This is a genomic window from Salinibaculum salinum (genome assembly GCF_037645885.1).
In the GTDB taxonomy this organism is placed as follows: Archaea; Halobacteriota; Halobacteria; order Halobacteriales; family Haloarculaceae; genus Salinibaculum; species Salinibaculum salinum.
In genome coordinates, this window is record NZ_JBBENW010000012.1 from 55,434 (window position 1) to 110,706 (window position 55,273).

55 protein-coding genes and 2 tRNA genes (2 of these 57 only partly in view) are annotated in these 55,273 nt (G+C 62.5%); 27 read left to right on the plus strand and 30 right to left on the minus strand.

Features of this window, described 5'->3' with window-relative positions; all coding sequences use genetic code 11:
* From purF to WDJ60_RS11710, 4 genes are all read right to left on the minus strand, one after another.
* Window positions 1-138 carry the 5' portion of an amidophosphoribosyltransferase gene (gene purF, locus WDJ60_RS11695; protein WP_340100633.1) on the minus strand. The gene continues 1,302 nt to the left of window position 1, outside the view, so only the first 138 of its 1,440 coding nucleotides appear in the window; the start codon lies at window positions 136-138; its stop codon lies beyond the left edge, outside the window.
* A gap of 1 nt (window position 139) precedes the next feature.
* Entirely contained in the window at window positions 140-313 is a 174-nt protein-coding gene (locus WDJ60_RS11700; RefSeq protein ID WP_302081225.1) for a 50S ribosomal protein L37e, read from the minus strand.
* On the minus strand, window positions 310-504 hold the full coding sequence (locus WDJ60_RS11705; RefSeq protein WP_302081224.1) for an LSM domain-containing protein: 195 nt from the start codon (window positions 502-504) through the stop codon (window positions 310-312). Before WDJ60_RS11705 ends, WDJ60_RS11700 begins: the two co-directional genes overlap by 4 nt.
* Before the next feature lie 133 nt (window positions 505-637).
* Window positions 638-1,030 (minus strand): winged helix-turn-helix domain-containing protein, encoded by a 393-nt coding sequence (locus tag WDJ60_RS11710; RefSeq protein WP_340100634.1) that lies wholly within the window; start codon window positions 1,028-1,030, stop codon window positions 638-640.
* A gap of 96 nt (window positions 1,031-1,126) precedes the next feature.
* Here WDJ60_RS11710 and WDJ60_RS11715 point away from each other — a divergent pair, with 96 nt between their 5' ends.
* Window positions 1,127-1,789: a DUF7509 family protein gene (locus WDJ60_RS11715; protein WP_340100635.1), complete on the plus strand. Its 663-nt coding sequence runs from the start codon at window positions 1,127-1,129 to the stop codon at window positions 1,787-1,789.
* Window positions 1,790-1,801: 12 nt separating this feature from the next.
* Here WDJ60_RS11715 and WDJ60_RS11720 read toward each other — a convergent pair whose 3' ends face one another.
* Window positions 1,802-2,857, minus strand: coding sequence for a M20/M25/M40 family metallo-hydrolase (locus WDJ60_RS11720; RefSeq protein ID WP_340100636.1), 1,056 nt, complete (start codon window positions 2,855-2,857; stop codon window positions 1,802-1,804).
* A 114-nt stretch (window positions 2,858-2,971) separates the two neighbouring features.
* Here WDJ60_RS11720 and WDJ60_RS11725 point away from each other — a divergent pair, with 114 nt between their 5' ends.
* On the plus strand, window positions 2,972-3,208 hold the full coding sequence (locus tag WDJ60_RS11725) for a hypothetical protein (protein WP_340100638.1): 237 nt from the start codon (window positions 2,972-2,974) through the stop codon (window positions 3,206-3,208).
* A gap of 54 nt (window positions 3,209-3,262) precedes the next feature.
* Entirely contained in the window at window positions 3,263-4,210 is a 948-nt protein-coding gene (locus WDJ60_RS11730) for a zinc-dependent metalloprotease (RefSeq protein WP_340100639.1), read from the plus strand.
* A 27-nt stretch (window positions 4,211-4,237) separates the two neighbouring features.
* On the opposite strand, the gene WDJ60_RS11735 is transcribed toward WDJ60_RS11730, so the two are convergent.
* Window positions 4,238-6,325 (minus strand): methyl-accepting chemotaxis protein, encoded by a 2,088-nt coding sequence (locus WDJ60_RS11735; protein WP_340100640.1) that lies wholly within the window; start codon window positions 6,323-6,325, stop codon window positions 4,238-4,240.
* A gap of 176 nt (window positions 6,326-6,501) precedes the next feature.
* Between WDJ60_RS11735 and rqcH the strand changes: the two genes are divergently transcribed.
* The 3 genes from rqcH to WDJ60_RS11750 all read left to right on the plus strand — a co-directional run bounded on the left by rqcH (window position 6,502) and on the right by WDJ60_RS11750 (window position 11,382).
* Complete coding sequence (rqcH, locus tag WDJ60_RS11740) at window positions 6,502-8,664, plus strand: ribosome rescue protein RqcH (protein ID WP_340100641.1); 2,163 nt, start codon at window positions 6,502-6,504, stop codon at window positions 8,662-8,664.
* Between the two features lie 38 nt (window positions 8,665-8,702).
* On the plus strand, window positions 8,703-10,103 hold the full coding sequence (locus tag WDJ60_RS11745) for a hypothetical protein (RefSeq protein WP_340100642.1): 1,401 nt from the start codon (window positions 8,703-8,705) through the stop codon (window positions 10,101-10,103).
* 277 nt (window positions 10,104-10,380) lie between these two features.
* Window positions 10,381-11,382 carry a lysylphosphatidylglycerol synthase domain-containing protein gene (locus WDJ60_RS11750; protein WP_340100643.1) on the plus strand — a complete coding sequence of 334 codons (1,002 nt, stop codon included), beginning with the start codon at window positions 10,381-10,383 and terminating at the stop codon, window positions 11,380-11,382.
* A gap of 17 nt (window positions 11,383-11,399) precedes the next feature.
* On the opposite strand, the gene WDJ60_RS11755 is transcribed toward WDJ60_RS11750, so the two are convergent.
* Window positions 11,400-13,811 (minus strand): hybrid sensor histidine kinase/response regulator, encoded by a 2,412-nt coding sequence (locus WDJ60_RS11755; RefSeq protein WP_340100644.1) that lies wholly within the window; start codon window positions 13,809-13,811, stop codon window positions 11,400-11,402.
* Window positions 13,812-14,032: 221 nt separating this feature from the next.
* Window positions 14,033-15,190 carry an acyl-CoA dehydrogenase family protein gene (locus WDJ60_RS11760; RefSeq protein ID WP_340100646.1) on the minus strand — a complete coding sequence of 386 codons (1,158 nt, stop codon included), beginning with the start codon at window positions 15,188-15,190 and terminating at the stop codon, window positions 14,033-14,035.
* Window positions 15,191-15,308: 118 nt separating this feature from the next.
* On the opposite strand from WDJ60_RS11760, the gene WDJ60_RS11765 reads away from it, so the two are divergent.
* From WDJ60_RS11765 to WDJ60_RS11780, 4 genes are all read left to right on the plus strand, one after another.
* On the plus strand, window positions 15,309-17,276 hold the full coding sequence (locus WDJ60_RS11765) for a 3-hydroxyacyl-CoA dehydrogenase/enoyl-CoA hydratase family protein (RefSeq protein ID WP_340100647.1): 1,968 nt from the start codon (window positions 15,309-15,311) through the stop codon (window positions 17,274-17,276).
* 146 nt (window positions 17,277-17,422) lie between these two features.
* A tRNA-Glu gene (locus WDJ60_RS11770) sits at window positions 17,423-17,528 on the plus strand.
* Window positions 17,529-17,724: 196 nt separating this feature from the next.
* The gene (locus tag WDJ60_RS11775; RefSeq protein ID WP_340100648.1) at window positions 17,725-17,997 is read left to right on the plus strand and encodes a DUF2249 domain-containing protein; all 273 of its coding nucleotides are present in this window, start codon (window positions 17,725-17,727) and stop codon (window positions 17,995-17,997) included.
* Window positions 17,994-18,275: a hypothetical protein gene (locus WDJ60_RS11780; protein WP_340100649.1), complete on the plus strand. Its 282-nt coding sequence runs from the start codon at window positions 17,994-17,996 to the stop codon at window positions 18,273-18,275. Before WDJ60_RS11775 ends, WDJ60_RS11780 begins: the two co-directional genes overlap by 4 nt.
* A 2-nt stretch (window positions 18,276-18,277) precedes the next feature.
* Here the strand turns inward: WDJ60_RS11780 and WDJ60_RS11785 are convergent, their stop codons facing one another.
* The 3 genes from WDJ60_RS11785 to WDJ60_RS11795 all read right to left on the minus strand — a co-directional run bounded on the left by WDJ60_RS11785 (window position 18,278) and on the right by WDJ60_RS11795 (window position 19,240).
* Entirely contained in the window at window positions 18,278-18,568 is a 291-nt protein-coding gene (locus WDJ60_RS11785) for a cupin domain-containing protein (protein ID WP_340100650.1), read from the minus strand.
* A complete protein-coding gene (locus WDJ60_RS11790; RefSeq protein WP_340100651.1) occupies window positions 18,565-18,798 on the minus strand; it encodes a DUF2249 domain-containing protein in 234 nt (77 codons plus the stop codon). Before WDJ60_RS11790 ends, WDJ60_RS11785 begins: the two co-directional genes overlap by 4 nt.
* A gap of 64 nt (window positions 18,799-18,862) precedes the next feature.
* Entirely contained in the window at window positions 18,863-19,240 is a 378-nt protein-coding gene (locus WDJ60_RS11795; protein ID WP_340100652.1) for a cupin domain-containing protein, read from the minus strand.
* An 88-nt stretch (window positions 19,241-19,328) separates the two neighbouring features.
* Here WDJ60_RS11795 and WDJ60_RS11800 point away from each other — a divergent pair, with 88 nt between their 5' ends.
* The 3 genes from WDJ60_RS11800 (at window position 19,329) to WDJ60_RS11810 (ending at window position 20,453) form a co-directional block, all read left to right on the plus strand.
* Complete coding sequence (locus tag WDJ60_RS11800) at window positions 19,329-19,886, plus strand: DUF7998 family protein (protein ID WP_340100654.1); 558 nt, start codon at window positions 19,329-19,331, stop codon at window positions 19,884-19,886.
* Between the two features lie 82 nt (window positions 19,887-19,968).
* Complete coding sequence (locus WDJ60_RS11805) at window positions 19,969-20,142, plus strand: hypothetical protein (RefSeq protein WP_340100739.1); 174 nt, start codon at window positions 19,969-19,971, stop codon at window positions 20,140-20,142.
* 5 nt (window positions 20,143-20,147) lie between these two features.
* Window positions 20,148-20,453, plus strand: a complete 306-nt coding sequence (locus WDJ60_RS11810; protein ID WP_340100656.1) for a hypothetical protein — start codon at window positions 20,148-20,150, stop codon at window positions 20,451-20,453.
* 329 nt (window positions 20,454-20,782) lie between these two features.
* Here the strand turns inward: WDJ60_RS11810 and WDJ60_RS11815 are convergent, their stop codons facing one another.
* Window positions 20,783-21,103: a DUF7344 domain-containing protein gene (locus WDJ60_RS11815; protein ID WP_340100657.1), complete on the minus strand. Its 321-nt coding sequence runs from the start codon at window positions 21,101-21,103 to the stop codon at window positions 20,783-20,785.
* Between the two features lie 235 nt (window positions 21,104-21,338).
* On the opposite strand from WDJ60_RS11815, the gene WDJ60_RS11820 reads away from it, so the two are divergent.
* Both WDJ60_RS11820 and WDJ60_RS11825 read left to right on the plus strand, forming a co-directional pair.
* Window positions 21,339-24,479 (plus strand): GAF domain-containing protein, encoded by a 3,141-nt coding sequence (locus WDJ60_RS11820; RefSeq protein ID WP_340100658.1) that lies wholly within the window; start codon window positions 21,339-21,341, stop codon window positions 24,477-24,479.
* 509 nt (window positions 24,480-24,988) lie between these two features.
* Window positions 24,989-27,091, plus strand: coding sequence for a hypothetical protein (locus WDJ60_RS11825; protein WP_340100659.1), 2,103 nt, complete (start codon window positions 24,989-24,991; stop codon window positions 27,089-27,091).
* Window positions 27,092-27,193: 102 nt separating this feature from the next.
* Here WDJ60_RS11825 and WDJ60_RS11830 read toward each other — a convergent pair whose 3' ends face one another.
* On the minus strand, window positions 27,194-27,487 hold the full coding sequence (locus WDJ60_RS11830) for a YgaP family membrane protein (protein ID WP_340100660.1): 294 nt from the start codon (window positions 27,485-27,487) through the stop codon (window positions 27,194-27,196).
* 169 nt (window positions 27,488-27,656) lie between these two features.
* Here WDJ60_RS11830 and purL point away from each other — a divergent pair, with 169 nt between their 5' ends.
* Window positions 27,657-29,801, plus strand: coding sequence for a phosphoribosylformylglycinamidine synthase subunit PurL (gene purL, locus WDJ60_RS11835; RefSeq protein ID WP_340100661.1), 2,145 nt, complete (start codon window positions 27,657-27,659; stop codon window positions 29,799-29,801).
* A 14-nt stretch (window positions 29,802-29,815) separates the two neighbouring features.
* Here purL and WDJ60_RS11840 read toward each other — a convergent pair whose 3' ends face one another.
* Window positions 29,816-30,997: a thiolase family protein gene (locus WDJ60_RS11840; RefSeq protein ID WP_340100662.1), complete on the minus strand. Its 1,182-nt coding sequence runs from the start codon at window positions 30,995-30,997 to the stop codon at window positions 29,816-29,818.
* A gap of 85 nt (window positions 30,998-31,082) precedes the next feature.
* Here WDJ60_RS11840 and WDJ60_RS11845 point away from each other — a divergent pair, with 85 nt between their 5' ends.
* Window positions 31,083-32,228, plus strand: a complete 1,146-nt coding sequence (locus tag WDJ60_RS11845) for a DUF7115 domain-containing protein (RefSeq protein WP_340100663.1) — start codon at window positions 31,083-31,085, stop codon at window positions 32,226-32,228.
* 23 nt (window positions 32,229-32,251) lie between these two features.
* On the opposite strand, the gene WDJ60_RS11850 is transcribed toward WDJ60_RS11845, so the two are convergent.
* Window positions 32,252-32,605 (minus strand): DUF5830 family protein, encoded by a 354-nt coding sequence (locus tag WDJ60_RS11850; RefSeq protein ID WP_340100664.1) that lies wholly within the window; start codon window positions 32,603-32,605, stop codon window positions 32,252-32,254.
* A 59-nt stretch (window positions 32,606-32,664) separates the two neighbouring features.
* Between WDJ60_RS11850 and WDJ60_RS11855 the strand changes: the two genes are divergently transcribed.
* Window positions 32,665-33,318 (plus strand): TVP38/TMEM64 family protein, encoded by a 654-nt coding sequence (locus WDJ60_RS11855; protein ID WP_340100665.1) that lies wholly within the window; start codon window positions 32,665-32,667, stop codon window positions 33,316-33,318.
* Here the strand turns inward: WDJ60_RS11855 and WDJ60_RS11860 are convergent, their stop codons facing one another.
* From WDJ60_RS11860 to WDJ60_RS11875, 4 genes are read right to left on the minus strand one after another with little or no spacing between them, the layout of a single operon-like run.
* Entirely contained in the window at window positions 33,319-35,841 is a 2,523-nt protein-coding gene (locus tag WDJ60_RS11860) for a hybrid sensor histidine kinase/response regulator (protein WP_340100666.1), read from the minus strand. It lies immediately after the preceding gene.
* A 60-nt stretch (window positions 35,842-35,901) separates the two neighbouring features.
* Complete coding sequence (locus tag WDJ60_RS11865) at window positions 35,902-36,021, minus strand: HVO_2523 family zinc finger protein (RefSeq protein WP_340100732.1); 120 nt, start codon at window positions 36,019-36,021, stop codon at window positions 35,902-35,904.
* 29 nt (window positions 36,022-36,050) lie between these two features.
* The gene (locus tag WDJ60_RS11870; RefSeq protein WP_340100667.1) at window positions 36,051-36,686 is read right to left on the minus strand and encodes a rhomboid family intramembrane serine protease; all 636 of its coding nucleotides are present in this window, start codon (window positions 36,684-36,686) and stop codon (window positions 36,051-36,053) included.
* A 6-nt stretch (window positions 36,687-36,692) separates the two neighbouring features.
* Window positions 36,693-39,884 carry an adenosylcobalamin-dependent ribonucleoside-diphosphate reductase gene (locus WDJ60_RS11875; protein ID WP_340100668.1) on the minus strand — a complete coding sequence of 1,064 codons (3,192 nt, stop codon included), beginning with the start codon at window positions 39,882-39,884 and terminating at the stop codon, window positions 36,693-36,695.
* Window positions 39,885-40,260: 376 nt separating this feature from the next.
* Here WDJ60_RS11875 and WDJ60_RS11880 point away from each other — a divergent pair, with 376 nt between their 5' ends.
* Window positions 40,261-40,467, plus strand: coding sequence for a DUF8029 family protein (locus tag WDJ60_RS11880; RefSeq protein ID WP_340100669.1), 207 nt, complete (start codon window positions 40,261-40,263; stop codon window positions 40,465-40,467).
* Between the two features lie 11 nt (window positions 40,468-40,478).
* Here the strand turns inward: WDJ60_RS11880 and trpG are convergent, their stop codons facing one another.
* The 4 genes from trpG to trpD all read right to left on the minus strand — a co-directional run bounded on the left by trpG (window position 40,479) and on the right by trpD (window position 44,393).
* Window positions 40,479-41,075, minus strand: coding sequence for an anthranilate synthase component II (gene trpG, locus WDJ60_RS11885; protein WP_340100734.1), 597 nt, complete (start codon window positions 41,073-41,075; stop codon window positions 40,479-40,481).
* Window positions 41,076-41,146: 71 nt separating this feature from the next.
* The gene (trpE, locus tag WDJ60_RS11890; protein WP_340100670.1) at window positions 41,147-42,751 is read right to left on the minus strand and encodes an anthranilate synthase component I; all 1,605 of its coding nucleotides are present in this window, start codon (window positions 42,749-42,751) and stop codon (window positions 41,147-41,149) included.
* Window positions 42,748-43,398: a phosphoribosylanthranilate isomerase gene (locus tag WDJ60_RS11895; protein ID WP_340100671.1), complete on the minus strand. Its 651-nt coding sequence runs from the start codon at window positions 43,396-43,398 to the stop codon at window positions 42,748-42,750. Before WDJ60_RS11895 ends, trpE begins: the two co-directional genes overlap by 4 nt.
* A complete protein-coding gene (gene trpD, locus WDJ60_RS11900) occupies window positions 43,395-44,393 on the minus strand; it encodes an anthranilate phosphoribosyltransferase (RefSeq protein ID WP_340100672.1) in 999 nt (332 codons plus the stop codon). The genes WDJ60_RS11895 and trpD overlap by 4 nt, the downstream gene beginning before the upstream one ends.
* A 162-nt stretch (window positions 44,394-44,555) precedes the next feature.
* Between trpD and WDJ60_RS11905 the strand changes: the two genes are divergently transcribed.
* The 3 genes from WDJ60_RS11905 to WDJ60_RS11915 all read left to right on the plus strand — a co-directional run bounded on the left by WDJ60_RS11905 (window position 44,556) and on the right by WDJ60_RS11915 (window position 45,614).
* A tRNA-Val gene (locus WDJ60_RS11905) sits at window positions 44,556-44,630 on the plus strand.
* A gap of 193 nt (window positions 44,631-44,823) precedes the next feature.
* Entirely contained in the window at window positions 44,824-45,297 is a 474-nt protein-coding gene (locus tag WDJ60_RS11910) for a hypothetical protein (RefSeq protein WP_340100673.1), read from the plus strand.
* Window positions 45,298-45,341: 44 nt separating this feature from the next.
* Window positions 45,342-45,614, plus strand: coding sequence for a hypothetical protein (locus tag WDJ60_RS11915; RefSeq protein WP_340100674.1), 273 nt, complete (start codon window positions 45,342-45,344; stop codon window positions 45,612-45,614).
* 1 nt (window position 45,615) lies between these two features.
* Here WDJ60_RS11915 and WDJ60_RS11920 read toward each other — a convergent pair whose 3' ends face one another.
* Together WDJ60_RS11920 and WDJ60_RS11925 are read right to left on the minus strand one after the other, a co-directional pair.
* Entirely contained in the window at window positions 45,616-45,957 is a 342-nt protein-coding gene (locus WDJ60_RS11920) for a glutaredoxin family protein (RefSeq protein WP_340100675.1), read from the minus strand.
* A gap of 65 nt (window positions 45,958-46,022) precedes the next feature.
* The gene (locus tag WDJ60_RS11925) at window positions 46,023-46,268 is read right to left on the minus strand and encodes a BolA family protein (protein ID WP_340100676.1); all 246 of its coding nucleotides are present in this window, start codon (window positions 46,266-46,268) and stop codon (window positions 46,023-46,025) included.
* Between the two features lie 114 nt (window positions 46,269-46,382).
* On the opposite strand from WDJ60_RS11925, the gene WDJ60_RS11930 reads away from it, so the two are divergent.
* On the plus strand, window positions 46,383-47,558 hold the full coding sequence (locus tag WDJ60_RS11930) for an inorganic phosphate transporter (RefSeq protein ID WP_340100677.1): 1,176 nt from the start codon (window positions 46,383-46,385) through the stop codon (window positions 47,556-47,558).
* 25 nt (window positions 47,559-47,583) lie between these two features.
* On the opposite strand, the gene WDJ60_RS11935 is transcribed toward WDJ60_RS11930, so the two are convergent.
* On the minus strand, window positions 47,584-48,231 hold the full coding sequence (locus tag WDJ60_RS11935) for a helix-turn-helix domain-containing protein (RefSeq protein WP_340100678.1): 648 nt from the start codon (window positions 48,229-48,231) through the stop codon (window positions 47,584-47,586).
* Window positions 48,232-48,368: 137 nt separating this feature from the next.
* On the opposite strand from WDJ60_RS11935, the gene WDJ60_RS11940 reads away from it, so the two are divergent.
* Window positions 48,369-48,797 (plus strand): SRPBCC family protein, encoded by a 429-nt coding sequence (locus WDJ60_RS11940; RefSeq protein WP_340100679.1) that lies wholly within the window; start codon window positions 48,369-48,371, stop codon window positions 48,795-48,797.
* Between the two features lie 3 nt (window positions 48,798-48,800).
* Here WDJ60_RS11940 and WDJ60_RS11945 read toward each other — a convergent pair whose 3' ends face one another.
* A complete protein-coding gene (locus WDJ60_RS11945; RefSeq protein WP_340100680.1) occupies window positions 48,801-49,634 on the minus strand; it encodes a molybdopterin synthase in 834 nt (277 codons plus the stop codon).
* 83 nt (window positions 49,635-49,717) lie between these two features.
* Here WDJ60_RS11945 and WDJ60_RS11950 point away from each other — a divergent pair, with 83 nt between their 5' ends.
* Window positions 49,718-51,595 carry a molybdopterin biosynthesis protein gene (locus WDJ60_RS11950; protein WP_340100681.1) on the plus strand — a complete coding sequence of 626 codons (1,878 nt, stop codon included), beginning with the start codon at window positions 49,718-49,720 and terminating at the stop codon, window positions 51,593-51,595.
* 18 nt (window positions 51,596-51,613) lie between these two features.
* Here the strand turns inward: WDJ60_RS11950 and moaC are convergent, their stop codons facing one another.
* From moaC to moaA, 3 genes are read right to left on the minus strand one after another with little or no spacing between them, the layout of a single operon-like run.
* On the minus strand, window positions 51,614-52,102 hold the full coding sequence (gene moaC, locus WDJ60_RS11955) for a cyclic pyranopterin monophosphate synthase MoaC (protein ID WP_340100682.1): 489 nt from the start codon (window positions 52,100-52,102) through the stop codon (window positions 51,614-51,616).
* Complete coding sequence (locus WDJ60_RS11960; RefSeq protein ID WP_340100683.1) at window positions 52,099-52,704, minus strand: MogA/MoaB family molybdenum cofactor biosynthesis protein; 606 nt, start codon at window positions 52,702-52,704, stop codon at window positions 52,099-52,101. Before WDJ60_RS11960 ends, moaC begins: the two co-directional genes overlap by 4 nt.
* Window positions 52,705-52,748: 44 nt before the next feature.
* Window positions 52,749-53,795, minus strand: a complete 1,047-nt coding sequence (gene moaA / locus WDJ60_RS11965) for a GTP 3',8-cyclase MoaA (RefSeq protein WP_340100684.1) — start codon at window positions 53,793-53,795, stop codon at window positions 52,749-52,751.
* A gap of 128 nt (window positions 53,796-53,923) precedes the next feature.
* Between moaA and WDJ60_RS11970 the strand changes: the two genes are divergently transcribed.
* Both WDJ60_RS11970 and WDJ60_RS11975 read left to right on the plus strand, forming a co-directional pair.
* Complete coding sequence (locus WDJ60_RS11970) at window positions 53,924-55,171, plus strand: molybdopterin molybdotransferase MoeA (RefSeq protein WP_340100736.1); 1,248 nt, start codon at window positions 53,924-53,926, stop codon at window positions 55,169-55,171.
* Window positions 55,168-55,273 carry the beginning of a molybdenum cofactor guanylyltransferase gene (locus tag WDJ60_RS11975; RefSeq protein WP_340100685.1) on the plus strand. It continues 527 nt past the right edge of the window, so the window shows 106 of its 633 coding nt (coding positions 1-106); it begins with the start codon at window positions 55,168-55,170; the stop codon falls past the right edge of the window. The genes WDJ60_RS11970 and WDJ60_RS11975 overlap by 4 nt, the downstream gene beginning before the upstream one ends.

Consider the following 55,273-nt stretch of genomic DNA (forward strand, 5'->3'; position numbering starts at 1 on the left):
CTGCTGGAAACCGTCGTGGGTGACGATGCCCGCGGCTTCCTGGCCGCGGTGCTGGAGGGCGTACAGCGAGTAGTAGAGCGGGCGGGCGGCGTCTCGGTCCGCAAGAGAGATTCCAACAACGCCGCACTTCTCGTGCATGTTATTCGCCAGATTTACTCTGCCACTCGTAGCCGCGTCGTTTGGCCGACTTGCCGAATCCGCACGACGAGCAGACCTTCTTCTTCGTGTGATACGACTTCTCGCCACAGCGGCGACACTTCGTGTGTGTCGTGACGTTTTTCTTTCCCTGACTCGGGGTTCCTGCGCCAGTCATGGGTTGATTGAGACGACGTTATCGCCGCGTATAATCGTTGTGTCTTCGCCCTCCTCGACGACGAGATTCATGTGCTGGTCGTAGCCCGCGAGGGTACCGTCGTACACTTCGCCACCCTTCAGGTGGACTGTGACGCTCTCGCCGACCGATGCTTCCAGTACGTCGAGCGGCCGATTTCCGTTGTCACTCATACACCAACGGGGCGGTGTCGGGAGCATAAACGTACCGGCTCCCAACGCTCATAACACGACGGATTCGTATTCAGTTTCCGAACGGGTCAATTTCGCGTGGGGCTTCGAGTTCGCAGTCAAGCAGATGGACTGATTACCCGCTGTATGCGTCGAGCAGGTCCCACTCCTCTCGCATCAGTTCACGGACGCCGTGTGTCAGTATTCCCTCCCCTAACGACGTGGCGCGATAGTAGGAGTACAACCCGTCGCTGTCTGGCTCTGCTCGCTTGCGGTTCTCGACGAGTCCAACGTCAACCAGGGCATCAAGGTGGTAGTGGAGGGTGTTGGATTCGATGTCCAGCGCGTTCCGGAGTTCTGTAGCACTCTGTGCTCCGTCCTCGACGAGACTATCGAGGACACGAAACCGAGTCTCGTTCCCGATTGCTCGTTGCATATCGAGATACTCTCCCAGTGACAGGATACTGTGTTCCGGGAGCAGCCCATCTCGCTCGGCCGCTCCAGAACCCGGACGTTCGGTCTCTCCCATGCGTTTCTATTTGCCGCCCTGCTGTTTAAGTGTTCGCTGACTCAGCAACTCTTGAAATTCCGGATGTTTATATACTATCGGCCAGAGAGACACCGTATGCGCGAGCGCCTGCTCGACACGCTCGGTGACCTCGCCCACACGCGGTTTCTCGTCTACTTGATGGGACCGTACCAGGCATTCGATATCGAAGCAATCGTAGACCGAACAGATTCGCTCGACGCGGATTCGGTTCCGGAAAGCGTCGACTTCGGTCGATTGGTCGGAAGCGATGAGAATTTAGAACGTGACGAGGCGACGCTTGACCTCCTGTTGACTGTTCGAGACGAACTGCGAACAGACCCGGGTGTGAACGCGTTCCTCGCACTCGACGTCGACATACCGCTCGAGGAGATGGACGCTGCGACCCAGAGTGTCGAATTCGCCGTTGCCAGTAACGCAGTTGTCTATATCGTACCAAAAGTGGGTGACAATCTCGGTGTCGGTATCGAGGCAGGCGCTGTGCTCGAAGCGCTGTTCCGCGAACGTGAAGACTGTGACGGCAACGCAGACAGTACTGACCATCACGAACGTGTCGTCTTCGTTCACGAGTCGGGCGTCCGGAGTGCGATGATTGCAGCCGTACAGGACAGGTGGGAGGCTCGTATCTACTCCTACGACGACCGGGACGACCTCGTTCGCCAACTCCGCCTGTTCGTCAGGGATATTGCTCGCCGTGAACAACTGGGCGACCTCGAACCGCTCGACGACTTCAGTGGATAAGCGCTCACCAATTCAGATATCGACCGAAAATTCCCACTCGCCTGCGGCCAGCGCAAAGCTAGCCAGTAGGTCCGCAGTCGCATCGAGATCGTTCAGGTCCAGCACCTCGACGGGCGTGTGCATGTAGCGATTGGGCACGCCGACGTTCAGCGACGGAATCCCGCCACGGGAAGTGTAGAAGGCGTCAGCGTCGGTACCTGTTCTGCTCCCGGTCGCTTGCAACTGGACGTCGATGTCGGCGTCTTCGGCGGCCGCACGGACGGCGTCGACGACTGTCGGGTGGTTGGCGCTGCCACGCGAGACGACCGGTCCTTCGCCGAGTTCGACGCCGGTGGACTTCCCGCTGGGTGTCCCCGGCGCGTCGGTGGCGTGGGTCACGTCCGTCGCGACGACGGCGTCGGGGTCGAGATCGAAGCCGACCATCTTCGCCCCCTGGAGACCGAGTTCTTCCTGGACCGTGGAGACGGCATAAACTGTCGCGTCGGCTCCTTCTTCTGCCGCGCGGCGCAGCCCCTCGGCGGCCGCCCAGATGCCGACGCGGTTGTCGAGCCCCCGGGCGGCGATGCGGTCCTGTTCGAGTTCGGAAACCGTCTGGTCGAACGTGATGGGGTCGCCGCGCTCGACGAGTTCCTCGGCTTCTTCGTCGTCGGTGACGCCGATATCGACGTGCTGTTCTTCGATGTCTGCGATCGCGTCTTCCTCGGGGTCGCGGAGGTGGATGGCCGTCTGGCCGACGACGCCCGGTATCGGGCCGTTGTCGGTGTGAATCCGGACGTGCTGGCCTTTCGAGACGGTCCGATCCGAGCCGCCAATGGGCGTCATCCGGATGGCACCCGACTCCTCGATATCGCGGACCATGAATCCGATTTCGTCGCCGTGGCCAGCGAGTGCGATTTCGGTGTCTCCGCCCTCGACGACGGCGACGGCGTTGCCGTAGTCGTCGGTTCTGACCTCGTCGGCAAAGTCCGCGACGTAGTCGACCCACGCTTGCTGGCCAGTCGTTTCGAACCCCGACGGGCTGGCCGTCCCGAGCAACTCGTCCAGAAACGCACGTCGTTCTTGCTCCATACTCACCTGTTGGTGGCCGCGGGCCTGAAAGCTCCGGTCCGCGGCACTGGTGACGGGTCAGGAATGGAGTGTGCTGGCAGAACGGCTATATGTCCGGTGGTCGAACACGAGCGTATGACCGAGTTCACGTTCCTCAAACTCCAGGTCGACGACGTATCGTTTTCTGCGAAGGCACCCTTTATCGGCAGCGACGAGAGCGATGGCGAAGACGACGGCGACGAGGAAGATTCGGGCAGCGTCTTGCCGATTGTGCTCGGGCTCGTTTTCCTCATCGCCGTCGCGGTCGCCGCAAAGAAGCTCCTCGGCGGACGGGGTTCGGATCTGGACGCAGTCGATATCGACACCGAGTAATCGGATGAGAATGCCAGGGGAAGACATTTGCCGGGCGACCACCTGAATCTGGCAATGAGTCTCTATCGCAGCGTCAGAGCAGTCACCGACGCCTCGGGTGACGGTCCGGTCGACTGGGGCGCCGTCGGCGACGCAGCTAAGGCCGCCACAGACCCCGGCGATATCGATGTACCGTCCGACGAACAATCCGCTTACGCCGCCGACGTGCGTGACGCACGTGACCGCATCCGTCGCGTCACTGCACTCGATTTCGACCTGCCCGAGACCGTCGAAATCCAGTCGCGCCATCACTGGATAGACGCCAACGTCGCGACCTTCGAGCGCGTGATGGCGCCCATCGAGTCCCGCGCCGAGTTCATCCCCGGCATCGCACGCATGGTCAACACCGGGTCGATGGCGTTTGCGCTCTCCTTTCTCTCGAACAACGTCCTCGGCCAGTACGACCCACTCTTGCTCGCTGACGGCGACGACCACAAACTCTATTTCGTCCGGCCGAACATCCGGCGCGTCGCCGACTCGCTGGACGTGCCGTACCCCCGATTCCGCCGCTGGATTGCCTTTCACGAGGTGACCCACGCCGCCGAGTTCGGCGCTGCTCCGTGGCTCCCCGAACACCTCGAAACCACGATGCAGGAAGCAGTCGAGAAACTCACCGAAGGGACTATCGACCGCACGCAACTGGGCGAACTCGACACCGCCATGACGACCGTCGAAGGGTACGCCGAGTTGGTGATGGACGATGCCTTCGACGACGAGTACGAGGACCTCCGCCGAAAGTTGGACGAACGCCGCTCCGGCCGCGGGCCACTCCAGCAACTCATTCGGCGGGTGCTCGGTCTGAACATGAAGCGCCGCCAGTACGAACGCGGGAAAGAGTTTTTCCAGGCAATCGTCGACGCCCGCGACATCGAGACGGCGGGACTGGTCTGGCAATCGCCGGAGACGCTGCCGACCGACGACGAACTCGACGACCCGGCGGCGTGGCTGGCGCGGGTCGCCTGAGAGAAAACAGAGCGGCAGTCGCCGGTCTCAGATGTGTTCGTGCTCGTGATCCACGTCGGGTCCGCTCCCCGCTGAGGTCGTCGAGAGTTCCTTGACGCGGTCGGACAGTTCGAACACGGCACTCTCCTGTTTCTCTGCCTCGTCAACGATCTCCGCTGTCGTCGACGAGACGTCGTGGGCGCTCTCGCGCACGTCGTCGACAGTCGCCATGACTTCCTCGACAGTCGCAGCCTGCTCGTCGTTGGCGTCGGCGACCTCGTGGATGCCGTCGGCAGCCTCCTCGACTTTGTCCGAAATCGTCCGAAGGGAGTCGAGTGCGGTTTCGATCTCTTCTTCGGCGTCCTGAATCCGGTCATGTGAGCGTTCGACTTCGTCGACGGTCTCGGTAGCCTGGCCCTGGATGGTCTCGATGCGACTGGCAATCTCTTCGGTGTGTTCCTGCGTCTCGGTGGCGAGTTGCTTCACCTCGTCGGCGACGACAGCGAAGCCGGAGCCGGCCTCGCCCGCGCGTGCGGCCTCGATGTTGGCGTTGAGCGCGAGCATGTTCGTCTGGTCTGCCACGTCCGAGATGACTTCGGCGACCTCGCCGATCTCGTCCATGTAATCGTCGAGTTCTTCGACCGTCTCGACCAGTCGGTCGCTGATTTCCATGACTTCGCCGGTCACGTTGCGGGCGTCTTCACCCGCTTCGACGCCGCTGTCGGCCTCTTCGAGCGCGCGTTCTGCGGCGCTCGCGACCTCGTTCGAACTCGCGGCGACCTCCTCCATCGTTGCCGAGAAGTCCTCCATCTCGTTGGCGACGCTCTCCAGAGAGTCGTTCTGTTCGTCGACCTGCTCGTTAATCTCGTGAGCGCTGCTCGTCGCCCGTTCGATAGAGCGAGTCAGTTCGTCTGCCTTCTCGTCGACCTGTTCGACCAGTTGTTCGAAACTCTCCGCCATCTCGTTGACGTCGGTCGTCAGTTCCAGCAGTTCGGGTTCGATGACGTCGTGGTCGTCCGCGTAGTTGGCGCGTGCCGCGAGGTTCCCGTCGCCGATCTGGTGGAGCGTGTCGGTGACTTCGGTGACGAGTTCGCCGACTTCCCGCTGGTGGAGCACCTCCTCGCTTCGGTCTTCGACCAGTTCGAAGATGGCTTTCAGGTCGCCGTCGTCGTCGAAGAGGGGAACGGCGAGAAAGCCGATGTGGGTCTCGGAGCCGTCGTCAGCTTTGGTGACGCTCGTGTCCTCGTAGACGAGTTTGTCCGTGTACTCGCTGTACTCGTCGGTCACGTTCTCGATGTCCCAGTGGTCCTCGGCGTCGCGGGGGTTCTCTGCGATCTTGTCGACGAGGCTGTTGTGTCGGCTCCCGTCGGAGTACGTCGCTGCGGCGATTGTCTCGCGGTTGTCGCCGCCGAGGAACTCGCGGTGGTCGTCGTCGAGTCCGAGCAGGCGGTTGATGCCGACGTTGTACTCGAGCAGCGTGTGTTCGTCGTCGATGAGGAATGTGGGGTAGGGAATCGAGTCGAGCACTTCCTCCATCGTGACAGTCTCACTGTACTCGTCGTCTTCGAGCGCCACGACCGAGTCCGCATCAGCGAATTCGTCGACGCCGACCTGCATGTCGACCATGGCCGTCCGAAGCGACGCGAGCAGGTCAGCCTTCGCGTCCTGGGGATCGCCGCCGGCCTCGATTGTCTCGAAAGCGTTCTCGACGAGTCGCTCGAACGCCGGCATGTAACTGCCCACGTACGACGATGGGGGTACGTCCGCGGCGACGTGTTCACGGGCGGTCGATGCCACTCGATTCGCTCGCTCCGGCGTCAGGTCACGTTCGAGGAGTTTCGAGAGGTTGCGGGCGTGTTTCGATGCGGTTCCGTTCGGCACCGGGACGGGGTACGCCTCGGCGAAATCCGGAACTCTGAGTCCGAGCTCCGCGGAGCCGTCGTCGTCCCCGACGGCACTCTGTCGGTTCGCGTCATCGTCGAGCCCAACGATATCACGGGCACGAGACAGCCGTGACGTGCCGTCGATATCCGCGCCGCCGACTGTCTCTCCGGCGTATTCCTCACTGCCGTCGTCCTCGGCTGTCTCTCCCTGCGTGACCCCGGCCATGAGTAGTGCTGTGATATCGTTAGGCATGAGTGAACCCTCGCGACGTATCAGTCAGTGCACGATAAACAACCCGTGTGGGTAAACATCACAGTTAATACGTACACCCTGTCGGTTCCCCCGCGCGGGTGCAGGTATCGGTAGCCCGGGTCACACCGCGGCCTGGCAGCGACACCCCTTTCTGCGCCGTCCCGGAACGGAGTGGTATGGAGCCAAAGCGGGAACTGACGAGCGTCGACCTCGCGGCGCTGGCCGGCGAACTCGGCCGATACGAGGGAGCAGGCGTCGACAAGGCGTATCTCTACGAGGACGGGCTGGTTCGGCTGAAGATGCGACACTACGAGCGGGGACGGGTGGAACTGTTGATCGACGTCGGCGACACCAAGCACGCTCGCATCGCTGACGCCGACAACGTGCCGCCGGCACCCGAGCGACCGCCGAACTTCGCGATGATGCTGCGCAACCGGCTCGCCGGGTCGGAACTCGCCGGCGTCGAACAGTTCGAATTCGACCGCATCATCCAGTTTACCTTCGAGCGCGAGGACGACAGCACCACTATCGTCGCCGAACTGTTCGGCGATGGCAACGTCGCCGTCTTGGACGGTGCCGGCGAGGTCGTCGACTGCCTCGATACGGTCCGTCTCAAATCCAGGACCGTCGCCCCAGGCGCGACCTACGAGTTTCCCGACGCCAGGTTCAATCCGCTCTCGGTCGATTTCGAGGGGTTCGTCGCGCGGATGGACCAGTCCGACACCGACGTGGTTCGAACGCTCGCGACGCAACTCAACTTCGGCGGCCTCTGGGGGGAAGAACTGTGTACCCGGGCTGGTGTCTCGAAGACGATGGATATCGGCGAGGCCGACGAGGGCGACTACCGGGCAATCTACGACACGATTCAGACGCTCGCCGAGCAACTCAAGAGCGGGGACCTCGACTCTCGGGTCTACTACGAAACCGACGGCGGCGACGCCGCCGATGACGCCGACGCCACCGACGAATCGGGTCGTCGCGTCGACGTGACCCCGGTCCCGCTGGAGGAACACGCCGACCTGCGGCCCGAAATATTCGATACGTTCACCGACGCGCTGGACGACTACTTCACGCACTTCGAGGCCGACCACGCCGAAACGGAGGCCGCCGAGACGGGCGGCCGCGACAGGCCAGAGTTCGAGGCGGAAATCGAGAAGAAAAAGCGCATCATCGAGCAACAGGAGGGAGCGATCGAGAACTTCGACGAGCAGGCCGAGGCCGAACGCGAGAAGGCGGAGGCGCTGTACGCCCACTACGATCTCGTCGACGAGGTTCTCTCGACGATACGGTCGGCCCGCGAGGACGGCGCGTCGTGGGACGATATCGAGGAGCGCTTCGCGGAAGGGGCAGAGCAGGGTATCGCCGCCGCCGAAGCCGTCAAATCGCTCGATGGCAGCGAAGGGACCGTGACGATGCAGGTGGGCGACCACACCGCGACGCTGGTCGTCGCCGACGGCGTCGAAAAGAACGCGGATCGACTGTATACCGAGGCAAAGCGCATCGAGGAGAAAAAGGAGGGTGCGCAGGCGGCTATCGAGAACACCCGCGAGGAACTCGAAGCGGTCCGCGAACGCCGCGAACGGTGGGATGCCGAAGATGCAGACGAAGAGAGTGAGGACGACGAGGTGGAAGACGAAGACGAGGATATCGACTGGCTCTCCCGGTCGTCGATCCCGGTTCGGTCGGGCGAGAAGTGGTACGAGTCGTTCCGGTGGTTCCACACGAGCGACGGCTTCCTGGTCATCGGTGGGCGCAACGCCGACCAGAACGAGGACCTCGTCAAGAAGTACCTGGAACCCGGTGACCGCTTCTTCCACGCCCAGGCCCACGGCGGGCCGGTCACCGTTCTGAAGGCGACGGGACCGAGCGAGTCCGCAGACGACGACATCGACATTCCAGAACAATCAGAGCAGGAGGCCGCACAGTTTGCCGTCTCCTACTCGTCGGTCTGGAAGGACGGTCGCTTCGCCGGCGACGCGTACGTCGTCGACCCGGACCAGGTCTCGAAGACCCCGGAGAGCGGCGAGTACCTGGAAAAGGGAGGCTTCGCCATCCGCGGGGATCGGACGTACTTCCGTGACGTTCCGGTCGGTGTCGCCGTCGGTATCACCTGCGAACCGGAGACGCGGGTCATCGGCGGACCGCCGGAGCCAATCGCTGCACGCGCGGAAACAGCTATCACGGTCGAACCCGGGAAGTACGCACAGAACGACATCGCGAAACGGCTCTACCGGGAGTTCCGTGACCGCTTTGCCGACGACACGTTCGTTCGGAAAGTGGCCAGTCCCGACCTGATTCAGGAGTTTCTGCCGCCGGGCGGAAGCCGCATGCGGGAGTAGCGCATATATGCCTCGGTGTCTATGAACGGATACGACCAATGCTTACGCGCCGTCGGCTCCTCGTTGCGGGCCTGCTGTTGCTAGCCGGGACGTATCTGCTAGCGGGTGGACTCGGACTGCCGACGGTCAATCCGACAGACGGTAACACACCAAGTCAGGACCGGCTCATCCAGCCCGTCGAGAACGGAAGCTATCTCTGGCCGTATACGTCTCGCGCGAAGACGACACGCGAGCGGACGCTCGCGACGAACATCATCATCGTCGGCGACGACGACCGCGTCAAGCGGACGCTCACTCAGGAGACTGCACTCGACTGGCAGATTACGGAGCCCGAGAACGAATCAACTGCCAATGGCACTGACGTGTCGGCAGCCAACGAAACCCTCGAGAACGCGTCGGTCGACGCGCCGACGCCGGAGAACTCGACCAACGCGACGGATGCCCCGAACGCGACGAACGCGACCAATCCCAAGCCGGTGACGATACAGGGTGGAGGGCTCGGCTGGCAGGACACACACGGCGCAAAGCGCTACTCGTACATCGACGCGCGACCTGCGGGTGGCGATGCCGGCTGGGTCAGGGAAGCCTACCAGATTCACGCCGGCGACTACTTCGGGAGTCGGTATCACATCCGTGCGTACACGACCCAGGAGACGGAGTGGACTGCAGTACAGATTCACCGGGAGTACTTCGACTGGTTCCGATTGCGACACACCGTCGTCGGTATCCAGCCCTCCCGGAACGCCCTGGAGTCGGACTTTCTGGATAAGCCATTCGTCCAGTCGGTGAGTCGCGAGTACTACGGCGTAAACCGGGGCTGGAACGACGGCTGGATTTCGAAGATTACGCTGCTCCCCGGCACGGCCGTGTTGCTCGTACTCGGTCTGTTCACCCGCGCGACCCGGTACTCACTCCAGCAGGAGGCGCGACGGCTCGTCCGCTGGGGCTGGACCAACGTTCGTGGATTCATCCTTGCCGGAGCGCTCGTCGCCCTGTATCTCAGCGTCCGGACCGCGGGCGTCGTCTTCGAGTCGACACTCTCCGGGGTCGACCCGAAGGTCGTGTTCCCGATACTGTACCCTGCGCTCGCAGTCGGCTTACCGACGCTCACGTTCGTCCTCTCCCAGCCGTTCGGTGCGACGTCGCGGTTTGCTCGCCTCCAGCAGGTCGCGCGCCGACTCGGGCCGTCACTCGATACGATGCCGGCCTTCGGATTCGCGTTCGTCGGACTCACCGCGGCGTTCGTCCTCGATTTCGGCGGGCTGGGTATCTCCAGTATTCCAGTGCAACTCGTCTTGCACCGCGTGGGGCTGGCCTGCGGTCTCGGCCTCATCGCCGCTGGCTCTTCGCACATTGACGAGCGCGGGGCCGGTCTGCTCGTCCTGGGCAGTCTCGGCTGGGTGACGGGTCTGCTGATGCCACTGACCGGCTTCGTCTGAAGCGGTCTGCGACTCTTTCAGAGCAAATACTACCACGAGCCCGGGTCGCCGACAAAAAGGTGAGCGGGCTCGAATCGGCGAACGAGTCCCGAGATGGTGGCCGAGAGTGGCCAGCTGTGAGTCCCCAGCGTCCGGGTGACGGTGACAGCGTTACTGTCCACCCGGCGGTTAGCACTACGGGGTGAGAGCACCTGTCGCTGGTCCCGGTATATCCTGGGACTTTATAACCGCCCGGCCGACCAGAGTGCTTTTGCGAGCGCCCATTCGAGAGAGTCACGTGCGCACGGAACTGCGGACTGTGGCCGGTATTCTCGTCGGCGGCGGTGCCGTGGGTGTCTACCTCTTCTGGGTCGGGTTCGACAGCGTCGCCGCCCGCTTTGCGGGTCTCCTCCCGTGGCTCGCCGCGGTCGCGGCCTGTCTGGTCGTCGTCGAGGGACTGACCGACTCGATCGGCGTCTGGGCGTCCGTCGAACCGCTTGGCGACGGTCTCAGTGCTGACCAGAGCGTACAGTTCGCACTCGCCGGCGACTTCTTCGATACCGTCAGTCCGGCCGGGCCGGTCAGTTCCGAGCCCATCATGGCTCGCTTTATCAGCGTGACCACCGGGTCGACGTACTCTGATGCGCTCGCCGTGCGCGGTGTCGCCAAGTACATCAAAGCCGGAACGCAAGCGCTCTTTTCGACGGTCCTGGCGGCGACTCTCTTGCTTGTCGGTCCCTCGCCGCAGTTTCTCGTCTACACGATGGGCGGTGCTGTCGTCGGACTGGTCGCCCTCGCGGTGGTGTTGCTCTGGAGTCGAGCGGTCCTCTCGCGGGCCGTCGTGGCTGTCCTTGCGCCACTCGTCTCACGGGTCTCGGCACTGTACCGCAGTGACCCGCACGACCGGTCGGTCGTCACCGATGCCGTCGAGCGCTTCTGGAGTCGCATCCTCTACTTCCGGGAGGCGCCGCACTTGCTCGCGTACGTCGCGCTCGCGGGCGTCGTCGAACAACTCGTCGTCGCCGGTGCGCTGTGGGCTACACTGGAAGCTGTCGGCGTGGCCGTCCCGCTGCTCCCGATTGTTGCTATCGTTCCACTGCCACGACTTAGTGTCGTCCTCCCCGTGCCGGCGAGCCTCGGTGCCTACGACGTGTTTCTGGGCGGTGCACTCGTCGTGATGACGGGTGCACCCGCCGACGGTGCGGCCGCCGCGGTCGTTCTCTTCCGGACGCTCGCCATTGCGTTCGCGCTCACCGCAGGTGGCATTTCAGTGGCGTTCCTTCGCGGGTGGCGTCCCTGATTCGGCGGATGTATTCGTCACTCGACGAACGCCACGTCGGTGATCTCGAAGCGCGCGCCGCCGTCTGCACTCTCGGTGACGGTAATCTCCCACCCGTGTGTCTCGACAACTCGCTCGACGATGTACAACCCGAAGCCGGTTCCGCCCTCTCCCGTCGAGTATCCACGGTCGAACACCGCGTCCCGCTGGTCGGCGGGGATTCCAACCCCGTCGTCTGCGATGTAGAACCCGTCGTCCAGTTCACCCACTGTCACGGTCACGTCCCCGTTCCCGTGCTCCACATTGTCGACGGACCGCGTCCGATTGCCTGTAGAGCCATGCTCTACCCTGTTGTCGGACCGCGTCCGACTGCTCCTAGTACCGTGCTCTACACTGTTCCGAATCACGTTCTCTAGCAGTCGCTGGAGGCGATTCTCGTCTGCCCGAATCGTAGACTCCGTCTCGATTGCGAGCGTCGCCTCGTCCGTCTCGACAGTGTTCCACGACTGGCTGACAACCTCGTCGAGTCCGATTGCTTCGATGTCCGTGGCGGTTGCTTCCTCCCGAGCGAGTGCGAGCATGTCTTCGATTAACGTGTCCATCCGCTCGTGGGCTTTCTCGACGGTCGCTAGCTGCTCGCTACTGCACTTGTCTCGAACCAGTTCGAGCCGGCCCTGAGCGACGCTCAGCGGATTCCGGAGGTCGTGGCTGACGATGCTGGCAAACTCGTCGAGACGCTCGTTCTGGTGTGCGAGTTTCTGTTCGCGCTCGCGGAGGAGCGTTTCCCGGTTGACCCGCTGGAGCGCCGTCGTGAGCGTCGCCGAGAGGATTTCGGTGAGGCTCTTGTCAGTCTCGTCGAAGGCGTCTACCTCGGTGGCCGAGACGATGAACACACCCTGGCTCTCGATCGGATAAATAATCGCGCTTCCGGACGGCGTGTTCCCGGCCAATCGCTCGCTTTCGTTCGTGTCGTCGATGACTCGAATCTCGCCCGACTCGAACGCGTCCCAGACCACGCTTCCGACAGTGTCTGATTCGACAGTGCGGTCGTACTCCGGAACCGTTTCGAACACCGCTGTCATCGCGTCGGCGTCCGTTACGAGTTCGAGACGCTCTCCGTCGTCGGTCAGTCGATGGAACCCGCTCAACTCGGCGTCGAGTACCTCCTGTGCGGCGTCGACTGCCACCTGTGCCGTCTCTTCGAGCGTCCGGGTCGTCATCAGCGAGCGCGTCTGGTGCTGGAGCTGTTTGAGTTTCCACTCCCTGGTTTTGAGGTCGGTAATATCTCTGGAGTAGCCGATGACGCGCCGGCTTCCGTCGGTGGTTCGGAACGACGCCAGCCGGAGTTCGAGAATGTCGAGGTCGTATGGTACGTCGGGCGTGAGTTCGATTCGGACCCCGGCTTCGTTCCCCTGCAGTATCGTCTCGATACCGGTCTCGATGGCCGAGACGTCCTCCTCACTGAGCGTATCGAGCGCGGACAAAATGGAGACGTGCTCTCCTATCCAGGCGTTTTTCGGAATGCCCGACACGTCGACAACCCGCTGGTTGACAAAGCTGAACCGTGCCTCGTCGTCGAAGACGTATATGCCATCTTCGGTGTTTTCGACGATTTTCTCGTAGCGGTTGAGCTCGCGCTGTCGCTGTTTGCGCTCGGTGATGTCCGTCGCCAGACCGACGAGCGTCTGTGGCTCCCCGTCCGATCCGCTCTGAATGTACGCTTCGGAACGCAGCCAGCGGACATCGCCGTTGTCAGGATGTGTCCGGAACTCGTATTCGATTGATTCTGTGAGGCTGCGAAGCGTATCGAGGTCCTGAATGTCTTCGACCCGCTGTCGGTCGTCTGGGTGAATCGCTCGGTCGTAGAACGATTCCGATGTCGGAACGTCGACGGACTTCAGACCGAAGAGCCGTTCGAACGCGCCGTAGCGGGTTTCAGTCCCCGTTCCGAGGTCGACCTCGTAAATATACGAATCAGTCGACTCGAGCGCGAACGAGATCCGTTCGTGTGACGTTTCGAGATCTGCTCTCCGTTCTCTGAGTTGCTGCCGGGACCGATAGCTCTCGACGCTGTTTGCAATCCGGTTGGCAAGCAGTTGGTACTGATCGGTGCCAGTCTGCTTCTGGAGGTAGTCAGTCACGTCGGCAGAGATGGCTTCGCTGGCGACCACTTCGCTCCCCTTGCCGGTAAAGAGGATGAACGGCAAGCGTGGGTACTGGTCCCGGACGGCTTCGAGAAATTCGATGCCGTCTCGTCCCGGCATGTCGTAATCACTCACGACGCAGTCGATATCGTGAGTGAGATACTCGAGTCCCTCGTTTGCATTCGCTGCAGTTTCGACGGTAAATCGGTCGTCCGTATTTTCAAGAAAGGTGGCGGTCACGTCGGTAAAACCCGGGTCGTCGTCAACGTGGAGGACGCGAATCGCATCCACGGACAACTCAGACATTGTCATTTAGTTAACGAGAAAACCATAATAATGCTTTGGGTCCCAGTATTTTAATTGAAAAAACGTCGGTCTGTTTGTCTACTATCTGCGTATTAGAGTCCGTTTGTGAGTCTCTATTTCGATAATTGGGTTCTCGATAGACGCTTATCGGTCGGACTGAGCGTTGTAGTCTCCTGGGGAGAAAGCAGATACTCTCTCGTGAGCGACAGCGGCCCGTCCGTTCAGAACATCCCTTTCCCGAGCAGTTCGCGGGCGATGATGTTTTTCTGGATTTCGGTTGTTCCCTCGTAGATCTGGGTGATTTTGGCGTCGCGGTAGAGGCGCTCCACGTCGAAGTCGTCGACGTAGCCTGCGCCACCGTGAATCTGGACGGCTTCGTCAGCTGTGTCAACAGCCACTCTGGAGGCGTATTCCTTGGCCATCGAAGCCAGCATCGTCAACTGGTCCTCGGAGTTGTCGACGCTCCAGGCGGATTTGTAGGTCAGCTGGCGGGCCGCTTCCGTCTTCGTGTGCATGTCCGCGAGCTTGTGTTGGATGGCCTGAAACTCGGAGATGGACTGCCCGAACTGCTCGCGCTCCTGTGCGTAGTCGAGTGCGCGCTCGGTCGCTCCCTTGGCGATACCGACGCCCTGTGCGGCGACTGCAGTCCGTGTTTCGTCGAAAAATTGCATTAGCTGCAGAAAGCCGCCACCCTGGTTCCCGACCAAATTCTCCTCGGGCACGCGCACGTCGTCGAAGAGTAGTTCGGCCGTATCTGACGCGCGAATTCCCATCTTGCCGGTAATCTTCTCGGCGGTGAAGCCGTCGCGGTCCGATTCGACGAGAATCTGTGAGAAGCCGTTGTATCGACCCTGAGCCTCGGGGTCGGTCTGGACCAGGACGACGAAGTAATCGCCGACCGACCCATTGGTAATCCACATCTTGTTGCCGTTGATAACCCACTCGTCGCCGTCTTTCTCGGCGCGTGTCGACACGGAGGACACGTCCGAGCCGACATCGGGTTCGCTGATTGCCGCTCCCATCACGGCGTCGCCGCGTGTGACCGGCTCCAGATATTTCTCCTTCTGTTCTTCCGTCCCGAAGCCGATGAGCGCCTCCGCACCGAAGGAAGCGGCGGTGATGTCCAGCCCGATGCCGGGGTCGACGGCGAACAACTCCTCGATGATGAGCGCCATCTCCAGCGTCGAGTAGCCCGCGCCGCCGTACTCGACGGGGATATTCGCCCCCGTCAGCCCCATCTTGGCTGCCTCGTCCATCACCTCGTGGGGGTACTTTTCTTTTCTATCGTACTCTGTCGCGACAGGTGCAATCTCGTTTTCGGCAAAGCGGCGAACTTCGTCTCGGATCTGCTGTTGTTCGTCGGTCAGTCCGTAGTCCATACGTGATAGCACTCGCCAACCGCAGTTAGTGTTTTCCGAGGCCGATAAACGGACGTAGCGTTGTCTCTGTCAGAAAGAAAACGTTCAAAACCTGGGCGCGCAACCAGCAACACGAATCATGGAACTCGATGACATAGAAACCATCACGGTGCTTGGCGCTGGCACCATGGGTCACGGTATCGCAGAGGTTGCTGCACTCGCTGGATACGACGTTCGCCTCCGGGACATCGAGGAGGAGATCGTCCAGGACGGCTACGACCAGATCGAGTGGAGCCTGAACAAACTCGCCGAGAAAGACATCATCAGTGAGGAGCAACGCGACGCTGCCATCGAGAGCGTCACAGCGGTCGTCGACATGGAGGAGGCAGTCGACGATGCTGACGTGGTCATCGAGGCAATTATCGAGAACATGGACATCAAGAAAGATGTCTATCAGGAACTCGACGCGGCCGCCCCCGACCGGACTATCTTCGCCTCCAACACCTCCAGTCTCTCCATCACGGAGCTCTCGGAAGTCACGGACCGACCCGAGCAGTTCTGTGGGATGCACTTTTTCAACCCGCCCGTCCAGATGGACCTCGTCGAGGTCATCAACGGGGAACACACGTCCCAGGAGACGACTGACCTCATCGCGGAACTCGCCGAATCGATGGACAAGACGCCGGTTCACGTCCGCAAGGACGAGCCTGGCTTCATCGCCAATCGCATCCTCGTTCCCCTGATGAACGAGGCTTGCTGGCTCGTCGAGAGTGACTTCGCGACTATCGAGGAGGTTGACTCCACCACGAAGTACGACATCAACATCCCGATGGGTGCGTTCGAACTCGGCGACCAGGTCGGCAACGACGTGATCCTGCACGTCCTCGACTACATGCACGAAACGCTGGGTGACGCCTACGAACCCAGCCCGCTCCTCCAGCGGAAGGTCGACGACGAAGAACTCGGCAAGAAGACCGGCAAGGGATTCTACGACTACGACAACGGCGGCGTCGACATCCCGATGGACGCCGGCCGCGAAGACATCGAGGCCCGACTGACGGCCATCATGGCCAACGAAGTCGGCAAGCTCGTCCAGAAAGACGTCGCGCCCGTCGAGGACATCGACGAGGCAGTCAAACTCGGCGGCGGCTTCCCCGACGGTCCTGCTAAACTGGCCGACAAGGCTGGTCTGGACTCGCTCGTCGAGACGCTCGAAGAGGCCCACGACGAGACGGGCCACGCCCGCTACGAGCCCAGCGAAGGACTCGAGGAAGCCGCCGATGACGGTGGCTTCTACGGTGGCGACGGCGACGACGGTGACGTGAGCTTCGATACGATTCGCGTCGAGTACCCGTCCGAGAATGTCGGTCAGATTGTGCTCGACCGACCGCAGCAGATGAACACGGTCACGCCGGAACTGCTCGACGAGTTCGCCGCTGCGCTCGACCTGTTCGAGGACGACGACGACGTGCGCGCCGTCCTCGTTACTGGCGAGGGAGACCGTGCGTTCTGTGCCGGTGCCGATGCCGTCGGTATGGCCGGTAGCGCCAACCCGATTGACGCCATCGAACTCGGTCGAAAAGGACAACAGACGTGGGGCAAGCTCGAGGAACTCTCGATGCCCGTCGTCGCCGGTATCGACGGCTACACGCTCGGCGGTGGCATGGAGATGGCCACGTGTGCTGACCTCCGTGTCGCCACGGAACGGTCAACGTTCGGGCAGCCAGAACACGACCTCGGTATCATCCCCGGCTGGGGTGGCACGCAGCGACTCAAACACCTCATCGGCGAGAGCCGTGCGAAGGAGGTTATTTTCACCTGCGACCACTACGACGCCGAGACGATGGCCGACTACGGCTTCGTCAACGAAGTCGTCGGGAACGACGAACTCGAGGAGGAGGCACTTGGTCTCGCCGAGGACCTCGCTGCCGGCCCGCCGCTGGCCCAGGAGTACACCAAGAAGGCGTTCCTCGCCGGCCGTGACGACACCGACGCCGGTCTCGAAGTCGAAGCCCAGGCCTTCGGTCACGTCATCGGAACCGAGGACTTCCTCGAAGGCGTCTCCAAAATGCAGTCCGACGAAGACCCAGAATTCGAAGGGAAGTAAGGTCGATACTGCGAATCCCGATTTTTTGTCGTCGTTACGAGCAGCGCCGCTCACCCTCAATACGGGGGCGAATCACATGACAGCGCGTACCAACGGACGTTCCGAAAGACAGGCTTTATTACTGCCAGGGTCACACTCCCAAATGCGCTCGGTTGGTGTAGTCCGGCCAATCATCTTGGCCTTTCGGCGAGCAAGTCACCGCGACTGTTCGGAAGACAGCCGAGGACCAGGGTTCAAATCCCTGACCGAGCATTCTGCAAGGAACAACGTGACGAGCAGAAGCGCAGGGAATGGGATTTGAACTACGCGAGGCGAACAAAGTGAGCCTCGCCATCGAGTTCAAATCCCTGACTAAGCATTTTCAGGCACACCGTCACCGAATAGCGCAGTCTCTTCTCCGAACACGTTCGGGATAACAGATGGCCGCGAGCAGGTCAAAGCGGCAGGTATGCCAGCAACTGAGGCAGAGACACTCGTCCGGGAAGAGCTGGGTGTACCGGCCGACGCGTCGACCGAGGAACTCGACGTACGGAATCTGGGGCCACCCAAGCCGCTGAAGAAGACGCTGGAGACGCTGGCGGAACTGGCCGACGATGTCGTACTGGTCCAGTTGAACGACCGTGCGCCCCAGCATCTCTATCCGAAACTTGACGACAGAGGGTACGAGTACGAAACTGCCAAGACAGAAGACGTGGTGGTGACCGCAATATCGACGCGATGAGTGTCGACGACGAGTCGGAGCTGGATCTCGACGATGCGACGACCCGCATTCGTGAACGGGGTGAGCGCATCCGGCACACCGAACAGGCACGCGCACTGGGCCGTCTGCGCGCGCGGCGTGACCTGACCGAGCGCGAAGCAAAAGCCGTCCGTGACCTGGCACGGCGACTCACAGAGGCATTACTCGCAGTGCCGGAGTCACACCTCCAAGCCGTGCAGTCGGGAGCGGCAGATCGGGGGTCGGCAGCCGAGGCGATAGCGTTGTTCGGCGAAGAGTGAGGCTACTGGTCGGCAAAGACGACCAGCGCACGGGTGTCTTCGAGTGCCTCGACTGCGATGTCGGCGTCGCCGTCGAAGTTGGCACACGCTCCGCCAGCGAGCGTTGCCGTCGCTTCGTCTACGGTCAGTTCGAGTTTTCCCTCCTGTACTGCGAAGAGAATCGACTGTCCGGGGTGGGTGTGTGGCGGAATGCTGTCGCCGGCTTCCAGACCGAGATGGACCGTGTATGGGTCCTCGAAAACCGGCGTGCGGCCGTCAGCATCGAACTCCGCGAGCGTTGCTGTCTGTATCACTGTTTGGGAAGGGTAGCGACGAATTCGTCGTCGTCGCGCTGCTCGACGGTGTAGTTCTCGGCGTCGAAGTCTTCGACCTCGGCTTTCATCTCGTAGAACAGCGGCCGTGGCTCGTGGTCGTTGATGATCTGGAGCGTCTCGCCGCTGTCGAGCGCTGCAAAGGAGTTGTGAATCTTCGGATGGCGCTCGGGCGGTGGTACTTCTCGCAGGTCGAGTGTCTCTGCTGGCATACGAGTTCTCCTACCCTCCCCACGGCCCAGTCAGCTCTGCCGAATATGTTCGCTGCCGCGTTATTCATCTCTCGGGTTCGAACTCCCCCTGTTTGAGACCGCGCCGAACCGGTTCGTGTTCGGCGTCGCTCGGCGGCGGGGCAGTGACGAGCGTCACCTCCAGTCGGGTATTCTCGTCTGCACGGACGCCGCGTTCGGTCCCCGCCGGCACTGCGGCAACGTCCCCCGGTTCGACCCGGTGTTCGTCGTCTCCGTCGCGGATGACACCGGTTCCGGAGACGACTGTTATTGCGACGTCGCTGCTGGGAGCGTGGACCGGGATGAACTGTCCGGGTTCGAAGTAGCCGAGGACGACTTTCTGCTGTTCGCTCTGGTGAATCGTCTCTGCGACGAACTGTCCGTCGTCGAATCTGCGCTCGTCGTCGAGGCTTGTCGCGACCATGTGTCGTCTCTCGTTCTCGGCCGTGGTGTCGCCTCTCCCGAACCCGTTCGGGAGTACACGTAGTGGACGAGAGTCCCAAGCGTAGCGTATGTCCGGGTTCCTCTCCGTCAGCGGCGATGGCGGTAGCTTCGACAACTACGACGAGTTCGTCCCCGAGCACGTCCCCGACCCGGGGCCGTTTCTCGCCGGCCACGAGATACTGGCGGGTCGCGAACACGCCGCTTTCCACCGGTTCGTTCGCCGACTGTTCGAAGAGCGCGGCGTTTACGACATGACGTTCGGCTACAACCTCTCCCGGCTGAATCTGGACCAGCGTCATCCTGGGGCGGGATACCGGTACGCTGTCGACGCCGAGGACGATGGGATACTCCGTGCGGAGTTCACGCCGACCACGGAGTTTTGCCCACAGAGTGACACCCTCACTATCGGAACCTTCCGTGCACTCAATGGCGAACGCGACCGCCACCAGTTCGACCTCGTCTCGGTTCGCGTCGACGACATGCACCACAATTCGGTCTCGATCAACGGCAAACTCCAGCAGTTAGAGGAGACGTTCAGAGAAACTGGTGAGATTCACGCGGACGTGACGGCCGACGATAGCGGTGAGGAGGTGCCGTCGGAGCGAGGCATGGACGCGCCGTTCTGAGGTGGCCGCGGCGCCAGACGTGTGCGCCCCGTACGGAGACGTGTGAGCCCTGTGTGTGGTCGTGGGGCACGCGTGGGCGAAGATGTTCCCGATAATTTTCAACGGCGTTCCCTGGCAACCGCTCGGTAAGATGGCTGTTTCGTCGCTCCGGATGACCGCGCTGATGGGCGTACTGCTAGTTGCTGTCGTCGCACTCCTGGGTCGAGTCGAAGACTGGGGTTCGTATACAGGCTCCCTCGGTGGCGGTCGTCTCTAGAGACGATGACCGACCGCGAGCAGGAACTCAGGGAGTTGGCCGAACGACTGTGTAACTACGATCCAATCGTCGACGCGTGGACAGCAAAGAGCTTCACCGACCGACTGTTCGTGGTCGACGTCGAGACCGAGTCGGATATTCCTGCATCCGTCCGCGAACGACTTTTCGACCACGGACTTCGGGGATACAACGAGATTCACGACGTGAGTGGTGCCGACGGTGCGTTCGCTGGTCGACTCGAACGTGGTGACCGCTACCAGTTCGTCGACGTGCGCGAGCGCGGGCAGTTACAATCATACGTCGTGGAGTGACTCACTCCTGACACTGCACTACGATACGATTCTGAGTCACTTCGACCAGATACCCCTCGTAGTAGAAGGGACACGTTGCCGACTGCCCGGTGGAAATCGTCTCGTCGAGGGCGTCGGGGTCGAGACACCCCGGCGAGTGGCAAGAGTTCCAGAACAGAGCGGTCAGTGTATTCGGCGACCGCGTAGACGACAGCAAGACTCGGTGTCTCTGCGCTACTCAACTGGTACGTGAAGGCGTCGTCGGTCATCGAATCATTCCTTCGTATTCCCGGTAGAGGGGAGTCCCGTCTTCTGTCCGTCCATCCACGTTTGTCAGTAGCCGACAGTAGTTACTGGAACGGTCGGTACGTTTCGACCTGGCAAGTCTCTTTATCGTAGTCGACGACGTTTAGCTCCTGTAATTTCGGGAGGTGCACGTGGTGTAACTCGATTTGCAGGCGCTCTCTCTGTTCGTCGCTCTCGTCGCTCTCGTACTCCCTGGTAGAAACCGCACGTGCTAACTCCGCCACGTCAATCGGCAAATTCGACTCACTGAGCACGCTGAGGACTCTGCGCCGGCGTCCGGACGAGAGCACCTCGTGTTGTTCGCTTATAGTCAGTAGTCCACTGTTCGACTCGGTTCCGTGGTTTCGCTCTTTTGTTCTGCTCATAGTGGCCTCCCTCGCACCCTCTTCGGTGCGTATCTCTACCAAGATGCCAGAGACAGGTAAGAAAATTCTATAAGATTTTAGGCTCGTCAGCTGAGTCAGCCCCGCCGACAATTCCTCTGTGCTTGCGGCTTACTCTTCGTCTTGTCGTAGCTCTTGTTCCAGTTCGTCCTGGGACAGATTGGGATACACTCCGCCGGCGGAAGGTTGATGAACAGTAGCCGTCTTGCGTCGTTGAATGACTTCGAGCGCTCTCACGGAGGGGTTACAGGAGACGCTGGCGGTATTTGGCTCGTCTGGTCGGCCGCGGACGACGACGGAGGTGGCGACCGAACTCGACCTCGGTCGTCGGAGTACGTACGACCGACTGCAACGACTCGTGGACCGAGACTGCCTGGCGACCAAGAAGGTTGGAGCGTCCGCGCGGGTGTGGTGGCGTCCCGCCACCAGTGATTCGGGGCCATCGCAGGCAACCTCGGACCGGGTGGCTGGTCCGGAGTCACTTGTCGACGATGTCCTCGACTGCGTGGCCGTCGGAATCTTCGCGCTCGACGAGGAGTTTCGGTTCATGTACGTCAACACCCGCGCCGAGTCGCTGCTCGGTGCCAGTGAAGACGAACTCCGCGCTCACGCTGTCTGGGAGGTACTACCGGTCGACGAGACTGACCCACTCGGCGACGCACTCCGGACGGCGATGGCTACGGGGAACCGACAGCGACGGGAACGCTACGTCGAGGACGAAGAGTCCTGGCAGGAGATTCGCGTCTATCCGTCTGCTGGTGGACTGTCGGCGCGCCTTGCTGACATCACCGAAAAGAAAACCCGCGAACGCGAACTCCAGCGCTACCAGACGGTGTTCGAGCAGTCCCGGGACGTCAACGCGGTCGTCGACGAAAAAGCCCGATTTCAGACGATTACTGCCTCTGTGGAGAACGTCCTCGGATACGCACCCGGTGAACTCGTCGACGACGTGGGGTTCGAGTACATCCACCCCGACGACCGCAAAGAGGTGGTGGCCGAGTTTTCGGCGATGGTAGCGGACCCCGGCTACGAACCGACAATCGAGTTCCGCTTCGAACACAACGACGGGACCTGGGTCGCCCTGGAGACACAGGCTCGGAATCTCATCGACGACCCTGGTATCGCTGGCATCGTCGTCTACACTCGGGAGGTGACGGCGCGAAACGAGCGCGAGCACAAACTCCAGCAGCAGGTCCGACAACAGGAAGTGGTCACGAAACTCGGGCAAAACGCACTGGAGAGTCGCGATGTCGATGCGCTGATGTCGGAGGCGACACGTCTCGTCTCTGAGACGCTCGACAGTGATTTTTGCAAGGTTCTTGACCTCGACGCTGGCGACGAGTCGCTCCACCTTCGTGCGGGCGTCGGGTGGGACGAGAACGTCGTCGGGTCGGCCACCGTCTCCGCTGTCGACGATAATTCACAGGCAGCCCACACGCTCGGGACGGGCGAACCGGTCGTGGTTCAGGACCTCAAGTCGGAGTCCCGATTCAGCGGACCGGCGTTGCTCACCGACCACGGTGTCCGGAGTGGAATCAGCGTCCTCGTCGGCCCACCGGACGACCCGTGGGGAATTCTCGGAATCCACGACAGCGAGCCAGCGACGTTCTCCGACGACGAGGTCAATTTCGTACAGTCGGTGGCGAACGTTCTCGCTGGCGCTCTCGACCGGCAGACCTACGAACAGGAACTGGTCCGCCAGCGGTGTGAACTGCAAACCCGAGAACGTGCGTTACGTCACGCGTCCAGGGTCATGTCCCGGCCGGAGAACTCGCTGTCAGCACCGCTGGACGAGTTGCTCGATATCCTCGGTGAGACACTCGGCGTCGAGGATGCCGGACTCGCGACTGTCACGGACGGTGAGTGGGCATTCGAACGCGTCCAGACACAAAGTGACGCCGGTGGTTCCGTTCCGACCGACATTCGCGCGGACTGTACACGCGTGGCAGAATCTGGACAACAGGTCGTCTCTGGTCCGGCCGAGCAACAATCGTTTCTCGGTGTGCCAGTCGCCGTCGACGGAGAGGTATACGGGGTGCTTTGCTGCTGGATCGCCCGGGAATCGGTCTCATTTACTGACTGGGAAACCGCCTTCGTCGAACTGGTTGCAAACTGGATTGGGAGCGAATACCAGCGCCAGCAGTACACCGACCGCCTCGCAGCGCTGAACGAACTCAACACCGTCGCTCGGGAAATAACCGACGCGGTTATCGACCAGTCGACCCGCGGGGAAATCGAGCAGACCGTCTGTGAGCATCTCGCGGCCACCGAATCCTATCTGTTCGCCTGGGTCGGTGACGTCGATGTCGCCACACAGACGGTCGACCTCCACGCGGAGGCTGGCGTCGAGGGGTATCTCGACGACATCACGATTACTGTCGACCCTGACGACGAGCGAAGCGACGGCCCGACCGGGCGTGCGCTTCGGACGGGTGAGGTGCAAGTGACGCGGGATATCCGAACTGACGATAGACACGACCCCTGGCGCGGGTACTTGCAGACGTTCGACGTTCGGTCTTCAGCGGCTATCCCAGTCGTCCACGAGGGGTCGCTCTACGGTGTCCTGAACGTCTACGCGGGTCGACCCCACGCTTTCGAGGGTGAGGAAGCGACGGTTCTGCGACAGCTCGGTGAAGTCGTCGGTCACGCGATTGCAGCGACCGAACGCAAGCAGGCGCTAATGAGCGACGAAGTCGTCGAACTAGAGTTCCAGATACCAGCGCTTCGGGCGACATTCGACACCAAGATGTCGCTCCCGGGCCGCGTCGAACTTGCGCATGCAGTCCCCGTGCGTGACGACGAGTATCTCATCTACGGTACCGCGACAGCTGAGGGAATGGAGAGTCTGCAGCGTTTCGTCGACGTGGTTCCACACTGGGAGTCGGTGACCACCCACGGCGAGGGCGTCGAGGGCAACTTCGAACTTCGACTGTCCGAACCGCCGGTGCTGTCGGCTGTGGCTTCTGTTGGTGGGTATATCAACCGGGCAATTCTCGACGACGGTGAGCTCACGCTCTCCTTGCGACTCTCACCGAGTGCCGACGTTCGTCGCGTTATCGACGCCGTGCAGACGGCGCACCCAACGGCAGAATTGCTGAAGCGCCGGCAGCGAACGTTGATCAACGAATCGACTGACGGTCTCGAATCCACTCTTACGGAGACGCTCACTGACCGGCAGCGAACGGTCCTCCAGGCTGCCTACCACGCTGGCTTCTTCGAGTGGCCGCGTGATGTCTCTGGGGAGACGATTGCCGAGTCGCTCGATATCTCCGCTCCGACCTTCCACCAGCACCTCCGGAAAGCCGAGCAGACTGTCTTCGAGACACTTCTGACGAATCCGCTGCCACTCCGTCACTGAAACTGGTAAATAGAATCTCTGCAAAGCATAATATCCCATACATATGGCCGAGCGATAGAGCGGGTCACTGACGATTACCTATTGACTGCCGGGAATTTTACCAGCTCAGATACATTTTCCGATAGCCGTGAGGGCTACAGGACGCGTATCGCTGACTAATATCCCGACACTCAGTGAGGTGACAAATTAATACTGACAACCCGAGTAACGTCCAGTATCATCCTCTAATTACAGCTCGGATTCGATATGAGATGGCAGGCGTCACCCTCAACGTGCTGATAAGAATGTTGTAAAGAGGGGGTATGTCTGTCTCTGTAGCAACTGGTAGATTAGTTGAACGAAATAGTAGGCATATTTATATATAATTGATGAGTGGTCATATGTGTAATGGTAACGCAAGCCAATAATTCGGTTACCTGCCGGTGTGGGGGGCTCTATTCCTGGAACAACGTACAAGCGAGTGTGGCCTCCCTGGATGGAGCTGCGTCTGACAATGGGGGCACGGCGCAATGAGGGCCGGTGACGAGGAGATGGCGGACGTGAGCGGGGGAACCACCCGCAGAAGAGTTCTCCAGGTCGTCGGCGCGGGGAGCATGGTTGGACTTGCCGGTTGCCTACACGATGATGAACCGTGCGATCTCTCAGTGAGGAAAGAACACATCGGCGGACCGGTCTCGTACGGAGACACGACAGAGTTTGAGATTACTGTCTGCAACGAGGGAGACGAGACTTGCGAGTCTACAGTTACCGTCACCGACGACTTGCCAAGCGGGACGACATTCGCTACTGACAGCGGGAGCGGCTGGAACTGCACAGAGAGTGGTGGGGTGGTCACCTGCGAGCATCCTAATAGTAGTGGACTCGACGGCGGTGACTGCCTTCCAACGCTCACTCTCGCGGTCGATATCGGCACCGTTGACGAAGTCGGCAGCGAAATCGCGAACTGTGTCACTGTCGACCAGGGGGATGCTGACCTCGGCCACAAGCAAGACTGTGTCAAGGTACCGATCGAACCGAGTGCGGGCGAGTGTGACTTGGCAGTCACCAAGAGCTACGACGGTGATGTGATTCTGTCGGGAAGCTCTGCGACCTTCCAGGTCGAGGTCTGTAACGAGGGCGACGGTCCCTGTGATGACCCCGTCACCGTTGTCGATGGCCTTCCGAGCGGCGTGACCTTCGATTCGGGAAGCGGAACGGGCTGGAGTTGCAGCCAGAGCAGCGGCTCTGTCGTCTGCACGCACTCCAACAGCGGCGGACTCGCGCCGGGCGAGTGCCTTCCGGTACTGGATCTGACCGTCACTATCGGTTCGATGAGTCAGACTGGCGACCAGGTTCGCAACTGTGCGGCTCTGAAAGTCGACGACGCTAACGCGTCGAACGACCGCGACTGCGTTAGCGTACCCGTTAGACCCGGTGAAGGGAAGTGCGACCTCGCAGTCACCAAGAGCTACGGGGGCGATGTCGTCACCGCGGGCACCTCGACTGCCTTCGAGATTGAAGTCTGTAACGTTGGAGACGGCTCCTGTGACGACCCCGTAACGGTCGTCGACGGCCTTCCGAGCGGCGTGGCCTTCGACTCCGAGAGTGGCACTGGGTGGAACTGCACGGAGAGCGGCGGTACCGTCACTTGCACACACTCCAATAGCGGCGGGCTCGCGCCGGGGGAGTGTCTCCCGGTACTGGAGCTGAACGTCACTGTCGGCTCGATCAACGAGACTGGCGATCAGATCCGCAATTGCGTGAGTATCGAGGGATCGGACGCGGACACGTCGAACAACCGTGACTGCGTGAGCGTTCCAGTTCAGCCTGGCACGGGCGAGTGTGACCTCTCGGTCACCAAGAGCCACACTGATGGTGGTCTCGTGACTGCCGGCGAATCGACGACGTTCGATATCGTCGTCTGTAACGCGGGTGACGGCCCCTGTGACGACCCAGTGACGGTCACCGACGACCTTCCGAGCGGCGTGTCGTTTGCGTCCGGAACCGGGAGCGGGTGGACTGTCAGCGAAAGCGGGGGCATCGTGACGGCGACACATTCCAACACCGGGGGACTCGCCGAGAGTGACTGCCTTCCAGTGTTGACCCTCGAAGTCGATGTCGGTTCGATTGACGAGACTGGCGACCAGCTCCGTAACTGCGCACGTGTCGACTCGGACGACGCCACTGCCGACAATAATACAGACTGCACGACTGTCACGGTGACGCAGGCAATCGAGGGATGCAACGGCCTCGTGATCGACAAAGTCGCGGCCTCGCAGTTCACCTACGGCGAACAAGAAACCTACGAGATTACGGTCTGTAACCCGACAGACCAGCAGTGTGACGGGCAGATTACGGTGACCGATGACCTCCCCGGCGGCATGTCGTTCGTCTCCGCGTCCGGGAGTGGCTGGAGCGCGTCGGCAAGCGGTGGCGTGGTCACGGCGACGCATCCGAACAACGGCAACCTCGCACCCGGTGGATGTCTCCCAACGCTGACGCTGACCGTCGAATTAGTGGCGGCCGAGCAGTTCCCCGGCGGCTCGGACGCGGTTCAGAACTGCGCGGAACTAATCGCAGATGGCGCAATCGTTGACGAGAGCTGTGTCACCCACGTAATCTGGAACGTGTGAAGACGGCCTCAATCTCCGTGCGACCACGCGAGGACAGCCAGCTGGCACTGCTCCAGACTAACCGCTACCTTCACCAAGGCCAAAAAAATAGTGCGCGACGATCTACATCGGGCGGCCAGCACGAGACTCCGACTCCGAGTCCGTCTCTGCGGTGCCGTCGCCTGCCGAACTCCGGTAGGTGTCGATCCCGAAGACGCTGTTGAGTGGGCACATCTGCGTCGCGGCAGTGACGATGAGCACCGCGCCGATTGCGAGGGCGGCCCAGACGATTGTTGCACCGAGCAGTCCCGACGCGAGCGTGATGTAACCGCCGTAGGCGGCCACTGCGAGGACGACGAGCAGCGGGCCGAGGACGAAGCGAGCGATACGGTCGTATCCACCGACGTTTTTCTCCATTGTAATCTCCAACCCTAGAGAGGCGCGCTGAGTGCTTAATGTCGTCTGCAGACTTGCGAGCCGTCTGCGTGCTCGTTGCGACACCGTTGGTGACTCGATTCTGTGTCGACCCCTCGAGAGCGGTGGCGCATGGAAAGGGATTTAGCCGACCTGTGGCAAGGACGCGGTAATGACTCTGGCCGATTCTGACCGTGAACTCATCGAAGCGGAACTCGGCCGCGAGCCGACCCCGGCCGAGGCCGCACTCTTCGAGAATCTCTGGAGTGAACACTGTGCGTATCGCTCCTCCCGACCGCTCCTCTCCGCCTTCAAGTCGGAGGGCGAGCAGGTCGTCGTCGGCCCCGGTGACGACGCCGCGGTGGTCGCGCTCCCGACCGATGAGAACAGTCAGGACGTGTATATCACGATGGGCATCGAGAGCCACAACCACCCTTCGTACGTCGACCCGGTCGACGGCGCTGCGACGGGCGTCGGCGGTATCGTCCGTGACACCCTCTCGATGGGCGCCTACCCCATCGCGCTCGCGGACAGCCTCTACTTCGGCGACTTCGACCGCGAGCACTCCCGGTATCTCTTCGAGGGTGTCGTCGACGGCATCAGTCACTACGGCAACTGTATCGGCGTCCCGACGGTTTCGGGAAGCGTCGCGTTCCACGACGACTACGAAGGCAATCCGCTGGTGAACGTCTCCTGCATCGGGCTCATCGACGACCCCGACCGGCTGGTCACCGCCGTCGCCCAGGAAGCCGGCAACAAACTCGTGCTCGTCGGCAATGCCACCGGTCGCGACGGACTCGGTGGTGCATCCTTTGCCAGCGAAGACCTCTCCGAAGATGCCGAAACCGAGGACCGTCCCGCCGTCCAGGTGGGTGATCCGTACACGGAGAAGTTACTCATCGAGGCCAACGAGGCATTGCTCGACGAGAATCTCGTCGAATCGGCGCGTGACCTCGGCGCTGCCGGTCTCGGCGGCGCGACTTCCGAGATGGTTGCCAAAGGTGGACTCGGGGCACACATCGACCTCGAACGGGTTCACCAGCGCGAACCCAATATGAACGCCCTGGAAATTCTGCTCGCAGAGTCCCAGGAGCGGATGGCCTACGAGGTCGACCCCGACGACGTCGAGCGCGTCCAGGAGATTGCAGAGCGCTACGACCTCGGCTGCTCGGTCATCGGCGAGGTCACCGAGGGGAACTACGTCTGTACCTTCGAGGGCGAGACTGTCGTTGACACGGACGGACATTTCCTCGGCGAGGGTGCGCCGATGAACGACCTCGACTCTGAGGAGCCGTCTCAGCCCGACCGTGACCTGCCGGATATCGACGTCGCTGAGGCCGTCGAGACGGTCGTCGGCAGTCCGAACTGCGCCTCGAAACGCTGGGTCTACCGCCAGTACGACCACGAAGTCCAGGTCCGGACCGCTCGTCGTCCCGGTGACGACGCCGCAATCCTGGCCATCCGAGAGGCAGAAACCGGTCTCGCCTACTCCGCGGGCGCAGACCCCAACTGGACCGACGTTGCGCCCTACGAGGGCGCTCGTGCTATCGCGCTGGAGAACGCGACCAACGTCGCCGCGAAGGGGGCAACACCGCTGGCTGCCGTCGACTGTCTCAACGGTGGGAATCCCGAGAAACCCGACGTGTACGGCGGATTCAAGAGTACCGTGGACGGCCTCGCGGACATGTGCGAGACGCTGTCGACGCCCGTCGTCGGCGGGAACGTCTCGCTGTACAACGACTCTCCGACCGGCCCGATTCCGCCGACACCGACGCTTGCCCTCGTGGGCACGAAATCCGGATACGATTCGCCACCGCTCGATCTGGCTGGTGAGGGGACCCTGCTCGTCGTCGGCGACCTGCCGCTGGCCGACGAGGCCAAGGCACGACTCGGCGGGTCGGAACTGCTCGCGACGGAGGGCGGGTCGGACCGGTTCCCAGAACTGCCAGACGACCCGGCCGGGCTCGTCGAGACGGTAGCCGAGGTGGCAGACTTCGACTCGACGCTGGCGACCCACGACGTCAGTCACGGCGGCCTCGCCGTCTCGCTCGCGGAGATGGTTCACGACGGTGCAGGTGCCGCAGTGTCGCTGCCCGACGCCGCTCACCTGTTCCACGAACAGGCCGGTCGCGTCGTCGTTGAGACGACCGACCCCGATTCAGTTCGAGATGCCCTCGAAGGTATCGCTCCTGTCTCGGAGATTGGAGCGGCGGACGATAGCGGCTCGCTGGGTCTCACTGTCGACGGGACCGACGTGGAGCTCGAAGCAACGGAAATACAGGACCTACGTTCGGTCATCGAGCGCGAACTGGAATAGACTGCACCCGACCACTATACGTTCTCGACGAGCGTTGCGATACCCTGTCCGAAGCCGATACACATCGTACACAGCCCGTACTGGCCGTCGCACGCGTCGAGTTGATAGGGGAGCTTTCCCAGGAGTGCTGCACCGGTCGCACCGAGTGGATGCCCGTGAGCGATGGCGCCACCCCAGACGTTCGTTCGCTCCCAGTCGGCACCCGTTTCGGCCAGCCACGCACCGATGACCGAGGCGAATGCCTCGTTGACCTCGAAGCGGTCGATATCCTCGACGGTCATCCCGTTGTCGGCGAGTAACTCCTCGGTCGCCGGAATCGGGCCAGTGAGCATCGTCGTTGGATCGACGCCGACGACGTGGGAGTCGACGATGCGCGCGATTGGGTCCCAGCCGTACCGCTCGCACGCCTCACTCGATGCGACCAGCGTCGCCGCCGCACCGTCGACGATGCCCGACGCGTTGCCGGGATGGATGACCCCGTCACCTTCTTCGCGGAAGACAAGCGGCAGGTCCCCGAGCGTCTCAGCATCTGTCTCCGGTCGTGGATGTTCATCTCGTTCGAGGACGATCTCATCCCCATCGAGTGTCGTCTCGACGGGAACGACCTGCTCGTCGTAGTGGCCGGCGGCGTCGGCCTCGCCCCAGCGGTGCTGGGAGTCGACGGCAATCTCGTCGCAGTCGTCGCGCGAGAGGTTCCACTGCTCGGCGATACGCTCTGCGCCTTCGCCTTGCGTGGTCAGTTCCTCGAAGTGTTCGAAGTACGTCTCGGAGACGCCCGTATCGTCGGCGTAGCTGTTTTCCTCTCCAGGGGTATCGCTCCCCAATGGGACGCGAGTCATGTGTTCGACGCCGCCCGCGACGAGTACATCGGCCATGCCGCCGCGAATCTGGCCGGCGGCGAAGTTGACCGCCTGCTGACCCGAACCACACATCCGGTTGAGCTGAACGCCGGGGACGTCTTCACCCCATCCGGCGACCATCGGGGCCAGCCGCCCGATGTTCAGTCCCTGCTCCCCGACAGGACCGACACAGCCGTAGATGACGTCTTCGACAGTCTCCCCGCCGTCGAATCCGTTGCGTCGTTCGAGCGCCAGAAGCGGTTCGGCGGCCAGGTCTTGCGGATGAGTGTCCCGGAGCGAGCCACCCCGTTTGCCGAACGGCGTTCGCGCCGCGTCGACGAGATAGGCCTCCTGCATGGGACCAGCAACGACGGCTGGCGGTATGATTGTTCGGTCGCCGGCCAGCCCGCGGTTTTATAACTTCTCACGGGAACAACCCAGCATGGAAATACCGAACCTCGTGCGGGAACGCCTGGGTGGCGAGTCCATCGAGGCGACGGTCAACCTCGGTGACGAGGACGTCATCTGCGTGACGCCGACGAGAACGATTCTCTACCGGGGCGAAGGCTTGCTGAGTGACGAGTCGGTCTCGGTGTACTCTCACGACATCGAGCGGCTGAACCTCTCTGTCGGTCGGCGAAACACGAAGTTCAGTCTGACCTACGTCGACGGGACGAAGGAGTTCAAAGTGCCGGGTGACCGGGCGGACACGCTCCTGCAGATTCTCATGCAGGGCGTGCTCCGCGTCGCCGGCGTCGCCGACGACGACGAGTCCGTCGCCGGCGTCTTCCAGTTCAGTGAACTCACGCTCGTCGTCACCGAATCGCGGCTCATCAAACACATCGGCGCGCCCGTCTGGGACGACGACTTCGAGGTGTTCGACTACGACGACGTGACAGCGCTCGACTTCGAGGAAGGGAGCGTCGCGACCCAGATTATCCTCACCGTCGGCGGGCGACCACAGCGTATCAAGGCGCCCTCCGAACAGGCGCCAAAGCTCAAGCAGACGCTCACACAGACGCTCTGTGCCTACTACGACGTGAGTTCGCTCGCAGAGCTCACCGGACAGTTGGCCGAAAACGAGGACGAGACCGACGGGGAGTCAGCCGAAGCCGCTACGTCGCCGAGCGGCTTCGAACTCGACGACGGCATCTCACCGCTCGTCAGCGACTCTGGCGAGGACGAGACTGCTGCCAGCGGCGGTCAATCGTCTCCGGCGAGCGCAGCCAGCGGTGACTCTCCGTCGCAGACCAGGCAGTCCTCTGTGCCCGAGACGGACACACCGAAGCAGCCGTCGACAACCGCCACTTCGAAACCACCGTCGGGCGAGACGGGTCGACAGGTCCCAAACCAGAACGAGACAGCCTCGGCACCCCCAACAGAGTCAGCAGACCAATTAGCACCGGCAGCGGCGGCCGACGCTGGCGACATCGACCCGGCTGACATCGATGCAATCAAAGAGCAACTCTCGACACTCACCGAGGCAGTCAAACGCCAGAACGAACTGCTCCGCCAGCACAACGAACGACTCGAAGCCAACGACGAGAAAGTCGACACGCTCATCGAGGAACTCCGTCGCGGCCGGTAAGTGTGCGGTCGACCGCTTCGTTCCTACTCTCTGCCGGTCACTTTCCGGATACACGAGGAGCCAAAGGGGCCGTGCTCACCGGCGTCGAAGTTGATGAAATGCCCCGTCGAGATGTCGGCCCCACAGCGCTGGCACGTAAACTCGCCCTCGCGCTGGACGACTTCGCTCTCGAAACTGACGTAGACGCCACCGGCGGGTCTGACGAGACCCTCCTCACGGTCGAGGAGTCCCCGCATCTCCGCGGTGTCGAGAATTTCCCTGGTGAGATGCGGGTCCGTGGTAATCGTCTCAAGGCGGTCGATGGCGTCGCTGAGCGGTAACTCCTCGTATTCGAGATGGGCGAGCAGTTCGACGCCGAGTTTCACTCGCTCGTCCACACCGTGCGTTCGGCGACGACCACAAAGAGTTTGCCGGCACAGGGTGCTAATGAGGATAGATGGAGCGTGCGACTCGTCGGCAGATTGTCGGGATGGCCTGTCTCGGTGCCGTTGCGCTCGTGGCAGCCGTGTTGTTCTCGCCGGCCGCGGTGGTCGCCAAGCTGGAGCACCTGGCAACCCATCCCGTCCAGTTCGCGTTCGCGCTCGTGGCAGTCTATCTGGTCCGTCCGTTCCTGCTGTGGCCGGTCAGCTCGATTGCGCTCGTCCTCGGGTACGTCTACGGTCCGATGGTGGCGCTCCCGATTGCTATTGTCGGTGCCGGAATCTCTGGACTCCCACCCTTCGCCGTCGCGCGCTATGCACGGAGCGATGCGGGACTGTTTGGCTCTGTTGCCGACACAGGCCGGCGACTGACGGACGCAGTCGGCGAGACGCGCGGCGTCCTCGTCGCTCGTCTCTCACCGATCCCCGGTGACCCGATCTCGTACGCCTCTGGACTCTCGAACGTGCCGCTCGGGGCCTTTCTGACCGGGACGCTGGTCGGTGAGATTCCGTGGGCGCTGGTGACCGTGCTGGCGGGAGACTCGATGCGGACGCTGTCGGTGACTGGCTTCACGCTCAGTCCGGCCGCTGTGCTGGCAATCGCCGGCCTGGGCGTTATCGTGCTGTCGGGACCGCTGTACAGTCACTTTCGCGAGCCACAACCGGAGTAGTCACCCGGTCCGAATCTCGAAACGGGCACCACCGTCTTCGCTTTCAGTGACGCTCACCGACCAGCCGTGTGCGTCGGCGATGCGCTCGACGATCGAGAGACCGAACCCGGTGCCGTGCTCGTTGGTCGTGTAGCCGTGGTCGAAGACGGCCTCGCGTTCGTCTTCGGGAATTCCCGGCCCGTCGTCTGCGACGTAGAACCCGTCCGCGCCATCGAGTTTGTCGACGGTGATTCTCACGCCGTCGTCACCGTGTTCGACTGCGTTTCGGAACAGATTTTCCAATAGCTCCTGGAGTCTCTCGGGGTCTGCCTTGATCGACAGCGTCGCCTGGTTCTTGAGGGTTGCTGGTGGTGTCTCGACGGACTGCCAGGCGTTCTCGATAACACTCGACAGTGCCACCTGCTTGCTGTCGCCGATGGTCTGTCCCTGCCGCGCGAGCGTCAGCAAGTCCTCGATGAGCCCTTCCATCCGTGCTGCCGCTTCGGCGATAGCGTCCAGTTCGTCGCTGTCAGTGTGCTGTCTTGCCAGGGCTACTCGACCGAGGATGACGTTCAGCGGGCCCCGGAGGTCGTGTGAGACGACGCTGGCGAACTGTTCGAGGCGCTCCTCGCGCTCTTTGCGCTGCTCGATATCACGGATGATGCCGGCTGTCCCCTGGAACGTGTCGTCGGGGGTCGGCAGGAGGGCGATGTGGACCTCGCTCGGAATCCGGTCACCGTCGCGGGTCTCGACGTTGACTTCGAAGGTCGTCGCCCGCCTGTTCGGGTCGCCGAGTAACTCTCTAATCTGCGTTCTCCCGACGTCGACACCGTCGTCGGCGAGAATCTTGTCGATGTGGCTGCCAACCAGACTGTCCGCGTCGTACCCAGTCATCGCCTCGGCCGCATCGTTGACGAAGGTGATGACGCCGTCATCGTCGAGAGCGTACACCGGGTCACCGACGGCCTGGACGACCGTCTCGTAGCGTTCGAGTTCCTCTTCTCGCTGCTTGCGCTCGGTGATGTCACGGACGACACCGACCGACCCGACGAAGCTACCGTCCTCGGCAGTGAGAATCGCGACCTTGTTTTCGTGGCTGGTTACGGTCCCGTCTCTGGTCTCGACTTGCATCTCCCAGGTTTCCCACTCCTTCTCGTCGCTCTCGATGAGCGAAGCGATGATTTCACTCCCTCGGTCGGAATTTTCGCCGAGTAAGAAGAAGCTGGCGGGCTCTCCGACGAGTTCTTCCGGGTCGTAGCCGAGATGGTCGCCCATCGCCCTATTGACCATCTCGATCGTGCCGTCGGGATTGAGGACGTACATCGGGTCGCCGACGTTCTCGACGAGTGTCCGATAGCGTTCGAGCGTCTGTTCGCGCTCGCGTTGCTCGCTCACGTCTCGGCCGACCGTTGCGATACCCCGTCGATCAGTGCCTTCGTCGGAGATGACTGTCCCTCGGAATTCGTAGGGAATGCGCTCGCCCGTCGACGAGACGATCTCTGTCTCAATTGTTACCGTACCCGCGGTCATCGCTGTCGCCATCGCTTCACGCGCCCGGTCGCGGTCGTCTGCGGCGATGATTTCGGTTCCCTTCATCGTCGCCAGCTCCCTCTCCGCGTAGCCGGTTTGCTCCGGTACCCGGTCGTTCCAGCGAATGAGCTTCTCGGTCGCGGGGTCGATGACGAAGAACATGTCGTCGAGTGCGTTGAGCGCGCTCTCGGTGAATTCTCGCTCTGCTTGCAGTTCCTGCTCCCGGCGCTTGCGCGGCGTGATGTCGGTGATGAACCCCTCCAGTATCTCGTCGTTCTGGCTGTCCGTTACCATCTGTCCGCGCTCCCAACACCAGCGTATCTCTCCGTCTGCTCGCCGGATTCGATAGGTGACCTGGAACGTCTCCTCCCCGTTGAGGACTTGCTGAACTGCGTCCCACATGTCCTCCCGGTCCTCGGGATGAATAACCTCTTCTCCCCAGTTGACGGTTCCCGATTCGATTTCACCGGTGGTATAGCCAGTTAGCTCTTTGCAGCCGTCGCTGACGAACTCCATGGGCCAGTCCGGTTCGTTGCGACAGCGGTAGGCCATCCCCGGGAGGTTCTCGACGAGCGTCGCGAACCGCCGTTCTGTTTCGGCCTGCCGTGTTCTGGCACGGTGTTCGCTGACCGCACGCTCGACGCGGTTCGCCAGAACGGTGTACTGTTCCGTTGCGGTTCCTTTCTGGAGATACTCGGTGACGCCGGCCGAGATGGCTTCACTCGCGATTTCCTCGGAGCCTTTCCCCGTAAAAAGCACGAACGGGAGATCCGGGTCTCTCTCCCGGATGTCGCGAAGCAACTCCAGTCCGTTTGTCTCCGGCATGTCGTAGTCGCTCACGACGCAGTCGACGGACTCCGCTTGCAGTCGGTCGAGTGCCTCGTCGGCACTCGTTGCAGTCACGGCAGTGATGCCGTCGTGTTCCCGCTCGAGGAACTCCGCGACGATATCGACCAGGTCAGCGTTGTCGTCGACGACGAGAACACGCATCCGCTCGACTGACCCAGGGCTCATTTCCGATTGGATACCTCTCGAACGGCTATAAATGATCGGGACTACATACCGCCACCAGCCTCAGTAGAACGTGTCCGAGCAGTCGAAGACCACGCCGTGCTGGGGGCAGACGTACTTGCAGTGTCGGCGGTACATCGGCTGCTCACACGCCGGACACGGGCGCCCGCCCTCATCTGTCATACTCACACACTCGGCGAGGACGCACTTTGCTATTGTGTTCGGGCGCGGACGACACCGTAGCAGACGCCGGCGACCATTCCGCCAGCGTGACCAAGCGGCGCAGTCCCCGTCGAGAAGACGACACCTGGTACGAAATCGTTGGTCACGATGAGTACCGCGATGAGGCCGCCAGTCACGGTAAACAGTTTTTGGATAGTCGTGACGGACGCCGGCTCACTGAGCTGTCGAGCGGCTGTCGTCGTCGAAAAGAAGGTCACGAGCCCGAGTGCAGCCCCGCTCGCGCCGAGTGTTCCCAGCCCGGGGAGGCCGTTGGCGTACTCGAGGAGTTGAGCAACCGTGCTCGCGTAGCCCGCGACGACGTAGAACGCGAAGTACGTCGCCGGCTCGAGATACTCCTCGACCAGTCCACCGTAGACGACGATGACCGAGAGCGTCGTGACCAGATGCGAGATACTCCGGTGGGAGAACGGTGCCATCACCCAACCTGGGGATGGACGCAGGTGTGCGAGAAAGATGTACTGCCAGCCAGCAGCGCCGAACTGCCACCAGACGACTAGTTCGAACACGAAAACCGCGAGCAACAGTGCGATAACTCCGAGTGTCACACGCTTGGTTGCCAGCCACCGAAGCCCGTCGCGTGCAGGTGCGTTATCGGTGGCTGCCATTCCCCGTTAGCACTCCGACCAGCCACAAGACTCGCAGGTCTTGCAGCCTTCGGAGTAGTACAGCGAGAGCGACCCGCAGTCGGGGCACTCCGGATTCTCGCCGGCCTCGATGAGTGCCTGCTGGTCACCCTCGGTCGACGTTTGCTGCCCCTGTGCCGACATCGCGCCGCCGTCGGACCGGGTGTCCGACGAGGCTCGGGAAGCGGTGCTTCCCTCACCGCCGTCGGTCTCCGGTTCGGCCGCACCGAGTTCGGCCTGGCCGTCGGCCGATTGCTCCTCGGCTTCTTCTGCGGTCTCTTCGAGCGTCGCCTGCTGCGGGTAGGCTCGCTCGACGTCGCCTTCGAGATAGCGACGCATCGCGGTGCCGATGGCGTCCGGGATGGACTGAATCTGCTCGCCCTTGTCCCAGGCGACCTTCGGCGACCGGATTCCCTGGAGTTCGTCGGCAATCTCCCACGGGTCGACACCCGCGCGAAGCGCCGTCGAGATGGTCTTCGCCAGCGCCTCGGTAAAGGAGGCGGTGAAGCCACCGGAGTTGCCGATGTTGGCGAAGAGTTCGAACGGCCGCTCCTGTTTGGGATCCTCGTTGATGTTGACGTAGAGCTTCCCGTAGCCGGTGTCGATACGCTGGGTGACGCCGTGGAGCACGTCCGGCCGGCTCTGTTTCTGCGCGAACTGCTCGCGGTCGCCGTCGACGCTGCCCAGAATCTCCTCGACCTGCTGGTCCAGCACTGCCTCGACTTCCTCGCTCTCGACGAAGGCCTCGATGCCGCCGAAGACCTCCTCGATCTGTTCGACCAGCGTCTCTGCGGCCTCTGCCTCGTCTGCGAACTCCGCGTTGTCCGCACGCGTGGTCAGCACCTGCTTCGAGCGTGTGCCGTCGCGGTAGTAGGTGACGCCCTTGCCACCGTGGTCGTAGACCCACTCGAAGACCTCTTTGGCGTCTTCGGTCGTGGAGTCGTTGGGCGCGTTCACGGTTTTGGAGATAGCCGAGTCGACGCCAGCCTGACAGGCCGTCTGGACGCCGGCGTGTTCCTTGGCCGAGAGTGCGCCGGTCGTGACGAACAGTTCGCCGATCGCGTCCGGGACCGTCGAGAGCCCTTCGACGCCGTTGAACTCGTTTGCGGCCATCTGCTTCTGAGCCTCCTTCTTGACGCTATCGACGTCGATGTCGTTGTCCTCCAGCGTCCGGAGGAAGTAGTCGTCGAACTCGACGAGCATCTCGTCGCCCTGTACGTCGTCGGAGACGTTCTTGTAGTAGGCGACGTTGTAGATCGGCTCACAGCCACCGGTCGTGTTGCCGACCATCGACGTGGTACCGGTGGGTGCGATGGTCGTCGTGTTGTGGTTGCGGATGGGGAAGCCGTCGGCCCACTCCTCGGCGTCGAGACCGGTGTGGTGTTCGAACCACTCCTCGTACTCGGTGGGGTCGGCGTACTTCGAGTTGTCCCACTCCGCGAAGGAGCCACGTTCGGTCGCGAGTTCGTGGCTGGTCCACTTCGACTGGTGGTTGATGTGGGTCATCAGCTGCCGGGCCGTCTCGTTGGCCTCGTCGCTGCCGTACTTCATGCCCAGCTGGATGTACAGCTGTGCGAGTCCCATGATGCCCAGTCCGATTTTGCGCATCGCCCGGACCTTTTCCTCGATTTCGGGGACCGGGAAGTCGGACATCGTGACGACGTTCTCGAGGAAGCGAGTGCCGAGCTCGATGCGGCGGTTGAATTCCTCCCAGTCGATTGCGTCTTCGAGGAACGCGCCGATAGCCGCCTGGAGCGTCCCGTAATCGTCGAGGTTGTCCTCCGACCAGACGCGCCAGTCGGGGGCACCCTCGGCGGCCAGCGTCGAGAGGTTGATGTGGCCGAGGTTACAGGCCTCGTACTCTTCGAGTGGCTGCTCGCCGCAGGGATTTGTGGCAAGGATTTGATGTTCTGGGTGTTCCTCCACGTCGAAGGAGTGTTTCTTGTTGATACGTTCGAGGTAGACCACGCCCGGTTCGCCGTTCTCGTGGGCGCCCTGGATAATACGCTCCCAGATGAGTTCTGCGGGGATGGAGAGCACTTCGCCGACGTCGACGTGCTCGCCGAGGTCGAACATCTCGTAGAGTTCCTTCGTCTGTTCGGTGGCGATGTGGGGCTCTTCCGTGCGGGGGTTCGTGAAGGTGAACTCCTCGTCGTTTTTCAGCGCCTCCATGAAGGCGTCGGTGACGCCGACGGAGATGTTGAAATTCGAGAGATGCCCCTCGACAGCGTTGCGGAGGTGCTTCGGCACGCGCCCCTCGTCGTCGATGAGTTCGCGGGACTCCTCGAGTGCTTCGGCAAAGGAGTTGTGCGTGTAGTCGTCGGGGTCGTTCAGACGCAGGGTGTGTGCCAGCGAGACGTCCTTGTTCTTGGCGTGGATGAACTGGATGACGTCCGGGTGCGAGACGCGCATGACACCCATCTGAGCGCCACGGCGGGCACCACCCTGTGCGATCGTCTCGCACATCTGGTCGTACGTGCGCATGAACGTAATCGGGCCGGAGGCGATGCCGCCGGTCGAGCCGACGGGATCGCCGTACGGGCGAAGCTTCCAGAAGGCATACCCCATCCCACCGCCGCTCTGGAAGACCTGTGCGGCCTCCTTTGCGGTCTGGTGGATGTCGTCGATGTCGTCGGCCGGTGAGTCGACGAAACAGGCCGAAAGCTGCTGGAGTTCGTCGCCGGCGTTCATCAGCGTCGGCGAGTTCGGCATGAACGACAGGTTCTCCATCAGGTCCTGGAACTGCCCGGCGATAGACTGGACGTGCTCCTGCACGTCGGCAGGCAGTTCGGGGACGATAGTCTCGTAGGCGAACTTGTTGACGTTGTACTCCGAAAGCGTCGTCGTGGTGTCGGTGTCGACGGTGGTACCCTTCCCGAAGACCTCCTCGGCGAGTTCGTCTCGGCGCGGATGGTCGGGCTTGAGCTGGTCCGGTGACACCTCGATGTCGATGTCCTCGTTGCGTGCCTCGAACACTGCTTCGGCGAGTGCGATGTTCTTGGCGACGCGGTCGAACAGGTCCTCCTGCTGTTCGACGAGGTCACCGTTCGAATCCTTCCGAAGATAGCGTGCGGGCAGGATATTGTGATACGCGTTCCCGGTCAGACGGTCTTCGAGGGTGTCCCCCTCGACTCGTTTGATCGGCAGGGTGAGTTCGTCCGCGCCGAGCTCGGAACTCATACGCGGTCACCTCTGATGGCTGTTCGTGCGGCGATACACCGTCGCTGGAGTGGCCCCATTCCTCTCATTTGTGACGAAAGACGTGTTCGATTTGGCCCCAAATAACCGTTTGGGTCTGCGGATTTTCTGGATACGATACAGATATCACTGTTCTGTTTGCTCCGCCGCGATACTCCAGGTTCGCAGACGTACCGTTACGAACTGTATACAAGGGATGCTCCCTCTTAATGGATTGCAGACCGGAGTGGAAGTGAAAACCGGTGGTGTCGATGCGCAAGACAGCACCGGCGAATGCAGTGGAAATCACGGGGGGTTTCGACTGGAGATTGCGGGCCACGAAGCTTATGCCTTGCCCGAGTGTCAGTTTCACATAGTGATGCTACTTCCAGTAATTGCTGTCCTCCTTCAGGGGCTAGGACCGCTCGGGTCGCCGCCGGCGATCCTCGTCGGGTTGGCCATTCTGGCGCTCGTCGTCCTCGTCGGTCGGTTCGTCCTCGCCGTCGCGTGGCGACTCATCCTCATCGCTCTGGCTATCGGTATCGTCCTGTGGATTCTCGGTATCCTCGGCTTTGGCGTGTTGTAAGCCGGGAGCGTCTATCGACCGACGCCCGACAAGAAGTTCCGAATCACGTCGTGGCCAACCGCCGTCAGCACGCTCTCGGGGTGGAACTGCACGGCTTCGATTGGGTACTCGCGGTGGCGAATCCCCATGACCAGTTCTTTGCCGTCGACAGTCGTGGTTGCCGTCACCTCGAACTCCTCGGGAACTTCCGTTGCGACAAGCGAGTGGTACCGACCGCCCTGGAAGCCCTGCTCGAGTCCCTCGTAGACGCCTTTCCCGTCGTGATCCATCGGGAACGCTTTCCCGTGGATTGGTTCAGGGGCGCGCCCGACCGTCCCGCCGTAGGCGTAGACGGCCGCCTCCAGTCCGAGACAGACGCCCAGCGTCGGAACCTCTGGACTGACCTCCCGGAGTACATCGAGCGTGACACCGACGTCGCGGTCGTTTTTCGGGTGGCCCGGCCCCGGCGAGATGATGATTGCGTCGGGGTCGAAGGCCAGCACGTCGTCCAGCGATGCGGTGTTGCGGACGACTTCGGTCTCGGCGTGCTCGCTGACGTACTCGACGAGGTTGTAGGTGAACGAGTCGAAGTTGTCGATGAAGAGGACGCGTGGCCGGTCGGCGGGCATCGACGGCGCATCTCCGGACTGGGTCGCGCTGTCGGGGTGGTCCGTTCCCGCAACTTCTCCGTCGCTGGAACTCATCGCGACACCTCCTGTGTCGCCGCAGCGTCGTCAATTTCGATTCGCTCCAGTGCCGTCAGCACGCCGTCCATCTTCTTTTCTGTCTCCTCGTACTCCGCCGTCGGGTCGCTGTCGGCGACGATACCGGCGCCCGCCTGGACGGTGATGCGCTGACTCTCGTCCGCTTCGATGTCATCTTCTACCGTCGCCGACCGAATCACGATGGCGAAATCCGCGTCGTCCTGCCAGGAGACGTAGCCGACGCCGCCGCCGTAGGGCCCTCGCGGGCTCCGTTCGAGTTCGTCGATAATCTCCATCGCTCGAATCTTCGGCGCGCCCGAGAGGGTCCCGGCGGGGAACGATGCCCGAACGGCGTCGAAGGCGTCGTACTCCGCGGCGAGCGTGCCCGTCACCGTGGACTCGATGTGCTGGACGTGACTGTACTTGAGGACGTTCATGAATTCCTGGACGCGGACGCTGCCCGCCTCGGCGACGCGGCGCACGTCGTTGCGCGCCAGGTCCACGAGCATCGTGTGTTCGGCCCGCTCCTTGCCGTCGGCGAGCATCTCGCCAGCCAGCCGACGGTCCTCGACGGGCGAGTTCCCGCGCGGGCAGGTTCCCGCGATGGGGTTCGAGACGACGTGGCGGTTCCCGACCGACACGAGCGTCTCCGGGCTCGCACCCACGATAGTCAGGTCGTCGTAGCCAAGCAGATACATGTACGGCGAGGGATTGACCGCCCGCAGCGCCTCGTAGAAGCCCAGCGAATCGACTTCGCCGTAGAGCTCCCGCGTGCGTGAGATTACTCCCTGATAGATGTCGCCGCTGTAGACGTACTCCTTGGCGCGTTCGACGGCCTCTTCGTAGTCGTCCTGTGGCCCCGCAACCTCACGGTCACAGCGGAAGCCGCCAGTTTCGGGGGTTGTCGCGTCGGCGAGCAGGTCGGCAACCCGTTCGGCCTCGGACTCGAGTGATTCGTACACTGCTACGGGGTCGTCCTCGTCCCGGACCACTGGCGTGAACACCAGCGAGACGGTGTCCTCGGCGTGGTCGAAGACGACCGTCTTCGTGGTGAGCACGAACTGCGCGTCGGGGTATCGCGAGTCCGGATGCGAGACGCCGACTTCGTCGAGCCAGAGGTCGTAGACGGCGTCGTAGGAGAGAAAGCCGACCAGGCCGCCGTCGAGGTGCTGACGCTCGTGTTCCTCGAAGCCGCGCAGTTCCACGTCGGGTATCGCCGCTCGAAGACTGTCGAGCGTGTCGCCGCCATTGGGGTCGAGCACGTCCGCGTAGCGGTCGTTCAACAGTTCGATGTCCGTCGTCGCGCCGTCGACGGTGACGACCGCTTCTGGGTCGTAACCGACGAAGGAAAACCGGGCGTGGCGGTCGTCGCCACTCGGAGCGAACGCACCATCGGGATCGCTGGACGCGACCTTCTCGGCGCTCTCGAGGAGGAACGTGTAGTCGTTGGCGTCCACGTCACTGGTCCGTCCGGTCAGTGCGGCGTAGGCCGCCAGCGGCCCTATGCCGTTGTCCAGTTCGACCGCGGTCCGGACCACCGCTGGCTGGTCTCCCGCTGCCAGTTCGCCGAACGTCTCGCGGTCGGTATCGAGACCGCTCATGCGTCGACACCCTCAGTCGTCTTCGTCCCTGTTGCACGAGCGACGAACGCGCTCATCGCGTCGTGATCTTTGATGCCACCCGCTGCTTCGACCCCGCTCGCAGTGTCGACAGCGTACGGGGCGACCGTCTCGACGGCAGTCCGGACGTTCTCGGGGGTCAGCCCACCGGCCAGCACGACCGGCGTGTCGATGCCAGCGACGAGGTCGCGGGTACGTTCCCAGTCCTGCGTCTCGCCGGTGCCACCGCCGCCCTCGCTGTCGACGGAATCGACGAGCAGTGCGTCGGCGGCGTCGGCGTAGGCTCGCAAGTCGGCGTCCGGGCCGACGGCCGCCAGCACTGTGCCGGTAACGCGCGCCCGGAGCCCACCGACGTATTCGGGTGCGAGCGTGCTGTGAACCTGCACAGCGTCGGCACCCACTTCGTCCAGAAGCGTGACAGCCTCCTCGACGGAGTCGGGCATCGTCACAAGGACGGTGGTCACGAACGGCGGAACGCCCTCGACGAGTTCCGCCGCGCGCCTGGCGCTGATTTCGCGGGGTGACTCGACGTTCACGTCGACGATGAACCCCACAGCGTCGGCACCCGCCGCGACGGCGGCGTCCCGGTCCTCCTCGCGCGTGATGCCGCAGAGCTTCACTCGCGTCATGCTGTCTCGCACAACTCCTCGAGTTTGGCTTTGGCCCCGCCGGAGTCGATAGCGTCGGCGGCCCGGTCGACCCCCTCCGCTATCGAGTCGGCCTCGCCCGCGATGTAGATTGCCGCGCCGGCGTTCGCCAGAATGATGTCTCGCTTCGCCCCTCGTTCCTCGCCGGTGACGATAGCGCGCATATCGGCGGCGTTCGCTTCGGGTGCCCCGCCCGCGACTGCCTCTATGTCGGCCTGGTCGAGTCCGAGGTCGGCCGGTGTCAGCGTGTACTCGGTCACTTCCTCCCCGTCTATCTCGGCCACGCGTGTCTCGCTGTGGATGCCGATCTCGTCCAGTCCATCGCCGTGGACGACCATCGCCCGCTCGACGTCCATCTGAGCGAGCGCGCGAGCGAGGACGGGCACGAGGTCGGGGTCGTAGACGCCGACGACCTGTGCGTCCGCGCCCGCCGGGTTCGTCAGCGGGCCGAGGACGTTGAAGACGGTCCGCATTCCAAGTTCCTTCCGCGGCCCGATGACAGCCTTCATCGCCGGGTGAAAGACCGGCGCGAGCATGAAGCCGATGCCGTCGCGCTCGATTGCTTCCTCGACAGCTGGCGGTTCGGCCTCGACGTTGACGCCAACCTCTTCGAGTACGTCGGCACTCCCCGACGAAGAGGAGACTGAGTAGTTGCCGTGCTTTGCCACGGGGACGCCAGCACCGGCAGCGACGATGGCGCTGGTCGTCGAGACGTTGATCGTGTTGTAGTCGTCGCCGCCGGTGCCACAGGTGTCGACCAGCGTCTCTCGGTCGGGTGTAATCGTTCGGGCGGCGTCGCGCATCCCCTCGGCGAAACCTGCGATCTCCGTTTCCGTCTCGCCTTTCGCGCGAAGCGCGGTCAACAATGCCCCAATCTGTGCCTCGGTCGCATCCTCGAAGACGGCCGTGGCAGCCTCTCGTGCCTCGGTCTGTGTCAAATCCTCGCCGTCGGTGACGCGCTCGATGTACTCTTGCATTTGAAATCACCAATGTACGTTTTCGGGTTGTAATGAACACAATCGTACAACGACTTAAGCGTGTCGCCTCAGCGGCCAATTCCGGGGACGGAAGCGGGACTGGAATTCGAAACCTTCAATTGTCCCTGCCATCAACGAACGAGTGCAGTTGCACACCAGCGAGGGTTTGTGGTCTAGGCTGGTTATGACACCTCCTTGACATGGAGGAGGCCGGCAGTTCAAATCTGCCCAAACCCATCCGCGCTTTTACACTTTCTCGGAATCTCACTCGGTATCGCCGTTCTATCTGTGGCATTTTTGCAGTCAAGCCAGTGGGAGAGTAGTGGATTACAGTAGTAATTTCAGAGCGTTCTCTCTACCCAGACGGAGATATTCGCTCCCACGAAACTCCGGCCAGCGCGTATTAGGCGTTCCAGACCGACCACCAGACATGGTCGTCGAACTCACCTCGCCAGAAGCGCTCCCGGTTCGTCTGGTCATCGGTGCAATTGCCGGGTTCGTCGCGACGCTGGTGATGGACGTACCGATGGGGCGCTTACCGGAAGGTGAAACGTCGTATCAGGTTGCAGCAGGGGTGCTCTCCGGTGAATCGCTCGACTCGGCACCGGACGGGCTGGCGACGGCAGTTCACTACGCTGCGGGGACCCTCAGCGGGATTCTCTTTGTCGGGGTAACGGCTATCGCAGCACTGTTTCTCGGCGACGCACCAGCACTCCTCGCAGTTGTCGTCGCTGTCGTCGTCCAGCTACCAGTGATGATTGTGTTCTTCTCGTATGTCGTTCTCGTGGTGTACGGACAGGTTCCGGACGAACGCGTGCCACAGGTCCGTCGGGACTGGGCGCTCTCAGCATCCGTCTACGTCGCAGTGCTGGTGGTGCTTACCGGGCCGCTGGTGTTGCTCTAACACGCTTCGACGCTTGTTTGTAACACGGCCGCCTACGACGGTGTGTGACTGACACCGACGACGATGTCGAGGACTATCTCGACCCGGAACTCGACCCGACGCCCAGCGAATCGGACGGGTGGTTCCCGTCGCTGTTCTCGGTCGGCGGGGCAGTTGTTGGCCTGCACTTTCTGGCTGCGGGAGCCATCCTCCCCGCTGGATGGAACGCAGTGCAGAGCGGCGCGTACATGCAGGCGGGCTTTTACTCCGTGCTCTCGGCGCTGATGATCGCAGCAGGACTGGTCGTGGGGCGTATCGCGAACCGCCGAGCCAGTTGAGCTACGCGTTCAGCGTTTCGGCGAGTTCGCCGCGTTCCTGGAGCTGTTCGAGAATATCGCTGCCGCCGACGAACTCCCCGTCGACGAACGTCTGGGGAATCGTCTCGCGGTCGCTGTGGCGGGCCAGTGCCTCCCGGTAGTGGTCGAGTCCCTCCAGGACGTCCACTGTCTCCATGTCGTCGCGGTGTTGCTGGATGAGTGCCACTGCTTTCCGCGAGTAGCCACACTGGGGCATGAGTTCGGTGCCTTTCATGAACAGCACGACTTCGTTGTTCTCGATTGTCTCGTCGACTTCCTGTTCGATTTCCTCGGGGTCGAACTCCGCGCTGGGGTCGAATGTCATAGACCGCTGTTGGGGCGGCGCGAGTAAAGGGGTTGTGCTCGTGAACGTCTGTCACTGGCTCTCGCCTAACTCTCGTACTCTTCGGGCGTATACGCGCGGATCTCTATCGCGTGGATATCATCGGTCATGTGTTCGCCGAGCGCATCGTAGACCTTCTGGTGGCGGTCGACGAGCGACTCGTCTTCGAACGCCGGCGAGACGACCTCGGCCGCGAAGTGTTCGTCGTCGTCGGGGTCACGGGGTGTCGTCACCGTCGCCTGGGCATCCGGGAGTCCGTCCTCGATGAGTCGCTCTACGTCAGCGGTGTCCATACACGACCTCAGGAGCGTGGCCGGCAAAACGCTTGTCTCACGCGACGGGGTCACAGTCCACAGCCGGATGAGTAAATCGCCGGCGTTTAAACGATTGCCGTCGTTGCTCTGTCTGTGACAGAAGTACTCCTCATTATCGGGCTCGTCATCGCCGCGTTCGTCGGTTTCAACATCGGTGGGGCGAACACCGGACCGGCGTTCGGTCCGGCTGTAGGTGCGGGAGTTCTCTCGAAGGTCGTCGCCGGTGCGCTGATGTCCGTATTCTTCTTCGTCGGTGCGTGGACAATCGGACGACGCGTCGTCGACACGCTCGGGACGGAACTGGTCACGTCCACGACCATCTTCTCGCTGGAGGCCAACGTGACTGTCCTGTTTTTCATCGGCGGTGCGCTCTTCCTGGGCAACTACGTCGGTGTGCCCGCGTCCACGTCGATGACCGCTGTCGGGGCAATCGCCGGGCTGGGACTGGCCGCGAACGAACTCGCCTGGGGCGTGATGGGTCGGATTGTGACCTGGTGGATCGTCGCGCCCATCATCGCCTTCTGGGTGTCCGGAATCATCGGCCGGTACTTCTACGCCCGGCTGAACCGTCGTATCGCCCTTGCCCAGAGCGAGGGCGCCCTGGTCGATATCGACCGGTCGGGGACGATTCCAGCTGTGACGCTCGGCCCCAACACGACCCGACGCGAACTGTTCGGAACGGGCATCGTCGTCGCAATCGGCTGTCTGATGGCCTTCTCGGCTGGGACCTCCAACATCGCCAACGCCATCGCGCCGCTGGTCGGTAGCGGCGACATCGGCATGAACGTCGGTATCATCTTCGGGTCTGCGGCCGTCGCCGTCGGGGCGCTGACTATCGCCCGCCGAACGCTCGATACGCTCGGTAGCGACCTCACGCAACTCCCGCTGACGGCGGCAATTATCGTCGCGACGGTCAGTGCGATAATCGTGACAGCGCTGTCGGCGATCGGTATCCCCGCCAGCTTCGTTATCATCGCGACGATGAGCATCGTCGGACTCGGCTGGGGACGCGCGACGCGGACGACGACCGTCGCAGAGAGCGTCCGTGGCGAAGGGACCGCGATGTCGCCGGGTTCGCTCGCGGGTGACGAGGAAGGAGAAGAACTCCCGCGTATCGGCGAAGAGGACCCCGAAGATATCCCACAGGCGAACGAACTGTTCAACCCATCGACGACGGCACGAGTCGTCCTGATGCAGAATCTCGTCCCCGTCGTGGCAACGTTCAGTGCGTACCTGACATTCCGATTCGTTCCGCTGTTTGGATTCTGACCTGTGGCTCACCGTCTCGAAACAGTCATTCCTCGCTGGACGCCCACTGGAACTGTTCGGCGTAGTGTTTGATTATTTTCTCTTCCGCGCGGTGGAGCGTCTCGCTGGCGGTCGATTTCGCGATGTCGAGCGAATCGGCCAGTTCCGTCAGCGAACTGTCCCGCGGCGTGTCGTAGTACCCCTCTTCGAGCGCCGTCTGTACGACGCGGCGCTGTCGGTCAGTCACCAGTTGCTCCTCGTTCAGTCGCTGCTGGACGTAATCGACAGTAAATGAGATACCGAACGACTCCAGTTGTGTACCAAGTTCCGAGAGCCGTTCGCTGGGGGCGGTGACCTCCCAGGTCGCAGTTCCGTCCTGAATCTCAAAGGGCATCTCTAGCGGGACACCGGAGTCGCGAGCCGGCAACAGCAACAGCGGCATCGTCGTCTCGAACTGGACGAGTACGTCACCGTCGCTGTATTTCAGCATATCGACGGAGGTGACGTCCTCAGCGTCCTCTATGTCCCGGACGACCTCTCGCGGGTTCGATGCGGTGATTTCGGCAAGCCCTACGCCCGCGTCCTCGTCCGACAGCGCGGCCAGAATTCGGACCGACGCGTCTGGATACCGTCTCGTAATGTCCCCGATCCACACCTCGTCTGGAATGTCGAGGCGCAGCTTCGCCTGTGGCATAGGCGAATATATTCGCCCCCGAGCGCAATGAGTTTTCCCGAACATATTCGAGGTTGATATTTGACGACTGCCGAGTGGCAGCACTGTCCGAACATGTTTGTCGAAGTACTCTTGCGAATGGTCGACAAACAGCCAGTATGGAGACCGTTTCGCTCAGTCGCTCGTTCGAAGGGGAAATCGAACCCGTTCGCGAGGCGATGCTGGACCTCGGACCGTTCATGGAGGCCGCTGGATTCGACAGGGTGGCTGTCGACGGGAGGGAGATGACGATTACGAACCACGTCGGACTGCTGACGATCGAACTGGACTTGCGGTGTGTCGAGACCGATTCGGTGCTCGCATACGAACAGGTCGACGGCATTTTCGAGACGATGACGACCCGGTACACGCTCGAATCGGGTGACGGAACCGTGACGGTGACGGCGACGACGGACTTCGCCCTGGACGTGAACCTCGTCGGGCCAATTCTCGACGGGACGATAATCTCGCGCCAGCGGCGGAAGGAACTCACCGCGCAGTTCGACTACCTGGAAGACGTGGCGGCCGAGGCGATAGCCGCCAAGTGATACTCAGTGGTCGCGTTCGTGTGCCCAGAACTCGTCAGAGACGGTCACTTCCTTCTTGAACAGCGGTACTTCGTCTTTCAGCCGGTTGATCCCGTCCTCGACGGTTTCGAACGCCTCTTGGCGGTGACCGGCGAGGACGACGACGAAGACGATGTCCTCACCCGACTCGACGACACCCGTTTTGTGGTGGAGTATGACCTCGTAGACGCCGTCTCTAGCGGCCAGTTCCTCACGAATCGTAGCCGTCTGCTCGGCGGCGACCTCGTCGTAGCGTTCGAACTCGAGGAATTCGGTCGGGTCGTCGTCCGGGCTGGCTTTCGTCCGGACGCGCCCGGTAAACGTCGCGATTGCGCCGGCGCGGTCGGCCGCTGACGACTGCTTTGCGCGTGCGACCAGTGACTCGAGCGTCTCGTACGGCTCGATATCTGGAAGTTCGTCGACGACGGCATCCACGTCCACGTCGTCGGCTGTCTCTCCGGTTGCGAGCGGGTCCTCGGCGTCTGCGCCGCCGAGCGCGACGGTCGGGAAGGGTGACTCGTCGCTGTACCCTTCGACGAGTGCGTAGTCACAGGTGACTGCCAGCCGATCGAGTGTCTCGGTCAGCGTCCGGGCCTCGCCGGTGGCGAACCACTCGCCGCCGTCCGTGATGCCGTAGGTCTCGGCTGCGCCGGCCGCGCGGTGGCGAGCGGTGTCCTTGTCGTCTGTATCCACGTCCGGTTCGCAGGTGACGTGTTTGACTGTGCCGACTCTGCCGCGGTCGTCCAGACGCGCTGCCAACTTCTCGACCAGCGTTGTCTTGCCCGTGTCCGAGGGACCGACCACCCGGATAACTTTCATACGCTCCTGTTCGGCCGAGACGTGTTTGTAGGTGTTGGTGCGAGAGGGGGTACGCTCTTTTGTGCGGCCGTCCAAGCGCTGGTATGACTCGTCGCGAGTTCCGTGACCTCGTCCCGCCAGCGACTGCCCGCGATGCGCTCGCTGACCTCGCTATCACGGCCGGGACCGACACAGTCCCGCTCGCAGAGGCGAACGGGCGGACACTCGCAGCGCACGTGGACGCGCCGCTCGACGTGCCCGGCTTCGACCGCTCGGCGATGGACGGCTACGCCGTTCGCGCCGCGGATACCTTCGGCGCGAGCGAGGGCGACCCCACGACTCTCCGGGTTGTCGGGACGGTGCGGGCTGGGACCGAACCCGACGCCAGCGTCGGCGAGGGCGACGCGGTTCAGGTCGCGACTGGGGCAGTTCTACCGTCCGGTGCCGACGCCGTCGTCCCCGTCGAGCGCACCGTCGAAAGGGAGGACACCGTCGACGTGATGACCGGCGTCGCGCCCGGCGATAGCGTGATGCCGAGAGGTGCCGACATCGCCGCAGGGGACGCTGCACTCGGTCCCGGAACGACACTCGGTCCGCGCCACCTCGGCCTCCTTGCTGCGCTCGGTCACGAGCGCGTCCCTGTCCGCTCTCAACCGGACGTAGCCGTCGTCTCGACCGGGGAGGAACTGGTCCAGCCGGGCGAGGAACCCGATCCAGCTGCTGGCCAGATATACGACGTAAACAGTCACACCATCGCCGCTGCCGTCGACGCGACGGGCGCACGAGCAACCCGCTACACCCCAGCGACGGACGACGAGGAGACGCTTCGCGAGACGCTGGCCGATGCCGCTGCGGACGCTTCGCTCATCGTCACCTCCGGGTCGACGAGTGCCGGTGCGGCCGACCTGCTCTATCGACTTGTCGAAGAACACGGCGAGATTCTGGTCCACGGCGTCGCAATCAAACCCGGCCGCCCGCTGCTCGTCGGTCGGATCTTCGACACGCCGTACGTCGGACTGCCGGGCTATCCCGTTTCCGCACTCTCGGTGTTCCGAACCTTCGTCGCACCTCGCTTGCGTGCGGTGAGTGGCCGACCCCAACCCGAGACAGCGACGGCAGACGCGACGCTCGCGACCCGCGTTCGGTACGATGGCGGCCGCCGGCGACTCGTCGCGGTCGGACTGGTTGCAGACGGTGACGGCGACCTGGTCGCGTACGCCCCGGCAAAGGGGAGCGGCGCGACGACGACACTCGCTGAAACCGATGGCATCGTCCAGATGGCCGCGGAAACGTCGTTGCTCGCGGCCGGTGAGACTGTCACCGTCGAGCGGTTCGACGACGCTCCGATACCCGCGCTGCTCGGTGTCGGCGACCCGGACCCCGTCTTTGCGCGGCTGCTCGACGACTTCGCAACCAGCCGCTTTCTCTCGCTCTCTGCGACCGACGCCAGTCGGTGGGTCGACGACGACGTTCCGGATGTCACCGTAACGCCAACGGACGACCTCACCGGGACACGCGCAGAACCGCTCGCCCGGTGGAACCGGGAGTGGGGGCTCGTCGTCCCGGCCGGCAATCCCGATGACATCACTGCACTCTCGGACCTCGTGGACGGCGACTATCGGTTCGCCAATCTGGACGACTCGCTGGCGGTGCGGACTGCACTGGCGGAGCATCTAGAGACGCTCGCTCTCGACAGTGCCGAGGACACCGCAGCGGCCATCGACGGCTTCCACCGCGAACTACCAGGCATCGAGTCCGCAGCACGAAGCGTCGCTGCCGGTCGAGCCGACGCCGGGCTTGGACTGCGCGTGACAGCGACGCAACTCGGCCTGGAGTTCGTCCCGGTCGGAACACAGACGCTCGGTGTCGTCCCGAATCCGACCAGGCTGGACAAGTCGAGCGTCGAGCGACTGCGGGACCACCTCGCCGATCGGTTGCCGTCCCTGCTCACAGAAACGCCCGGCTACGCGCCGGCAGAATAGCGACACGCGCGTCCGCGTTCACAACTGTTCTTTCACTTTCTCGACGACCCGAACGTCCTCGATTGCCGTCGACGGATACTGCCCGTCTTCGTCTTTCTCGGCGGCTTTGACCATGTCCCAGACGACGTTCAGCCCCGTCGTCACGCCTTCGAGCGCCTCCATCTCGCAGCCGGTCTTTCCAGTCGTCTCGACGGCAACAGTTAGCTCGACCGTCTCGTCGTTGAGCGCGAATTCGGTGTCGACGTTCGTCACCGGAATCTGGTGGCACATCGGAATCGTCTCCCAGGTGTGTTTGACGGCCTGAATCGCGCCGATGCGCGCTGTTGCAAGTACGTCCCCCTTTTCGACGCTGTTGTCTCGGATAGCTTCGATTGTGGACGGCTGGAGTCGGATCTGGCCGCGCGCTTTCGCACGGCGTTTGCTGTCCGCTTTCTCACCGACGTCGACCATCTGTGCGGCCCCCTCCTCGTCGGTGTGCGTGAGGTCGTCGTTCGCTCCGTCGCTCATTCGTGTCCTCCGTGCTCGTGGCCGCCATGCTCGCTGTGGTCGTCGTGATTGTCTCCTTCGGTACCAGCCAGTCCGACGACGTGGCCGACGACGGGAACGACGAGTTCAGTCGTCCCGAAATCGGCCGCTTGCTCGCTCCCGGGCAGACAGAACACTGGCTTGCCGTCGACAATGCCAGCCGTCGCGCGGGTGAGCATTCCGTGTGGACCGACATCTTCGACCGACTGCGCGCGGAACTGCTCGCCGAAGCCCGGAATCTCCCGGTCGAAGAGTTCGCTGGCGGCTTCGGGCGTCACGTCGTCCGGTGTCAGCCCCGTTCCGCCTGTCGTGACTACGGCATCGACTGCCTCGTCGCCGAGCAGTTCCGTGAGTCGGTCGCGAATTGCGCGCTCGTCGTCCGCGACGAGGTCCCGACTTGCGACGGTGTGATCGGCCGCTTCGACGCTGTCGACGATTGCATCGCCGCTCGCATCGTTGTCGAGCGTGCGACTCGACGAGACTGTCAGGATGCCGAACAAGACGGACGTTCTATCGTCTGCGTGGTGTCCGTCGTGTCCGGTTTCGTGATCGTGGTGCTCGTGATGCTGGTCGTCATCAGCCATTGTCCAACGATTACACGGGACGGAGTTAGTAGATTGGGTTGCGGTCAGTCGTCGTCGGCCGTCGGGACTGGACGGTCGATGTAGTCGTCGTTGACGACCCACTGGCCGTCTTCTTTGACCATATACTCGCCGTAATAGGGGACGCGGTTGGCGACGGTTTCGCGGAATGTGGCCCGGATTTGCTCGCGGGTCATGTCGGCCATCGAGCGGTGGTCGTCGTGGCGGTTGAGACAGCCTTTGAATTTGCCGTCGTGGGTAACGCGGACCCGGTGGCAGTTCGCGCAGAACTCTTCGTTCTCGACGGGGTCGACGATTTCGACCATTCCCTCGCCCGCTGCCGGTCCGTCTGGGTCGCCAGCGTCGATGTCGGGTGTCTCTGCCTCGCCGTCGGCGCCGACGTAGTAGCGTCTGCGGTCGTGCATTTCGCGGTGTTCGACCCGGTCGGCTCGGTCTGTGAGCCAGTCGTGGACTCGGTCGATGTCGATCGCCCATTCGGGGTGGCCCGTAATCTCGGGCATGTACTCGATGAGCTGCAACTGGAGCCCGTCGTTTTCCGCGACGTGGTCGACCATCCGTGGGACGTACCCGGCTGTCGGCTCCATCACGACCATGTTCAATTTCACCGGTGCGAGGCCAGCCTCGAGTGCAGCCTCGACGCCTTCGATAACCTTGTCGTAGGCACCACTCTTCGTCAACTCTGCGAACGCTTCCGGGTCGATAGCGTCCTGCGAGACGTTGACCCGCGTGAGGCCAGCCGCTGCGAGCTCCGCTGCACGGCCCGGCAGGAACGTCCCGTTGGTAGTCATCGAGACTTCCATCCCGTCGGGAACGCGCTGGATGATTTCCGTCAGATCGTCGCGGAGCATCGGCTCGCCGCCGGTGAATTTCACTTTCTCGACGCCGAACTCGTGGACAACCTCGAGAACCCGGACGACCTCGTCTGCGGTCATCTCGCCGTCCTGCGGGTCCATCGGGCCGCGCGTGTCGCCGAGTCCCTCGTTGTGACAGTAGACGCAATCGAAGTTACACCGGTCGGTCAGCGAGACGCGAATACCGGTGACCGCTCGCCCGTGGTCGTCTTCGAGGGGCACGACGTTAACTTATGACGTTCAGGCTATTAATACTGGGGGTCATTTGAGCCCCTCTCGGCCAGCGAACGTCTAATATGAGGTTTCTGGCGACCACGGGGATTTTGAGTGGGGACAACGATGAGGGAGACATGGACGAAGCCGGCTTCACAGAGGTATTTCAGCTGGCCAGTGCACGCGAGCGACTGCAGGAGCACTGCCCTCCACACCGCCGGACAGAACACAGGTCTCCCGCAGACGCTGTCGGACACGTCCTCGCGAGCGATGTCGACGCGAACCGTGCCGTGCCACACTACGACCGGGCGGCGATGGACGGCTACGCTGTTCGCGCAGCGGACACGTTCGAGGCGTCCGAGCGCTCACCGGTCCAGCTCGAACCGATTGCAGAGACCGTCGAAGCCGGGCAGGCGGCACAGGTCCACACCGGGAGCGCGGTTCCCGACGGGGCCGATGCCGTCGTCATGGTCGAACAGACCGAGCAGCGAGACGATGCGCTGCTGGTGTACGACGCCGTCGCCAGCGGTGAGAACGTCTCCCCGGCCGGTGAAGACGTTGCACCAAACCAGCACCTCTTCGATTCGGGATACCGCCTTCGCCCGTCGGATGTCGCACTCCTCCGGGCAACCGACCGTGAGACAGTCGAAGTGATGGAACGCCCGCGCGTGAGCGTCATCCCTACTGGCGAGGAACTCGTGCCGGCGGAGGAAACCCCCGAAGCCGGCGAAGTCGTCGAAACGAACGGGCTGCTCGTCTCGTCACTGGTCACCCAGTGGGGTGGTGAGCCGACCCGCCGAGATATCGTCACCGACGAGGAAACCGCCCTCCGAGAGGCTATCGAAGCCGACACGGACCACGATATCGTCGTCACGACTGGCGGGTCGTCTGTCGGCGACCGCGACCTCGTTCCCGATGTCGTCGCAGACAGCGGCGAGGTTCTGGTTCACGGCGTCGCAATCAAACCCGGCCACCCGGTCGGTTTCGGCGTCGTCGACGAGACGCCGGTGATACTGCTACCGGGCTATCCCGTCTCCTGTCTCCTCAACGCGATCCAGTTCGTCCGGCCGGCGGTCGCCTGGCTCGCCGGGACCGAGCCACAGTCGCCGCCGACCGTCCGTGCCACGCTCGCAGAGAAACTCCGAAGTTCGCCCGGCGAACGTACGTTCGCCCGCGTACGCCTCGAGGACGCTCAGTCGGAGCCAGGTCGGCCCCCCGTCGCCCAGCCGGTACGGACAAGCGGCGCTGGCGTCATGACGAGCGTCGCGCTGGCCGACGGCTGGGTCGAGATCCCCGAATCGCGCGAGGGAATCCCAGCCGGTGAGACCGTCTCGGTCACACAGTGGGAGCGACCGGTCCACCCGGTGGACGACTGTTCTTCATGACCGACTCGGAGCGAAGCGCAGTCGTCCTCGCTGGCGGGTACTCGATTCGTTTCGGCATCGGTGACAAAGCGCTGGCGGCTATCGACGGCAAACCGATGCTCG

Bases quoted from the DNA above. Each gene is read 5' to 3' on its own strand.
- WDJ60_RS11820 (WP_340100658.1), top strand. From the start codon at position 21,339: ATGACTTCGAGCGCTCTCACGGAGGGGTTACAGGAGACGCTGGCGGTA.
- trpE (WP_340100670.1), bottom strand. From the start codon at position 42,751: ATGAGCGGTCTCGATACCGACCGCGAGACGTTCGGCGAACTGGCAGCG.
- moaC (WP_340100682.1), bottom strand. From the start codon at position 52,102: ATGAGCGACGGAGCGAACGACGACCTCACGCACACCGACGAGGAGGGG.
- WDJ60_RS11765 (WP_340100647.1), top strand. From the start codon at position 15,309: ATGGAACTCGATGACATAGAAACCATCACGGTGCTTGGCGCTGGCACC.
- WDJ60_RS11730 (WP_340100639.1), top strand. From the start codon at position 3,263: ATGAGTCTCTATCGCAGCGTCAGAGCAGTCACCGACGCCTCGGGTGAC.
- WDJ60_RS11910 (WP_340100673.1), top strand. From the start codon at position 44,824: ATGGTCGTCGAACTCACCTCGCCAGAAGCGCTCCCGGTTCGTCTGGTC.
- WDJ60_RS11825 (WP_340100659.1), top strand. From the start codon at position 24,989: ATGAGGGCCGGTGACGAGGAGATGGCGGACGTGAGCGGGGGAACCACC.
- WDJ60_RS11865 (WP_340100732.1), bottom strand. From the start codon at position 36,021: ATGACAGATGAGGGCGGGCGCCCGTGTCCGGCGTGTGAGCAGCCGATG.
- WDJ60_RS11725 (WP_340100638.1), top strand. From the start codon at position 2,972: ATGACCGAGTTCACGTTCCTCAAACTCCAGGTCGACGACGTATCGTTT.
- rqcH (WP_340100641.1), top strand. From the start codon at position 6,502: ATGGAGCCAAAGCGGGAACTGACGAGCGTCGACCTCGCGGCGCTGGCC.
- WDJ60_RS11855 (WP_340100665.1), top strand. From the start codon at position 32,665: ATGGAGCGTGCGACTCGTCGGCAGATTGTCGGGATGGCCTGTCTCGGT.
- WDJ60_RS11840 (WP_340100662.1), bottom strand. From the start codon at position 30,997: ATGCAGGAGGCCTATCTCGTCGACGCGGCGCGAACGCCGTTCGGCAAA.
- WDJ60_RS11755 (WP_340100644.1), bottom strand. From the start codon at position 13,811: ATGTCTGAGTTGTCCGTGGATGCGATTCGCGTCCTCCACGTTGACGAC.
- WDJ60_RS11780 (WP_340100649.1), top strand. From the start codon at position 17,994: ATGAGTGTCGACGACGAGTCGGAGCTGGATCTCGACGATGCGACGACC.
- WDJ60_RS11895 (WP_340100671.1), bottom strand. From the start codon at position 43,398: ATGACGCGAGTGAAGCTCTGCGGCATCACGCGCGAGGAGGACCGGGAC.
- WDJ60_RS11705 (WP_302081224.1), bottom strand. From the start codon at position 504: ATGAGTGACAACGGAAATCGGCCGCTCGACGTACTGGAAGCATCGGTC.
- WDJ60_RS11735 (WP_340100640.1), bottom strand. From the start codon at position 6,325: ATGCCTAACGATATCACAGCACTACTCATGGCCGGGGTCACGCAGGGA.
- WDJ60_RS11950 (WP_340100681.1), top strand. From the start codon at position 49,718: ATGACTCGTCGCGAGTTCCGTGACCTCGTCCCGCCAGCGACTGCCCGC.
- purL (WP_340100661.1), top strand. From the start codon at position 27,657: ATGACTCTGGCCGATTCTGACCGTGAACTCATCGAAGCGGAACTCGGC.
- WDJ60_RS11800 (WP_340100654.1), top strand. From the start codon at position 19,329: ATGTCCGGGTTCCTCTCCGTCAGCGGCGATGGCGGTAGCTTCGACAAC.
- WDJ60_RS11795 (WP_340100652.1), bottom strand. From the start codon at position 19,240: ATGGTCGCGACAAGCCTCGACGACGAGCGCAGATTCGACGACGGACAG.
- WDJ60_RS11940 (WP_340100679.1), top strand. From the start codon at position 48,369: ATGGAGACCGTTTCGCTCAGTCGCTCGTTCGAAGGGGAAATCGAACCC.
- WDJ60_RS11700 (WP_302081225.1), bottom strand. From the start codon at position 313: ATGACTGGCGCAGGAACCCCGAGTCAGGGAAAGAAAAACGTCACGACA.
- trpD (WP_340100672.1), bottom strand. From the start codon at position 44,393: ATGCAAGAGTACATCGAGCGCGTCACCGACGGCGAGGATTTGACACAG.
- WDJ60_RS11720 (WP_340100636.1), bottom strand. From the start codon at position 2,857: ATGGAGCAAGAACGACGTGCGTTTCTGGACGAGTTGCTCGGGACGGCC.
- WDJ60_RS11790 (WP_340100651.1), bottom strand. From the start codon at position 18,798: ATGCCAGCAGAGACACTCGACCTGCGAGAAGTACCACCGCCCGAGCGC.
- WDJ60_RS11805 (WP_340100739.1), top strand. From the start codon at position 19,969: ATGTTCCCGATAATTTTCAACGGCGTTCCCTGGCAACCGCTCGGTAAG.
- WDJ60_RS11810 (WP_340100656.1), top strand. From the start codon at position 20,148: ATGACCGACCGCGAGCAGGAACTCAGGGAGTTGGCCGAACGACTGTGT.
- WDJ60_RS11920 (WP_340100675.1), bottom strand. From the start codon at position 45,957: ATGACATTCGACCCCAGCGCGGAGTTCGACCCCGAGGAAATCGAACAG.
- trpG (WP_340100734.1), bottom strand. From the start codon at position 41,075: ATGCCCGCCGACCGGCCACGCGTCCTCTTCATCGACAACTTCGACTCG.
- WDJ60_RS11970 (WP_340100736.1), top strand. From the start codon at position 53,924: ATGGACGAAGCCGGCTTCACAGAGGTATTTCAGCTGGCCAGTGCACGC.
- WDJ60_RS11925 (WP_340100676.1), bottom strand. From the start codon at position 46,268: ATGGACACCGCTGACGTAGAGCGACTCATCGAGGACGGACTCCCGGAT.
- WDJ60_RS11960 (WP_340100683.1), bottom strand. From the start codon at position 52,704: ATGGCTGATGACGACCAGCATCACGAGCACCACGATCACGAAACCGGA.
- WDJ60_RS11870 (WP_340100667.1), bottom strand. From the start codon at position 36,686: ATGGCAGCCACCGATAACGCACCTGCACGCGACGGGCTTCGGTGGCTG.
- WDJ60_RS11935 (WP_340100678.1), bottom strand. From the start codon at position 48,231: ATGCCACAGGCGAAGCTGCGCCTCGACATTCCAGACGAGGTGTGGATC.
- WDJ60_RS11830 (WP_340100660.1), bottom strand. From the start codon at position 27,487: ATGGAGAAAAACGTCGGTGGATACGACCGTATCGCTCGCTTCGTCCTC.
- WDJ60_RS11745 (WP_340100642.1), top strand. From the start codon at position 8,703: ATGCTTACGCGCCGTCGGCTCCTCGTTGCGGGCCTGCTGTTGCTAGCC.
- WDJ60_RS11710 (WP_340100634.1), bottom strand. From the start codon at position 1,030: ATGGGAGAGACCGAACGTCCGGGTTCTGGAGCGGCCGAGCGAGATGGG.
- WDJ60_RS11715 (WP_340100635.1), top strand. From the start codon at position 1,127: ATGCGCGAGCGCCTGCTCGACACGCTCGGTGACCTCGCCCACACGCGG.
- WDJ60_RS11875 (WP_340100668.1), bottom strand. From the start codon at position 39,884: ATGAGTTCCGAGCTCGGCGCGGACGAACTCACCCTGCCGATCAAACGA.
- WDJ60_RS11860 (WP_340100666.1), bottom strand. From the start codon at position 35,841: ATGAGCCCTGGGTCAGTCGAGCGGATGCGTGTTCTCGTCGTCGACGAC.
- WDJ60_RS11775 (WP_340100648.1), top strand. From the start codon at position 17,725: ATGCCAGCAACTGAGGCAGAGACACTCGTCCGGGAAGAGCTGGGTGTA.
- WDJ60_RS11880 (WP_340100669.1), top strand. From the start codon at position 40,261: ATGCTACTTCCAGTAATTGCTGTCCTCCTTCAGGGGCTAGGACCGCTC.
- WDJ60_RS11845 (WP_340100663.1), top strand. From the start codon at position 31,083: ATGGAAATACCGAACCTCGTGCGGGAACGCCTGGGTGGCGAGTCCATC.
- WDJ60_RS11760 (WP_340100646.1), bottom strand. From the start codon at position 15,190: ATGGACTACGGACTGACCGACGAACAACAGCAGATCCGAGACGAAGTT.
- WDJ60_RS11945 (WP_340100680.1), bottom strand. From the start codon at position 49,634: ATGAAAGTTATCCGGGTGGTCGGTCCCTCGGACACGGGCAAGACAACG.
- WDJ60_RS11815 (WP_340100657.1), bottom strand. From the start codon at position 21,103: ATGAGCAGAACAAAAGAGCGAAACCACGGAACCGAGTCGAACAGTGGA.